Origin of the sequence: Afifella sp. H1R, from assembly GCF_021462425.1 — a bacterium.
Lineage (GTDB): Bacteria > Pseudomonadota > Alphaproteobacteria > Rhizobiales > Afifellaceae > Afifella > Afifella aestuarii.
The window spans coordinates 1,809,210-1,865,911 of the sequence record NZ_JAKEDY010000001.1; the positions used below are offsets into that span (position 1 = coordinate 1,809,210).

Here is a 56,702-nt window from a genome sequence, read left to right on the forward strand (position 1 = left end):
GGGCGGGAACGACGCGCGCGAGCGCGTTCGTTGCCTTACGCCGAAGGCCGATGAAGTTCCTCCCCATCATCGGCTTGCTCAGCGAATGCCCTTGGAGACCGTGCCCGACATGTCGTCGGCTGCCTGGATCACCTTGGAGTTCATCTCATAGGCACGCTGGGCTGCGATCAGTTCGGTGATCTCTTTCACCGGATCGACGTTGGAGCCTTCAAGATATCCCTGATTGATCTTGCCGAATCCCGGATCGGTCGCAACGCCCGTGGTCGGCTGACCCGAAGCCGTCGTCTCGCGGTAGAGATTGCTGCCGAGAGGCTCAAGACCTGCGTCATTGGCGAAGTTCACAAGCGTCAGCTGTCCAAGAAGCTGCGGATTGGCTTGCCCGGCGATCGTGGCATAGACCTCTCCCGATTCGTTCACCGTGATGTCGACGGTATCAGTCGGGAAGGTCATCGCCGGCTCGACGGTGTAACCGTCGATCGTTACGAGCTCGCCGTTTGGACCTTTGTTGAACGAGCCGGCACGCGTGTAAAGCGTCTCGCCTGCCGGGTTGGTGATCTGGAACCAGCCGCCGCCGTTGATGGCGAGATCCAGCGGGTTGCCGGTCTGGCCGAGGGGTCCTTGAATATGGAGGTTGCGCACGCCGATCGTGCGCGTGCCCAGCCCAATACGGGCACCTTCCGGAACAGGGTTGCCACCGCCTGCATTCGGCACACCCGCCGTCCGCTCCGTCTGGTAGAGAAGATCGGAGAATTCAGCGCGGGCGCGCTTGAAGGAGGTCGTATTGATATTGGCGACGTTATTGGCAATGACTTCGACATTCATCTGCTGAGCAGCCATGCCGGTCGCTGCGATTGCGAGCGCTCTCATCTCAATCTCCTTAGATCTGCATCCGGCTGATTTCCTGGTAAGCCGCAACGACCTTGTCGCGGATTGCCAGAGACGCCTGCAGGGTTTGCTCGGCCGCCATCACGGCCTGAACCACGTCCTGGACAGGCATACCGCCGTTGATGCCCGTGATGGCCGCGGCTTCGCCGGCCTTCAAAGTGTTGAGCGCATCGCCCGAGATATTGGCGAGGACGCTGCCGAAATCGGCTCCCCCCGCCGCACCAGCGACTGAGGGCGTAGCGGCTGTCGAGCGGGTGCCGCTCAACGAAGCCGCGCTGTCGACCATGAAGGACAGCGATTGAACCGGAGAAACCATCAGCTATTCCTCAAGAGATCGATCGTGGTGGAGAACATGTTGCGCACCTGCTTCATCACCTGCAGGTTCGCTTCGTAAGACCTTGTCGTCTCGCGAAGGTCGGCCATCTCGATGATCGGATTGACGTTCGGCATCTTGACATTGCCGTTTTCATCGGCCGCCGGGTGGCCCGGGTCATGCTCCAGACGGAACGGCGCGTTATCGACACCGAGCGCTTTCACCTTGACACTTGCGGCATCAATGGTGCGATCGAGCACACTCTCGAAAGAAACGGTCTTGCGCACGTAGGGATCGGCGCCGGGCGTCGTACCGGTCGATTGCGCATTGGCGAGGTTTTCCGCGACGATCCTGAGACGCGTCGACTGGGCTCTGAGCCCCGAGGCCGCGATCTGGGAGGCGCTGGCGAGTGGATCGATCATCAGCTCGACCTCACGCTCATCAGGAACATGCGATGGAAGGCCTTCACCAGGCTAGCATTGAGCTGAAAGGTGCGGTCGGTCGCACCGGCCTTGACCAGTTCCTGATCAACACTCACGGAATTGCCTGAGAAGCTGACATCCCAGCTCTCCTCAGGCTTGATCTTGCCGGTCCCAAGCGACGTACCGGAGGTATCGATGTGTCCCGACGCGGTTTGCGTCATCTCAAGATGCGTGGAATCCAAGATCTTGGAGAAAGGCTCGATATCCCTGGCGACGTATCCCGGTGTATTGGCATTGGCAATATTGCCAGCGATCAGCGACTGCCGGACCGACGCCCATTGCGCCTGGCGGGCAGCGAGATCAAATAAATGAACGGGCTGCAAGAGGAACCTCCCTTTCGCTCTACGCGACCCTAGCTAGACATCGAGCCTTGCCCGAAGCTGGCGTGGGAAGCGAAAGGGAATGGCGGCGGGTACCGCCTTTCGTCAGGCGTCGTTGCGGGTCAGGTCGGCGACGGCCTGACTGAAACGCTCACAGAAATTCTCCTCACCTTCTCCGTGAAAAACGATGGAGAGGATGTCGAGACCAACATAATCGGTGTTGAAGACGAGATCGAACAAGGCTGTCACCTTGTCGTGGACGAACTCCATCCGGATGGCGATAGCGAAAGCATTGTGCCAATCGAACTGCACGGCTGCCTGCCGTGCGTACCGCAAAAGTTCCGGGCGTCGCAGCATTTCAGCCGAGGAATCGACGATATCGCGGATATTAGCCTCACGCTCCGCGTAGATGTAGTAGGCCATCACGCCGGCGTTGATGAGGTAGAATTCCGCCATGAACGGCTTCAACGCCTCCGCGAGAACTTTCTCGCAGGACAGGAAGTCCTGCTCGTTCTCAGGACACCGTTCGATCACTCTACGCTGAGTGGTGATGTGCATTACTCTCACGCGAATAGATATAATGGAGGAGTTTCGCGACGGCGACATAAAACTCCGCCGGAATGAATTGGTCGACTTCCACAGCATCGTACATTGCGCGGGCCAATGGCTTGTCCTCGATGATCGGAACATTGTGCTCGGTCGCGATTTCGCGGATCTTTAGCGCCACCAAATCGGCTCCCTTTGCGAGGACCAAAGGCGCTCCACCTTCGGCACGCTCATAGCGTATAGCAATGGCGAAATGAGTCGGATTGGCGATGATGAGCGTGGCACGTGGCACTTCCGCCATCATCCGTCGCTTGGCGCGTTCACGTGCGATCGCCCGCAAGCGCCCCTTCACGATTGGGTCTCCTTCCGCCTGTTTGAATTCCTCCTTGAGCTCCTGACGTGTCATTCTGAGATCGTTGCGCCAGCGCACGCGGGACCAGACGATATCGGCGCCCACGAGCACAATAGTGGCCACACAGATGGTGGAAACAAGGCGCACGGAGATCGACAGGATCAATTGCGGAACCAGGGTCGGGTCGCTGTACATGGCGCTCATGAGGGCGTTCTGGTCCGCGTTGATGACGAGTAGGCACGTGATGCCCACGGCCGTGACTTTGAAAAGCGCTTTCAGGAACTCGACGGCGCCCTGTTTGCCGAAAATCTTCTTCCATCCAGCAGCAGGCGAGATGCGCGACCATTGCGGCCGGATGCGCTCCAGAACCAGGCTCGGCACGTTCTGAAAGAGTGAAGCAGCGATACCGAAGAGCGCCAGAACGAAGATGGCCGGTAGGATGAGGCGCCCGCAATCCCAGGCGACGCGCCAAAGAAAGAGCGTCGCCTCTGTCCCGTTCGAAAGAGAAAAGCCTCCCGGATTGTCGATGAAGTGCATCAAGATAGCGCTGAGATCGCGGGCTGCGCCCTGGATCAGCAGCGTCATGATGATGAGGATCGCAAGTATCGAGGTAAAGATCGCCGCTTCACGCGAATGCGGCGTATTGCCCTTCTCCACCGCATCCGAGATCTTCTTCTCTGTCGGCTCCTCGGTTTGGCTGTCCTTGTCCGGCTTCTCCGACATAGCGAGTGCGCCTACATGACGTAGGCGTCTTCCTCATTGTCCGAATTGAGGTCGATCTCACCCTTTCCTGCCATATCGAGCGCCATGTCCGTGATGACACGGCGCGCATCCGTCACCTCACGATGCGGGGCCGGTTCACTGCTACTCAGTTCCTGCTCGACCATGCGCCGCACGCGCGAGGACAAGGAGGAAAGAATGATCTCGCGGAACTCCGCATCGGTGCCCTTGAGTGACATCACCACCTTGTCGGTCGGTGCACGGTCGAAGAGGGCAGTCCGCGCCTTCGGCGTGAGCTTCGAGATATCATCGAACGTGAACAACAGGCTCTTCAAGATCTCCGCAGATTTCGGCCGCGATTCCGACAGGCTGTTGAGCACGTCTTCCATGTGATCGCGCTCCATCTTGTTGACGATATCGGCCATCTTGGCGTGCGGATCCGCACCCTGATTGCGGGATAGGTTGGTCATGAAGTCTTCGTGTACGACGCGCTCAATGATGCGCATCGTCTCGTCCACCATCGGCTTGAAGCCGAGCATGCGGCGCATGACTTCGTTTCGGCGATCCGGCGGCAAATGCCCCATAACCTTCGCCGCACAAGTCGGCTTCACCTTCGAGAGGATAAGGGCCGCCGTCTGCGGGTGCTCCTTCAGAATGTAGGCCGCGATCAGGTTCTCCGAGACGTTGGACATGCGATCCCAGATGGAGCGGCTGGCATTGCCCATGACGTCGGCCATGATCTCGCCGATCTGATCAGGAGGCAAAACGCCTTCCAGAAGCTTTTCCACCTCTCCCGTCGTACCCACGAGCTGCGCGCCGTTCAGAAAATTGGAGGCAAACTCCTCGATCAGCTGTTCGATCTGCTGCGGCGGAACAGATTTGAGCGTCGCCACGGAGCGCGTGATGATTTTGATCTCCTCTGGATCGAAATGCTTCATCACGCGGGCAGCCGCGGGCTTGCCCATTGCCATGAGCAGCGCGGCGACACGGTCCGGCCCCTGGAGGGGCCGCGGCGCAGGCGGCTTGTTTGCGGTGGCTGCCATCTCGCCCTGCTTAGTTCGTCAGCTCGGCGCCAGCCGGACCAACGATCTCGGTCAGGGACACACCAAAGCGGGAATTGTCGTCTTCGACGACCACCACTTCGCCACGCGCAATGACGCGACCATTGACCACCACTTCGACCGGTTCGCCGACGCGGTGATCGAGCGGCACGATAGCGCCTCGGCCAAGCTTCATGAGATTGGCAACGGGCATACGCGCAGAGCCGAGCACGACCTGCATCAGCACGGGAATCCGCATGACGGATTCCAGATTGCGGCCGGTGCCAAAAGTCTCGCCCTGCCCTGCCGACACCTCCACGGTGAAATCATCCTCGTGCGTGGAAGTCTCGTTCAGCTTTTCCTGCATATCCTTCAAAGGATCTCCAGACATGAAAACGCTCCTCTCGATTCAATCCTGCAGGTCCTCACACATGCGGCGATGGACCAGCCCCCTTCAGCGCCGGCGCCCCAGTTCCCTGGTGCGCGAGCCCTTCACCCTGGCCACAGCTTCTTCACGTCGGTTGCGAAGCTGCAAAGCAACAGCAGCCGCGCACGCTCCCGCGAAGGCCGCCAGGATCGCCAGGTCAGTTAGAAAGAAGGTCATTGATGAACTCCTTCTCGGGATCAAAGACCTCTTCCACACGGAGCTTGTACGAGCCTTCCGTCTGGCCGAGCTGACACCAGAAAAGCGGTTGCTCATTCGCCTCGAGCTTGACGCGGCTTGCGGGCGTTGCCTGCAACTCCAAAACCTGGCCCACTTTAAAATGAGCGACTTCGTCCAGCATGATGCTGCGTTCTTCCAGCACGGCGCGGAGAGGCACACTCGCCTTCTTCACCTCGGTGCGAATTTGGCGCGACCAATTCGGATCACCGGCATTCGATTCGCCGGAGATCACGCGTGACAACACCTGCCGCATCGGCGTCAGAGCCGATTGCGGAATGATCACGAACATCTCACCGCCGCGTCCGAGCGCCTGCAGCAGAAACTTCGCCGCGACCGCCATGTTGTTGCGCCGCCCGATGACGGCGAAGTCCATGCGGGTTTCCTGACGTTCAAATTTGAACGGAGTGTCTGAGACGAGGGCGAAAGACGCCTGCAGCGCTTTGCCCGCCTGCTCGAACAGCATCTGCGCGATGCGGTTTTCGATCGTGGAGAAATTCCGCTCGTCGTCGAAAGGCGGTTCCGAGCCATCGGCTCCAAAAAGCACTTCGACCATCGAGAAGATGAAATCGCGATCGAAGCCGACGATGATGTGATTGTCCCAGGCCGGCGCATGAAAGATACCGGCGACGGCGTTCGCCTCATACATCTCAAGGATGTCGCCGATACGCCCACTCTCCACATGGCTCAGGGAGTAATAGGCCTGAGATGCGGCCAGTGTGCGCAGGCTGTCGGCGCAGAAGGTCGCCATGCGGTCGAAAATGATCTGCAGCATCGGCAGCTTGTCGACCGACAGACCTGCCGCATCGAGCAGCATGTCACGGATATCAGTGCCTTTTTGTGCTTCGGACATGGATCAGGCCGCCTGCTGCATGGGAGCTGCCGATGAGCTCGGAGTGTTGGAAATCGCCTCGTTTTCGACCTCGTCGATGGTCGGGCGCTCTTTGGAAGAAATCGTTTTGCGGCCATGCTCGAGCGCGACCTGAGGCAGCGCACCATTCATGAAGGCAATCAGCGTCTGCTTGACGATGACAAACGGCTGACACTGCTTTTCACGCAGAATCTTGATCTTGCCCGCGACCGGAGAAAGCACCGCGTAGGATAGAAAGATACCGACGAACGTGCCGATCAGCGCCGAGGCGATGTAGTGGCCGAGAATCTCCGGCGACTGATCGATGGCGCCCATCGCCTTCACGATCCCGAGGACCGCGGCGCAAATACCGATCGCCGGAAGCGCTTCGGCGACAGTGCCCAGAGCACTAGCCGACTTCAGCTTGTGCTTTTTGATCGTCGAGATCTCCTGCTCCATCAGGCCCTCGATCTCGTGCGAGCGCGCATTGCCGATGATGATCAGGCGAACGTAGTCACAGATATAAGCGGTGAGTTCCTTGTCCTTCAGGATCGACGGAAAGTGCTGAAAAAGCACCGAATTCGCCGGATCGTCGATATGCGCTTCGACCTCGTTGCGAGGCCGCGTTCTGAGATCTCTCATCAACGCGAACAGCAGGCTCAAAATGCTGAGATAATCGTTCCGCTTCGGGGCCGTGCCCTTCATCGCTTCAAAAATGCCCGCACCGGCATCTTTGATGATCGCCATCGGGTTGGCGATGATGAAAGTGCCAAGAGCGATACCGACGATGATGACGTATTCGAAGGGCTGCCAGATGACGCCCACATGGCCGCCCATTGCCATGAAACCGCCGAGCATCGAGCCGATGCCGATCACCAAGCCGAGTAGGATAGCCAAGAGCCTGCTCCATGTAGTGGTTTCGTTCGCAGCCCTCACTGTTCGATTTGGCTTGCGTGAAGCTGGAGCGCTCGGCAGCGCAGGCCGCAGCGCCGCAAGACCGGCAACGGCAGAAGAAAGCCAGTTTCGCGCAAGCTTGGCGACCTAGAGCCTCATCTCGATTGTGAGGCCGCAATGATCTCGACATCTATCAGCTATCAGCGCATCTCCGGCGACATGGACAAGTCTCTGAGCCGAGTCTCCAGCGACCGGATCGTGACGCGCGAAACCAATTACTATCTCGCCAATATCGGCACGATCAAATCGCTCGACGAATTCTTCGACAACGATCGCGTTTACAAATACGCGATGAAGGCCTTCGGCCTTGAAGATATGGCGTATGCCAAGGGCTTAATTCGCAAGGTCCTGGAAGAGGGCGTGAGCGATCCGAAGAGCTTCGCCAATCGCATGTCGGACGATCGCTTCGTGGAATTGGCAACCGTCTTCAACTTTGCAGAGAACGGCGAAACGACCACCGCCGCGAAAGAGGCGCAGCAGGGCGTCGTCGATCTCTATACCCGCCAGACACTCGAAGAGAAGGCCGGCGACGACAACGAAGGCGTCCGGCTCGCATTGTATTTCGAGCGTGCCGCTCCTGAGGTGAAGTCGGCTTACGGTCTTCTCGCTGATGATGCGCTGTGGGCCGTGATCAAAACGACCTTCGGCTTTCCCGCAGAAATGGCCAACGCCGCTATCGACAAACAGGCCAAGGCCGTCGAGCAGCGGATGGACATCGCTGATCTGAAGGATCCGGAAAAACTCGCCAAGCTCATTCAGCGTTTCACCATCATGTGGGACGCAACGGAAAACGTGACGGCGGATCCGATCCTCAATCTCTTTTCCAACAGCCGTTCGACATCGGTCAGCGCCGATCTCCTCCTGACTTTGAACCAGCTGAAGCACGGCGGAACCTGAGACATGCCGACAAGCACCTACGTCGCACTCTCCGCACAGGTGGCGCTCGACCGCCGCCTGACGACGGTCGCCAACAACGTCGCCAACATGAACACGGCGGGCTTTCGCGCGGAAGAGGTGAAATTCGACGCCGTGATGACGCGGACAGGTCCCGAGAAGGTCGCCTTCTCGTCACCCGGCGATACCTATATTTCGCGCAGTCCCGGCTCCGTCTCCTATACCGGCAACTCCCTCGACGTTGCCGTGCAGGGAGATGGATGGCTTGCGCTTTCGACCCCAGACGGCACGGTCTACACGCGCGACGGCCGTCTGCAGATGACCGCAACTGGCGAGCTCCTGAGCGCCGCCGGCTATCCGGTTCTCGATCCGGGCGAAGCGGGCATTCTTCTCGATCCGCGGGGCGGCGAGGTCTCCATCGCTGGGGACGGCACCATTTCCCAAGGCGGCAACCAGGTTGGCGCGATCGGACTCTTCTCGATTCCCGAGACCGCCAAGCTCAGCCGCTATGAAAACTCGGGCGTGATCCCGAACGAAGCGGCCCAGCCCGTCGAGGATATGACCGTCAACGGCCTGCGTCAGGGCTACGTCGAAGGCGCCAACGTCAATCCGATCTCCGAGATCAGTAAGCTGATCATGCTGCAACGCGCCTTCGACAGCGCGGCTTCCGCCGTGGAGAAGAGCGAATCCACGCAGCAGGAGGCAATCCGCTCGCTCGGCCCGTCCTGATCCATCAGGAAACAGAAGATCCGACATCAGGGGATGGCTGAATGACCGCTCTCGCGCGTCTCAAATCCGTGATCGACAGTGCCGCGGTCGAAATCCCGCCCGTGCGCGTGGGCGGCCTCGTGACGGAGGTGGCGCCGACTTACTGTCGCGTCGCTGGTCTTTCCCCATTCGTGCGGCTCGGCGAGCGGGTGCGTTTCTCTTGGGACAAGATGAACGCGCTTGGCGAAGTTGTCCGCATCGACGGGCGTGACGTGATCGTCAAACCTTTCGAGACGCGGATGCCCTTCGGCATAGGCACCGAGGCGCATCGTATCGGTGCGATCGGACTGGCCCCACGCGACGAATGGAAAGGCCGGGTCATCAACGCCATGGGCGAACCGGTCGACGGGCTTGGTCCCCTCGCCCACGGTCACCGCATGATGAATGTGGACGCCGAACCCCCGCCCGCCATGACCCGTGCACGCTTGCACCGCCCCCTGACGACGGGCGTGCGCGCAATCGATATCTTCACGCCGATCTGCGAAGGGCAACGCATCGGCATTTTTGCCGGCTCCGGCGTCGGCAAGTCCACGCTTCTGTCGATGATCGCGCATTCGCACGGCTTCGACACGGTCGTCGTGGCGTTGGTCGGCGAGCGCGGCCGCGAAGTGCGGGAATTCATCGAAGGCGCGCTCAACGGCAATCGCGCCCGCGCAGTCACGGTCGTGGCGACCGGCGACGAAGGCCCCATGATGCGCCGTCTCGCCCCGCTTTCGGCCATGGCGATCGCCGAATATTTTCGCGACCAGGGCGATTCCGTTCTGCTCATCGTCGATTCCGTCACGCGTTACGCGCATGCGGCGCGCGACATCGCTCTCGCCGCAGGCGAACCAGCGGTGGCGCGAGGCTATGCGCCCAGCGTGTTTTCCGATCTACCAAAACTCTTGGAGCGCGCGGGCCCCGGCGAGGAAGGAGCCGGATCGATCACCGGCATCTTCGCCGTCCTGATCGACGGTGACGACCATAACGATCCCGTGGCCGATGCCATCCGCGGCACGCTCGACGGCCATATCGTTCTCGATCGCTCCATTGCCGATCAAGGCCGCTATCCGGCCATCAACGTACTCGGATCGATTTCGCGACTGGCACAGATCGTTTGGACATCTGACCAGCGCGAGTTGGTGCGCAAGCTTCGGACCTTGATCTCTCGTTTCGAAGACACTCGCGATTTGAGGCTCATGGGCGGCTACCACCAGGGTGCCGATGCTGAGCTCGACCGGGCCGTTCAGCTCGTGCCGCGCGTCTATGATGCGCTGCGTCAGGACCCCTCGAGCCCACTCGCCCAGGACGCCTTCGCAGACCTCGCTGTCTTGTTGCGCCAGTAGGCGCCGCCGACAGCTTCACGCAAGCTCACCGGGCCAAACAGGCCACACAAGGGTTGAGGAAAAGGATTAAGCTGATGAGCCTCTATGGGATGCTCCGCACCGGCGTTTCGGGCATGAATGCCCAATCGAACCTGCTTGGCACGGTCTCCGACAACATCGCCAACAGCGGTACGATCGGTTACAAGCGCGCTGACACCCAGTTCTCATCGCTGCTCCTGAACAGCGGCAAAGGCAGTTACAATCCGGGTGCGGTGAAGACGGATATCCGTCATGCCATCAGCGATCGCGGACCACTGACCTATACGACGTCGAACACCGACCTCGCCGTCCAGGGCAACGGCTTCTTCGTGGTCAACGACCCGAACGGCAATCCGTATCTGACCCGGGCAGGCGCCTTCACCCTCGACGGCAACACCGGCAATCTCGTCAACACAGCCGGCTTTACGCTGATGGGTTACGATATCAGCGGTGGCGATCCGAGTGTTGTCCTGAACGGACTCACGGGACTTCAGCCCGTGAATTTCGGCGGCATGAACATGACCGCCAATCCGACCACCAGCGGCGTCTTCAAGGTCAATCTGCCCGATAGCGCAGAGGTCGTGACAGGCAACCTGCCGTCTGCCAACGCGGCGGACTCAGCCTATACCGCCAAGTCGTCCATTACCGTCTTCGACAAGGTCGGCAACGAAGTGACGCTCGACATCTACATGTCGAAGACGAGCGACAGCCCGGTGGAATGGGAATACACGGTCTACGATCACGCCGGCGCTACCGACGGTGGCTTTCCTTACGCTTCAGCCGCGTTGTCGACCCAAACGGTCACCTTCGATGACGCCGGGGCCCTGACGAGCACACCTGCTGAAATCGCACTGACGGTGCCGGGCGGCGAAGCGATCACGCTCGATCTCACTGGCACCACGCATCTTGCCGCCGAGTACATACCGATGACGGCGACCGTCAACGGCAATGCGCCGGCGACGATCAAGGATGTGACGATCTCCGAGGACGGAACAGTCTACGCCAATTACACCAATGGCGCGATGACCCCGGCCTTCCGCCTGCCGCTCGCCGACGTGCCGAGCCCGGACAAGCTCGAAGCCCTGTCGGGCAACGTTTTTTCGGTGACGCTGGAATCGGGCGCGATCGAGGTCGGCTTCCCGACGGAAGGATCACGCGGCGCGATCGTCTCCGGAGCCCTGGAGCAATCGAATGTCGACATGGCCTCCGAGCTTACCGACATGATCGTCGCCCAGCGGGATTATTCGGCCAATTCCAAGGTGTTCCAGACAGGCTCAGAGCTTCTGGACGTCCTGATGAACCTCAAGCGTTAATCGCGTCCTCTCCCACTGAAAGGGCAGTTTAGCCATGAGCCTTCAGGCCGCGCTGACAACGGCGCGTTCATCCTTGCAGGCAACCGCGGCACAGATTTCCGTCTCTGCCAAGAATGTCTCCGGGGCGGGCGACCCGACCTATTCACGCAAGCTGGCGCCGTCTGTGACGACGCCCGACGGCGCCGTGCGCGTCGTGACAACGACCCGCGCGACAGACCGCGCGCTCTATACCACCATGCTCGGCGCGACATCGCGCGCCGCGAGCGAAGATGCTCTCGTCGCCGGTCTCAACCGGCTGTCGGCAACGATCGGCGATCCAGAATCGGAGTATTCGCCGGCAGCACAGCTCAGCCAGCTGCAAATCACGCTGCAGGAATATGCCAACAGACCGGACGATTCCATTCTCTCGCAGAATGTGGTGACCCGTGCCAACGCGCTGACGACGAAGCTCCATTCGGCCGCTGAGACGATCGCCGAGGTCCGTCAGGACGCCGATGCCGATATCGCCAACGCGGTCAGCAACCTCAACAGCCTTCTCGACAAGTTCGAGACGCTGAACAACCTCGTCGTCCAGGGCTCCTTCGCGGGGGCCGACGTCACCGACCCCCTCGACAAGCGCGATGCCGTGCTCGCCCAGATCTCCGAACAGATGGGCGTCTCGGTCGTCACGCGCGCCAACAACGACATGGTGCTCTATACCGATAGCGGCGCCACCTTGTTCGAAACGACGGCTCGGAGCGTCACCTTCGCCGCCTCACCTGCCCTGACGGCTGGCTCGCCCGGCAATGCGGTCTTCGTCGACGGCGTTCCGGTGACTGGTCCGAACGCCACCATGCCGCTTCACGGCGGCGCGCTCGTCGGTCTGACGACACTGCGCGACGACGTCGCCCTCACCTATCAAAACCAGCTCGACGAAGCTGCCCGCGGCCTCATCGAGGTGTTTGCGGAATCCGATCAGACGGGTGGCGGAGCCCCCGATCAAGCCGGGCTTTTCACCTATCCTGGCGGTCCAGGGGTTCCGGCAAGCGGCACGGCAGTATCCGGCCTCGCCGCCTCGATTACCGTCAACGCGGCCATTGATCCCTTGCAGGGCGGAACGCTGTCGCGGTTGCGTGACGGTGGCGTCAACGGGGCGGCCTACGCTTACAATTCAACCGGGGCAGCCGCCTTCTCCGACCGGCTCGACGCGCTCGTGACCGGTATGGGCACGGCACGCAGCTTCGATCCTGCAACGCAGCTCGAAGACAGCCAGAGCCTGATCGATTTCACCACGTCCTCCTCCGGCTGGCTGGAGGGCAGGCGCCAGGCGGCGACCGCCGAGGTGGAATACCAGAACACACTCGTTGCTCACAGTTCCGACGCGCTTTCCAACGCGACGGGGGTCAATCTCGACGACGAATATGCACTGCAGCTGCAGCTCGAACAAAGCTACGCCGCATCCGCCAAGGTTCTGTCGGTGATCAACGAGCTTTTCGACACTCTGCTCATGAACGTGCGCTGACGCCATGAAAACGACCTTCGTCTCCACGTACGCTCTCGCCAACAACCTGCGTTCGAGCGTTCCGCGCATGCAGTCCGAGCTCGCAAAGGCGGGCGTCGAGATGGCGACGAGCCGGCACGCCGATGTCGGATTGACGCTCGGCTATTCGACGGCTCGAACCTTGTCGTTCCGCCACGATTTTACGCAGGCGGAATCCTTCATCGCGACCAACGGCCTTCTTTCGTCTCAGCTGCAACGCACCCAAATCTCAATGGATGGGATCGCGGACACGGCGAACAAGACCCTCGCAGTCTTCGTGTCGGTATCAGATCCCTATGTTGCCTCCGAGGAGTTTCAGGCTTCGGCGAAAGCCGCACTCTCCGGGCTCATTTCGCTCGGCAACACGGCCGCTGACGGGCAGTACCTCTTTTCCGGGATCAACACCGGCGCGGCACCTTTCAACGATTATGATGCCGGAGGGCCGAAGGCCGCGGTCGATGGTGCTTTCGCCACCTTCTTCGGCTTTTCCCAGAGCGATCCCGCAGTTGCGAATATCACCGCGAGCGACATGGAGACCTTCCTCAACGGCGACTTCGCGGCACTGTTCGACGACCCCTCATGGGGGACCGTCTGGTCGAACGCCTCCGACACCAACATTACGAGCCGGATCTCTCCTCACGAGGAGCTGACCACCTCCGTGAACGGCAACACGCAAGCTCTGCGCAACCTCGCCATGGCCTATACGATGGTAGCCGAGCTCGGAACGACAGAACTTGGACCGGAGACCATCCAGGTCGTCGTCGACAAGGCCCGTGAGCTGATCGGCGGTGCTCTGCCTCAGCTCACCGATATGCAAAGCGCGATTGGCTTCACACAGCAGCGTGTGACAGCGGCGACCGAGAGGATGACAGCCGAAAAGGATCTTATCTCCAAGGGCATTCAGTCACTGGAGAATGTCGATCCGGCCGAAGCGAAAGTTCGCTTCGATACGCTCACGACACAGATCGAGATGTCCTACGCACTGACAACTCAGATCATGAACTTGAGCATTTTGAAGTACGCCTGATTCAGGCGTGGGTGGAGGTTCAAATGTACAAATTCTCTTACGCGGAGATCCTCGACGATTCCGGCGGGGAATCGCGCGCTCGCGAGCAGATGGCGCTCGACCACGCGCTGGAGCTTCTGCACGTTGCCGAGATCCGTGGCTCGGGCAGCCCCGAAGCCGCCGAGGCTCTTGGCTATGTCAACAAGCTCTGGAACTTCATGATCCGCGACCTCGCCAGCCCGCAAAATGGGCTTGGCCAGGAGCTTCGCCGGGATCTCATCTCCGTGGGACTTTGGATCATCCGCGAGGCGGAAAACGTCCTCGTCGATCCCTCGCGCAACTTCGCCGCGCTCATCGAGGTCAACCAGACGATCCGGGACGGTCTCAAATGACCATGCGGATCTCGCTCCGACCCGGGCAGAGATTGTTCTTGAATGGAGCTGTGATCCGCGTTGACCGCAAGGTCACGTTTACGCTCCTCAATGACGCGACCTTCCTGCTCGACAACCACATTCTTCAGGCTCACGAGACGACGACGCCGCTACGGCAGCTCTATTTTGTGATCCAGACGATGCTGATCGATCCTGACGGAGCGGCGGCAGCCCGTCGCCTCTTCGACGACATGCATATGCGCTTGAAGACGACCTTCAAGAACGATGCGATCTTGAAGGATCTGGAAGGGGTTGCGGGGCTCGTCAAAGGCGGTCGCAGCTTCGAGGCACTGCGCACACTGCGCAACCTCTTCGAAGCGGAAAGCCGCATCCTGGAGAGCTCCGAGCAGTCAGCCCGCGCCGCCTGAAGCGGCCCGCACGAGCGAGAGCAGCCCCGCTTTTCAGCAGGGCTCAGCGAACATCTGGAGATCTGACATGACTTCCACCTCTGGCGTGGGCGCAGGCACGACTGCGGCCGCAAACAGCAATACGAACAACCCCGGCTCCACGGTCGACTACGACACCTTCCTGAAGCTCCTGGTCACCCAGCTGAAGAACCAGGACCCGACCTCGCCCATGGAAACCACCCAGTACATGGCGCAGCTCGCCAGCTTCTCGCAGGTCGAGCAGACGATTCAGACGAACAACAAGCTCGACGAGATCTTGACCTCTTCGGCCATCGGCCAGGCCAACGAACTCATCGGACGCACCGTGACCTCCCCTGACGGCAGCACCACGGGCACCGTCGCCTCTGTGCGCATCACCTCCAATGGCCTCGTCGCCAACCTGGATGACGGCACGGAGATGCTGATCGGCGCCGGCGTGACAGTCGCCTGAGATGAACGAAGCCGACGCCTTTGAGGTCGTCCGCCAGGCGATCTGGACAATCATCATAGCGGCCGGACCAGCGGTCGGCGCGGCCATGCTCGTTGGCATTGGCATCGCGCTTTTCCAGGCGCTCACACAGATTCAGGAAGTCACGCTGACCTTCATTCCGAAGATCATTGTCATCCTGCTCATGACCGCGATCAGCGCGCCCTTCATCGGCGCTCAGATTTTCGCCTTCACCAACGAAGTTTACGGGCGCATTGCCACCGGCTTTTAGCGCGCGTTCTCACGACGGACCATATCCGGGGAAGAATTGATCATGTCGGAGATGCTGCTCACTGCGGGCGACGCGCTCGAAAAGAAGTCGAAGCGGGATATCGGCTTCGCCACCTTGATCATCGGCATGCTGGTCATCCTGTTCCTGCCGATCCCCACCTTCCTGATCGATTTCGGTCTCGCTTTGTCGATCGCCTTCTCGGTGCTGATCCTGATGGTGGCGCTGTGGATTGAGAAGCCTCTCGAATTCTCCTCTTTCCCGACGGTGCTTTTGATCGCGACCGTGCTGCGCCTCGCGCTCGGCGTGGCGACGACACGGCTCATCCTCGCCCACGGCAATGAAGGCGTGACGGCCGCGGGCAACATCATCAACGGCTTTTCCATGTTCGTCATGGGCGGCGACTTTGTCATCGGCATCGTCGTCTTCCTCATTCTCGTCACGGTGAACTTCCTCGTCATCACCAAAGGCGCGACGCGTATCGCCGAAGTCGGTGCGCGTTTTACCCTCGACGCCATTCCCGGCAAGCAGATGGCGATCGACGCCGATCTCAATGCCGGCCTCATCGACGACAAAGAAGCCCAGCTGCGCCGCCGCGAACTGGAGGAGGAAAGCTCCTTCTTCGGCTCCATGGACGGCGCATCGAAGTTCGTTCGCGGCGAAGCGATCGCCAGTCTCATCACCATCGCCGTCAACATCTTCGGCGGTATCATCATCGCCACGACCCGTTACGGCATGCCGCTCGACGAAGCGGCGGATGTCTTCACGCGCCTGTCGGTCGGCGACGGTCTGGTGGCTCAGATCCCGGCTCTTGTCGTCTCCCTCGCCGCAGGCCTCCTCGTTTCCAAGGGCGGCACGCGCGGTTCGGCGGAAAAGGCCGTGTTCGGCCAGCTCGGTGCCTATCCGAAAGCGCTCGGCGTCGCCTCGGCTCTCATGTTCGTCTTCGCCTTGATGCCCGGCCTGCCGCTCCTGCCTTTTGGGGCGCTCGGCGGATTCCTTGCTTTCGTCGCCTACACCATTCCCCGTCAGCAGGAGGCAAAGCGCCAGGAAGCTGAGACGAAGGAAAAAAAGAAGAAGGAAGCTGCCGAGGTGGAAGCGCGCAACTCCGTCAAGGAATCGCTGCGCACCTGCGAGATCGAACTGTGCATCGGCAAGCAGCTCGCCACGCAGATCCTCTCCAACATGCCCGAGATCGCTCATCGCGTCAGCCGCATGCGGCGCAAGTTCGCGCAGCAATACGGTTTCGTGGTGCCCGAGATCAAACTGACGGAAAGCCTCAACGTCCCGTCCAAGAGCTACGAGATCCGCATCCACGGTACGGTCTTTGCGACGTGCGAAATGCGCATCGGCGAGTTGCTCGTCGTCACCGGCGACAACGCGAGACCGGACGTGCCTGGCGACGCTGTGCGCGAACCTGCCTTCGGTATGAAGGCGATGTGGATCTCCGACGCCTTCGCCACGGAAGTTCGCCGCGAAGGCTATACGCCGATCGACAATCTCTCCGTCGTGCTCACTCATGTGAGTGAAGTCATTCGCAACAACCTGGCGCAGCTCCTCTCCTACAAGGACGTGCGCATGCTGCTCGACCGGCTGGAGCCGGAGTACAAGCGCCTGGTCGACGACATCTGCCCGAGCCACATCACCTATTCCGGGCTTCAGGCAGTCTTGAAGCTCCTGCTCACAGAACGCGTCTCCATCCGCAATCTGCATCTCATTCTGGAAGCGCTGGCGGAAATCGTCCCGCATGCCCGCCGCTCAGAGCAGATCGCCGAGCATGTGCGCATGCGCATGGCACAGCAGATCTGCGGCGACCTCGCCCAGGGCGGCGTGCTCAACGTGCTGCGTCTCGGCAATCGCTGGGATCTCGCCTTCCACCAGAGCCTGAAGCGCGATGCCAAGGGCGAGGTCATCGAGTTCGACATCGATCCGCGCCTGGTGGAGGAATTCGCCACCGAGGCATCCGAGGTTCTGCGCGCGCGCCTTGCGGAAAACGAAAGCATCGTGCTGGTGACCGCGCCGGAAGCCCGGATCTACGTGCGCATGATCATCGAACGCATGTTTCCTTCGCTTGCGGTTCTCTCACATCTGGAGATCGCCCGTGGCATCGAGATCAAGTCGCTCGGATCGATCTCGTGAGCGAGCTCGCTTCGGAGACGATCCTCGCCGTCTTCCTTATCTTCTGCCGAATTGGCGGTTGCCTGATGCTGATGCCGGGCTTTTCGAGTTCGCGCATACCGGTGCAGTTTCGCCTGTTCATCGCAGTGGCGATCACGCTCACGTTGTCGCCGATGCTGATCGGCTACACCCGTCCGCTGGTGGGCGATGGCACGGCCTCGGCCATGCTGCAGGCGATCGTCTCGGAGCTTCTGATCGGTGTTCTGATCGGGCTCGTCGGCCGCGTCTTCTTCCTGGGGCTGCAGACGATCGCCGTGGCGGTCAGCCAGTCGATCGGCCTCTCGGCCATGCCCGGGATTGCGGTCGAAGAAGATTCCCAGCTGCCGACCGTCGCATCGCTCTTCTCGCTGACGGCCATCACCATCATGTTCATCACCGACCAGCACTGGCTGTTGCTGTCGGGGCTGATCGATTCGTACCAGACCTTGCCGGCGGCGCAGGGCTTCGACGCGCAAGGCGCGCTCATCAATCTGACCGATCAGCTTTCGGCGGTTTTCTTCCTCGTCTTGCGCATCGGCAGCCCGTTTCTCGTCTACTCAATCGTCATCAATCTCGCGATCGGCATCACCAACAAGCTGAGCCCGCAGATCCCAGTGTATTTCATTTCCATGCCGTTCGTAACGGCGGGCGGCCTCATCCTCCTGATGACGGTTGCGCACGAATTTCTGGCGAATTTCATCAATGCCTTCGGCATCTGGCTGGTGGGAGGTTAATCCAGTGAAAGACCGTAGCAAGAAAATCGAGCGCATTCTGCAAGTGCAAAAGAAAATGCACGAAGCGGCAGAATGGGAGCTTGCCGATATTTCCCGGCAAGGCAGCGCACTCGATCAGGAACGCAAGGCGCTGATCGAAGCCTTGAACGACGACGACACCTTCCATGGGCTGTTCGTCGACGCCAAGGTCAAACGTCTGTCACGCCTCAGCAGCGAGGCCGATCAGCTCGCCCGTCGTCAGGCCGAGCAGACCGCTCAGGTGCTCGCTCAGGCGCGTCGCCTGAAGACCACCGAGAGGCTCTCCGGAAAGCTTGAGCGCGAGACCCGCAAGGCCGAAGAACGCCGCAGTTTTCAGCTGCTTTTAGAGGCTTTCGCACGTCCGACGGATGCAAGCCCCGCGTAAGGGAAAACCGCAATAAGCCTGCGAAGACTTAATCTGTCGCAGGTGACTTATGTCGATCAGCCCACCGTCCGACATCGTTCTGGACGTTGCTCGTGCCGCAAGCCCGACCCGCTATCAAGAGGCCGCGGCACGGCTGACGCGCCTTTCTCCTTCATCCGGCACGACACCGGCCGCCTACACCGCGGCCAACGATGCCTTTGAAGACGTTTTCGACCAGGTCGCGAAGCCTGGCGCGACCGCGCCGGGAGAAACCACGAAGACAGCCGAACGGCCGGTTTCCCCAGTCATCCAGATGCCCTTCGATTCCGCGCAGGCCCTGTCGCGATTGAAGACGAGCACCTCCCTCGCCCATTCCGGCCTGTCGTCGCCCAAGGCGGGCAACGACCCCATGACTGGCTTTGAGGCGATGTTCCTTTCGACCTTCGTGCAGACGATGCTCCCAGCGAGCTCGGATGCGATGTTCGGTGGCGGCCAGGCCGGTGAAATGTGGCGCTCGATGCTCGCCCAGCAGATCGCCACGCAGATGGCCGAAGCCGGCGGCATCGGCATCGCCGAGACCGTGCGCACCGCCGAGACGACTCCCACCCCACCCGAAAACGCGAATGGCCTGATCTAGAGAGGAGCCAGCCATGAATGCGATGTCACGTTCGGCCAATCCGGCCGCAAGCCGCGCCCTGACGACCTGCATCGGACGTCTTGAGGAGCTCGTTGACCAGGAGACCGAGGCGCTGAGCCAAAATCAGCCGATCGACCTTCAGGAGTTCAATCACCGCAAGAGCCGCGCGCTTTTGGAGCTGTCCCGTATGGCCCGCGCGGTTCCTGCCGAGAACATCAGCACTGACGCCCGGATCGGCATCATTCGTCTGCGCGACAAGCTTCAGCGCAATCAGGCCCTGCTCAAGACGCATATCAGCGCCGTGCAGACGGTGGCGGGACTGATTGCAAAGGCGATGTCGGATGCTGAGTCGGACGGCACGTATTCGGCGCCGCTTGGAGCGCGCGTCTGATGGTCAAGACTCTCGGCATCGGCATGTGGGCGTGCCTCGTCGCGCTGCTTGCAAGCTTCTTTGCGGCGCAATGGAAGGCGGATGTGAAGCCCGCTCCCGATAAGGGTCCGACCCTCGTCGGGCTGGAGCATCGCAAGATCGAACCGATGACCGTGCCCGTCATTCAGGACGGTGTGTTGCAGGGCTACATCCTCGCCCGCCTCGTCTTCACCGCCGATGCCGGCGCGATGAGCAAGCTCTCCATGGATCCGGCGCCCTTTGTCACCGACGAAGCATTTCGCGAATTCTACAACAACGGCAAAGTCGAGTTCGGCCGCCTGGCGAAATACAACCTCGATCGCCTGATCAAGAACATCAAAGACAATACCAATAAGAGGTTAGGGCCCGACTTCATCCAGGACATCCTGGTGGAAGAAATCAATTACGTCGACCGACGAAGCATGGGTCAATCCTAAGGCCTCATGGGACTCATGACTGAAGGCTGCAGAGGGCAGTAAGATGAAGATCAGCGGGAAGATCTATGCGATCGTGGCGGTGCTCGGCCTCGCCACCATCCTCGTGGCAGCCATGGCGACTTACGCGCTGAAACAGAGCGCGGAGCGGACGACCGACCTGGAACGGCTCGCGGAAGCAGCGATCAACGGCCAAAGGATGAACCGGCTGATCACTGCGGTCGTGATGGATTCGCGCGGAATCTATTCTGCCGACGACGACGCCGCGGTGGAGACCTTCGGTCAGGCGATCACGCAAAGCCTCACCGATCTCGACGTCCTCCTCACCGAGACGCGCTCGCTGCTCCTCGACCCGCAAAGCCTCGAACAACTCGACAAGCTGAGGGAAGAGTTCGAAGTCTTCAAAGACTTCCGTATGAGCCTTGTGCAGCTGGCCACCCGCATCTCGCCGATGACGGCCAAAACCGTTGGAAACAACGAAGTGAATACGGCCAACCGGATCGCTCTGCAGGCCGACATCGACGGCTTCATCGATGCACGACGGGCACGGGTGGAAGAAATCAAACACGAGATCGCAACCGCCGATCGTCGGATGATGACAACGATCATCGCGGTCGCGGTCGCCGGCCTTCTCATCGGTGCGGCGATCGCGATCTTCATCGGCACCCGCAAGATCAGCCGGCCTCTCATCCGTGTGACCAACGTTCTGAAGCGTATGGCGGCGGGTGAACTCGACGTGGAGATCGAAACCCGCCGATCCAAGGACGAGATCGGCGAGATCTGGGCGACGACGGAACGTTTTCTCGCCGAGCTTCGCGAAACCGACCGCCTTCGCGGCGAACAGGCCGAACTTGCCGCAAGGGCGGAAGAAGACAAGCGCAAGGCCATGCACGCTCTAGCCGACGAGTTCGAGCTGGAGGTTTCGAGCGTGGTGCGATCCGTCGTGTCCGCCGTCACTCAGCTCAAGCAATCGGCGTCGACAATGAGTTCGTCGGCCGAGAAGACGAACCATCAGGCGACCGTCGTCGCGTCGGCCGCAGAGGAGGCGACGCACAACGTCCAGACGGTTGCCTCGGCAGCCGAGGAACTGGCGGCCTCCATCCGCGAGATCGGTCAGCAAGTCGAATTGTCGGCAAACATCGCCGGGCAGGCGAACGGTCAGGCCGTCAACACCACAGAGATCGTTCGCGGTCTCGCATCCAGTGCCCAGCGCATCGGGCAAGTCGTCAACCTCATCACCGACATCGCCGCCCAGACGAACCTGCTCGCCTTGAACGCCACCATCGAAGCCGCGCGCGCCGGCGAGGCCGGTAAGGGTTTTGCAGTCGTCGCGATGGAAGTGAAGACGCTCGCCGAGCAGACGTCCAAGGCCACGGGCGAGATCTCGCAGCAGATCACGGCCGTGCAGGATGCGACCAACGAAGTCGTCGCCGCGATCGGCTCGATCAGCACCACGATCCAGCAGATCGACGAAATCGCATCGACAATCGCCTCCTCGGTGGAAGAACAAGGTTCAGCGACAGGCGAGATCGCCCAGAACGTTCAGCAGGCCGCTGAGGGCACGCAGGAAGTTTCCTCAAATATCATGGCCGTCACGGCCGCCTCCGACGACACCGGACGCGTCTCAAGCGAGATCGTGCGCGCTGCAAACGACCTCGACAGCCGGGCCGCAGGACTGCGCCAGCAAGTCGACATCTTCATCGAGCGGGTGCGAGCCGCCTGATCGAAAGCCGCCCTCGAAGGGCCCCCTCCCCCAAACTGACGTCGGCCTCGGGCCGGAAACGGAATGAGACCCATGAGAATTACCGGCAAGATCAACGCCATCGTGGCCATACTCGGCATCGTAACCATAGGTGTCGGTGCCATCGCCATTTATGCGATCAATGCAATGCACAGCACCGCCGAGGAGTTCGACAGAACCTCCTCACGGGCACTCCTGATGCAGCAGATCGGCACCCAGGTCATCCAGGCGAGCAAGTCATCGAGTGGGGTCTATCTCGCCGAAGGCTCCGCCGACGCCGCCAAATACGGCAAAGAAGTCATGGCCGCGCTCGATGAAATCGATGCTGCCTTTGGCCAGCTCGAGACCCTTACGCCTGCCGAAGACATGCCCGTGGTCGAGGAGCTCGGTAAGAACCTCGCGAATTACCGCGCGGAACGGACGGAGTTGGTGCGCCGCGGTGTCGAAATCAGTCCGGATGCGGCGCGCGCCTACGGCACCAGCGATGAAGTTCGCGGCGGGCGCAAAGGCTTGCAGGCGAGCCTGGCAGCGGGTGTCGAGAACGTCGCTGCACGCCTCGATCCGCTCCGTGCCCACATGCTGTCTCTCAACGAGAGCATGCTGATCCTGATCTGCTCCGTCATCGCGGTAGGCCTGTTCATCGGCGTCGGCATCGCCATGTGGATCGGCACCCGTCAGATCAGCCGCCCCCTCGTCCGCCTCACCGGCACACTGAAGCGTATGGGCAATGGCGATCTCAACGTCTCTATCGAGCAGAAACGCTCCGGTGACGAGATCGGCGAAATCTGGGAGGCGACGGAGCATTTTGTCGTCGCGCTCAAGGAGACGGAGACGCTGCGCGAACAGCAGCAGCAAGCCGAAGAGCGTGCCGAGGCGGACAAGCGCCGGATGATGAATGCGCTCGCCGACGATTTCGAACACGAAGTCTCGAGCGTCGTGCGTTCGGTCGTCTCCGCCGCAATGCAGCTGAAGCAATCGGCTTCGACGATGGGCGCCTCTGCCGATGAGACGAACCATCAGTCGACGGTGGTCGCAGCCGCGGCCGAACAGGCGACCGTGAATGTGCAGACGGTTGCCTCGGCCGCTGAAGAACTTGCCGCCTCAGTCCGCGAGATCGGCCAGCAGGTGGCCATGTCCGCCACGATCGCAGGTCAGGCCAACGGCCAGGCTGCCAACACCGGCGAAGTGGTTCGCGGTCTTGCCGCCAGCGCCCAGCGCATTGGCCAGGTCGTCAACTTGATCACCGACATCGCGGCCCAGACGAACCTCTTGGCTTTGAACGCGACGATCGAGGCAGCCCGGGCCGGTGAGGCCGGCAAGGGTTTTGCGGTCGTCGCCATGGAGGTGAAGACGCTCGCCGAGCAGACGTCCAAAGCGACGGGCGAGATCTCGCAGCAGATCACGGCCGTGCAAGAAGCCACCAACGAGGTGGTCAAGGCGATCGAATCGATCACCGGCACGATCAAGCAGATCGACGAGATCTCCTCGACGATCGCCTCCTCGGTCGAGGAGCAGGGCTCTGCCACCGGCGAGATCGCCCAGAACGTCCAGCAGGCCGCCGAAGGCACCCAGGAAGTGTCCACGAGCATCGTCTCGGTGTCGCGCGCAGCCAACGAGACCGGACGCGTCTCAAGTGAAATCGTGCAGGCTGCCGGTGACCTCGACAGCCAGGCCGAGAATTTACGCAGCCAGGTCGATGCCTTCATCGGCCGCGTACGGGCTGCCTAATAACAGAGCATCGCAATGCTCGCCTTTTGACTTGCGTCGGCCCGTAGGGCCGGCGCGACCCTTGCAGGAGTTCGGAAAATGAAAATAAGTCATAAAATATATATGATGCTGGGCGTCCTAGGCGTCTCAAGCATCTTCGTCGGGGGAATGGGTCTTTATGCTTTGAAGCGCAGCGAAGATTTAGCCGATCGCTACGCGCGCAATGCGGAAATGACGATCCGCATGGAACGGGTCAACGGACTTATTTCTAAAGTCGTGATGGATTCACGCGGCATCTATGTGAGTAAGACGCCAGAAAAGACCAAAGCATTCGCCGCGGGCCTCATGCAGAGCCTCGACGAACTCGACGCTGCGGCCGCCGAAGCGCGGAGTTACGTCAGGACGCCCGAGAGAGCCAAAGCCTTCGACGACGTTCTCGCAGGGATCGCCGATTTCCGCGCCTACCGCACAGAAACTGCCCGCCTCGGCGTCGAAGTCTCGCCGCAAGCAGCCAATACGCAAGGCAACAATGAAGAGAACCGGGCGAACCGCAAGGCTCTGCAAACCGACGTCGACGGGGTAAGAGCCGATCTTCAGCACGAGCTCAAACCGATCCTTGCCGAGATGGCCACCCTCGGAGAGCGCATGACGCTTCTGATCGTGGCGACCATGCTGATCGGGCTCGCAGCAGGCGCTGCCATTGCCGTGTGGATCGGCACCCGTCAGATCAGCCGCCCGCTCACCCGCGTCAGCGGCACGCTGAAGCGCATGGCCGCCGGCGATCTCGACGTCACGATCGAGCAGAACCGCTCCTCCGACGAGATCGGCGAGCTGTGGGGCACGACAGAACATTTCCTCCAGGAATTGCGCGAGAACGAACGGATGCGCGCCGAACAGCAACAGGCTGAAGCGCACGCGGAAGAGAAGAAGCGCCAGATGATGAACGCGCTCGCCGACGATTTCGAGCGGGAAGTCTCGAGCGTCGTGCGCTCGGTCGTCTCCGCCGCCGCACAGCTCAAGCAGTCCGCCTCCACCATGGGGGCCTCGGCCCAGGAGACGAACCAGCAGTCGACCGTGGTCGCGGCCGCCGCCGAACAGGCGACCACCAACGTGCAGACGGTTGCCTCCGCAGCAGAGGAACTTGCCGCATCGGTCCGCGAGATCGGCCAGCAGGTGTCGATGGCCGCGAGCGTCGCCGATCAGGCGAACGGTCAGGCCTCCAACACCGGCGAAGTGGTTCGCGGTCTTGCCGCCAGCGCCCAGCGCATCGGCCAGGTCGTCAACTTGATCACCGATATCGCCTCGCAGACCAATCTGTTGGCCCTGAACGCCACCATCGAAGCGGCCCGCGCCGGCGAAGCCGGCAAGGGTTTTGCGGTCGTCGCCATGGAAGTGAAGACGCTCGCCGAGCAGACCTCCAAGGCAACCGGCGAGATCTCGCAGCAGATCACGGCCGTGCAGGAAGCCACCAGCGAAGTCGTCAAGGCGATCGAATCGATCACCGGCACGATCAAGCAGATCGACGAGATCTCTTCGACGATCGCCTCCTCGGTCGAAGAGCAGGGTTCTGCCACCGGCGAGATCGCCCAGAACGTCCAGCAGGCCGCGCAGGGCACCCAGGAGGTGTCGACGAGCATCGTCTCGGTATCGCGCGCGGCCAACGAAACCGGGCGGGTTTCCGGAGAGATCGTGCAAGCGGCAGGCGATCTCGACAGCCAGGCAGAAAATCTCCGCGCCCAGGTCGACGCTTTCATCGGCCGGGTGCGCGCTGCCTGACGGCACCTCTCCCACACATCTCGAGCCCGGACCGCCAAGGCCCGGGCGGGCAGCTCGGACAGGCTCGTCGCAAGGCGAGCCTGTCTGCGTTTTGCATCTCCCCTCACACCCATTTCGGCAAGAAGACCACAGCGGAATTTTACGTCCAAAACGGGAGATAAATCCAAGCCACACGCAAGGATGGAGTGATTTCGTGCCGCCACGCGAAACCGCAAGAGGTCCATTATGCGCCCCAAAATGAAGGCATCTCTGCCTGCGCTCATCGCCCTTCTGATGATTGTCATCGTAGCAGAAGGTGTCCTCGCCCTTTGGAATATCGGGGCGATCTATCGCGACGTAAAAAGCGAAGCGACGCATTGGCTGCCGAATGTCGATGCGATCAATCACATCAATACCCACGTCTCCAATCTGCGGCTTGGTGAGTGGAATTATCTGACGGCAGAAACAGAGCAACAGCGCGAAGTCGCAGAAACGAAGATCGCGACGACGCTTTCCCGCATCGCAGACAACAGCGAAAAGTACCGTTCTCTCATCGCCAACGATGAAGAGCGCGCCGCATATGACCGTTTCGAGGCGGATCTCGCGGAATATCTTGCCACCCACGAGCGGGTAATCGATCTCAGCGGATCGGGCCGGAACGACGCTGCCATGGCCCTTTTCACCGGCCGTATGGCCGAGCAGTTCACAGCCATTTCAGACGACCTCGAAGCGGACGTGACCCGCGTGAATGCCGGGGCGGAGCAGAACTTCCGCGAGGCGACAGACGCCTACTCGTTCACCCGCCTGGAAATGCTTGTGGGCATCCTCTTCGGCGTTCTCGTCGCCCTCGCAGGTTTCTGGGTCTCCTTCCGTGCCAACAAGGAGCGGCGCAGGCTGATGCACGAGCTGGCCGACCGCTTCGACGACGAAGTCTCAAGTGTCGTGAAATCCGTAGCCTCCGCAGTGACGCAGCTGAACCAGTCGGCCTCCACGATGAGCTCGTCGGCCGAGGAAACCAGCCGCCAGTCGACAGCCGTTGCATCCGCGGCCGAGCAGGCAACATCGAATGTCCAGACGGTTGCGTCTGCGGCGGAAGAGCTTGCGACCTCGGTTCGGGAGATCGGCCAGCAGGTCGCGATCGCCAACACGATCGCCGGTCAGGCGAGCACCCAGGCCGTCAACACGGGCGAGATCGTGCGCAGTCTGGCCTCAAGCGCGCAGCGCATCGGTCAGGTCGTCAACCTCATCACCGACATCGCCTCGCAGACGAACCTTCTGGCGCTGAACGCCACCATCGAAGCCGCTCGCGCTGGCGAGGCCGGCAAAGGCTTTGCGGTCGTTGCCATGGAAGTGAAGACACTCGCCGAGCAAACCTCGAAGGCGACGGGCGATATCTCGCAGCAGATCGCGGCCGTCCAGGAATCGACGACGGAGGTCGTCAAGGCGATCGAAGCGATCACCGGGACAATCAAGCAGATCGACCAGATCTCCACGACCATCGCTTCCTCCGTCGAGGAGCAGGGCGCGGCGACAGGCGAGATCGCCCAGAACGTCCAGCAGGCCGCTCAGGGCACACAGGAAGTTTCCCACAACATTGGCTCGGTCTCCCAGGCGGCCAACGACACCGGTCGGGCGTCGCAGGAGATCGTCCAGGCCGCCGGAGACCTCGACGGCCAGGCTTCCATGCTCCGCCAGCAGGTCGACACCTTCATCGAGAGCGTGCGGGCAGCATGAAAACCGGGTGCCCCCAGGGCACCCAACTTTACCAAGCAGGCGAGCAATTAACTGCCAGCTACGAGCAAGCTTTGAAAGCTAGATGCTGGGCAGTCTCGGAACGGAGAATGTGATGAAGCTGAATTTGAAATCCACGCTTACGGCGATTTTCGGGGTCCTGGTCGTCCTCATGGTCGCCCTCGGCTGGACGTCCGTGAGCAAACTCGCTCAGATCCAAGCGAACGTCGAAAATGAGGCAACCAACTGGGTTCCGAGCATCGACACGATCAACAAGATCAACACCACCACCTCAGACCTGCGCATTGCGCAGATCGCCAATCTCATGGCGACGGACCCTGAAGCCCAGCAGACATTGAAAGCTGCGATTTCCGCAAACATCGAGAAAATCGGCACCCTTCGCGCCAAGTATGAGCCGCTGATTTCCTCTGATGATGAGCGCAAGCTCTATCAGGATTTCTCCGCCAAGTTCACCGAGTATCTCAGCCTCGAGCCGCAGGTCGCCCGTCTCATCGCAGCCGGACAGACCGCGGAAGCCAGGAACCTGCTGACTGGTCAGATGAAGCAGATCTTTGACTCCTTCTCCAACGACCTGATGAGCATCGTCCAGGTCAACAACGCGGGCGCCTCAAGCGATTATGAGGCGTCGGTTTCCGCCTACAATTCTGCACGGCTGCAGCTCTTCATCGCCATTGCCTTCGGTGTCATCATCGCCGGCGCTGCGATGGTCTACGTCTCGACCGGCGTGATCCGTCCGATCAGCCGCATCACCGGCGTGATGACCGATCTGAGCGCTGGCAAGCTCGACACCGAAATCCCGTATGCAGAGAAGCAGAACGAGATCGGCGAAATGTCGAAGGCCATTGCAATCTTCCGCGACGGTCTCGCCGAAGCCGAACGTCTGCGCGGCGAGCAGGAAGCAAATGCGGCGCGCGCCGAAGAAGACAAGCGCAAGGCCATGCATGCTCTGGCAGACGACTTCGAGCAGGAAGTTTCAGGCGTCGTTCGCTCGGTCGTCTCCGCCGTCACGCAATTGAAGCAGTCGGCGTCCACGATGAGTTCATCCGCCGAGGAGACCAATCGTCAGTCGACCGTGGTTGCGGCCGCTGCCGAACAGGCGACGACCAACGTGCAGACGGTTGCCTCCGCAGCCGAGGAACTTGCCGCCTCCGTCCGCGAGATTGGCCAGCAGGTGTCGATGGCCGCCAATGTCGCCGGTCAGGCGAACGGTCAAGCCTCCAACACCGGCGAAGTGGTTCGCGGTCTTGCCGCCAGCGCCCAGCGCATCGGCCAGGTCGTGAACTTGATCACCGATATCGCCTCGCAGACGAATCTTCTGGCCCTGAACGCCACCATCGAAGCGGCGCGCGCCGGCGAAGCCGGCAAGGGTTTTGCGGTCGTTGCCATGGAAGTGAAGACGCTCGCCGAGCAGACCTCCAAGGCGACCGGCGAGATCTCGCAGCAGATCACGGCCGTGCAGGAAGCCACCAACGAGGTCGTCAAGGCGATCGAATCGATCACCGGTACGATCAAGCAGATCGACGAGATCTCTTCGACGATCGCCTCCTCGGTCGAGGAGCAGGGTTCTGCCACCGGCGAGATCGCCCAGAACGTCCAGCAGGCCGCGCAGGGCACTCAGGAGGTTTCCTCCAACATCGTCGCCGTCACGAGCGCCGCCAACGATACTGGACGCGTCTCGACCGAGATCGTCCATGCAGCCAACGACCTCGACAGCCAGGCTGCGAACCTGCGTCAGCAGGTCGACACCTTCATCGAACGGGTGCGGGCCGCTTAGGCCCCGCCCTCCCGAAAGCCAATCGGAGCCCCCGCAATGGATGAACTGCTTCGCGAGTTCCTGACTGAGACGAACGAGAGCCTGGACGTCGCCGACGTCGAGCTCGTGAAGTTCGAGCAGGAACCGAACAACGCTGCCATTCTCAACAACATCTTCCGCCTCGTGCACACCATCAAGGGCACCTGCGGCTTTATCGGCCTGCCTCGCCTGGCGAAGCTTGCCCATGCTGCCGAGACGTTGATGGACAAGTTCCGCGAAGGCGTGCCCGTCACGCCGGCAGCGGTGAGCCTCGTCCTCAAGACCATCGACAGGATCAAGGACATCCTGGCGAAGCTCGAAGAGAACGGCGGGCAGGAGCCGGAAGGAAGCGACGCAGATCTCATCGAGCTTCTGGAAAAGATGGCGGCGGGTGAAGCTGTTTCAGAGGAAGTCGTCGAAGAGGCCGAGGTGACCGTCGGTACCCTCGTCGACCAGGTGCTGGAACGTCCGCTGATGCCGGGCGAAATCCCGCTCGACGAATTGGAGCGGATCTTCCGCGAGACGGAAGTTGAAAACCCGGCTGCCAAGGGGAAAACGAAGGCTAAGAAGGCTCCGGCCAAAGCCAAAGAAAAGGCCTCTCCCGCAGCTGCGCCTGCAAAGAAGGAAGAGCCCGAGACAAAGGCACCGGTCGCCAAGACGCCCGAAACTCCGGCCAAAAAGCCGGGCGAAGAGCAACCTGCCGCGAACAACAACAGCTCGAGCGTCTCTTCACAGTCGATCCGCGTCAATCTCGATGCCCTCGAGCATCTGATGACGATGGTCTCCGAGCTGGTTCTGACCCGCAATCAGCTCATGGAGATCGCGCGCCGTCAGGAAGATTCCGACTTCAAGGTCTCGCTGCAGCGTCTGTCGACGGTGACGGCCGAGCTCCAGGAAGGCGTCATGCGCACCCGCATGCAGCCGATCGGCCATGCGTGGCAGAAGCTGCCCCGCATCGTGCGCGACCTTGCGCAGGATCTGGGCAAGCAGATCGAGCTGGAGATGGTGGGCGCGGAGACCGAGCTCGACCGCCAGGTTCTCGACCTGATCAAAGATCCCCTCACCCACATGGTGCGCAACTCCGCCGACCATGGTCTGGAGACGACGGAAGAGCGCCGCCTCGCCGGCAAGCCCGAGAAGGGGCTGGTGCGGCTGTCCGCCTTCCACGAAGGCGGCCACATCATCATCGAGATCACCGATGACGGTCGCGGCCTCAACACCGACCGCATCCGCGAGAAAGCGCTGGAAAACCGTCTGGCGACGGAAGCCGAGCTCGCCAAGATGTCGGATGCTCAGATCCATCGCTTCATCTTCCACGCCGGCTTCTCGACGGCGGAAAAGGTGACGAGCGTGTCCGGCCGTGGCGTCGGCATGGACGTCGTGCGCTCCAACATCGAGATCATCGGTGGCAATGTCGACGTGCGCTCCACGCAGGGCAAAGGCTCGACCTTCGTCATCAAGATCCCGCTTACCCTGGCGATCGTGCCGGCTCTGATCGTGGAAGTTGCCGGCGAGCGTTTTGCGGTGCCGCAGTTGGCCGTGGTTGAGCTCGTCCGTATCCAGCCGGATTCCGAGCACAAGATCGAACGTCTCAAGGACGCGCCCGTCCTTCGGCTGCGCGACAAGCTCCTGCCGATCGTTCATCTCGGTGCGCTTCTCGGCAGCGTCAAAGACGAGGTCGCAGACCAGGAGAGCGGCTTCATTGCCGTCATGCAGGTCGGCAATCAGATCTTTGGCGTCATCGTCGACGCGGTCTTCCACACCGAAGAAATCGTGGTGAAGCCGATGTCGTCCATGCTGCGCCATATCGGCATGTTCTCCGGCTCGACCATCCTTGGCGATGGACGCGTGATCATGATCGTCGATCCGAACGGTGTCGCCCAGCAGGCCGCAAGCAGCATCGATCAGACGATCGCCACGGCCACCGCCGACGCCGAAGAGCAGGAGGAATCCAACGACGCCGTTTCCATGCTCGTCTTCCGGGCGGGCGATCGCGAGCCGAAAGCGGTGCCGCTGTCGCTCGTCACGCGCCTTGAGGAATTCGAGACCGAAAAAGTCGAATGGGCCGGCGGTCAGCCGATCCTCAACTACCGCGGTGCGCTCATCCCGCTCGTCTACGTCAACCACGAGGTGGAACAGCGCACGACGGGAACCCAGCCGATGCTCGTCTTCTCCGACAACGGCAATACGATGGGCCTCGTGGTCGACGAAATCGTCGACATCGTCCAGGAGCCGCTCAATATCGAGCTTCCCTCCGAAACGCCGGGGCTTCTCGGCAGCGCTGTTCTCGGCGGCAAGGCGACGGATATCGTCGACATTTCGCACTTCCTCGAGATCGCCTTCCGCGATGCTCCCGAACAGGCCGAACGCAAGGGCAAGAAGCTTCTCTTCGTTGGCGGCAACGTCTTCTACCGCAACATGGTGGAGCCGATCCTGCGCAGCGCCGGATATCGGGTGTCGCTGGCCTCGAGCGCGGAAGATGCCCTCGCCCAGATTACGGAAGGGCATCGCTTCGACCTCGTCGTCACCGATCTCGACACGCCGGCGATGGACCCGGCCGCCTTCGCGGCCGCCGTACGCGGTCAGGCGGACATGCAGCATGTCCCCTTGATGGCCCTCGGCAGCGCCAAGTCTCGGGTGCGCCCGGGTGAGGAGAACCTCATCGGCTTCGATCGCATCGCCACCAAGGTCGATCGCAGCGAACTCATCGCGGCGATCAAGCAATGCGCCCCGATCTATGGAGAAGCAGCATGAGCCAGCATAACGTCCACGACGTGCGGACGTCGGCCGCCAATCAGTATGTCACCGTCCGCATTGGTGGCCAGCGCTTCGGCCTCCCGATCGCAGCGGTCCACGAGGTGTTCGTCCCCGAGCAGGTGACACGCGTTCCCCTCGCTCCGAAGGAAGTGGAAGGCGTCCTCAATCTGCGCGGACGCATCGTCACCACCATCGATCTTCGCCAGTTGCTCGGCTTCCCGCCGAGCGACGCGAAGGAAAAGATGGCCGTCGGCATCGAGTACAAGAGCGAATCCTTCGGCCTCATCATCGATGAGGTCGGCGAGGTCATGCACCTGGAAGAGACGCTCGAGCCCTGCCCCCCGAACCTTGACCCGCGCTGGGCCGAGATCGTCAAGGGTGTCTATCACGTCTCGGGCGAACTCATGTTGATCCTGGACGTCGAGGCAGCCCTTGCCCGCGTAACTGTCGCTCTTGCTGCCTGACACGAGCAGCTTTCCAAGGAGCCCGCGATGAAAACCTGCCTTGTGGTGGATGATTCCTCCGTTGTTCGAAAGGTGGCCCGGCGCATGCTGGAAGAGATGAGCTTCCAGGTGCGCGAAGCCGACAATGGCGAGACCGCGATGGAGCGGTGCCAGGAAGCGATGCCGGATGCGATCCTTCTGGATTGGAACATGCCGGTTACCGACGGCCCGCATTTCCTCCGGGCTCTGCGCAAGCGGCCGGACGGAGAAGCACCACGCGTGATCTTCTGCACGACAGAAAACGATCTCGATCACATCGCGCGCGCCATCGAGGACGGTGCCGACGAATACATCATGAAGCCCTATGACGCCGAGATCCTGCGCGAGAAGCTGGAATCCGTCGGCATTCTGGCGAGGGCAACATGAACGCGATCGCCGCACCTCCGCCTGGCGCCCGCCCCGCTGCGGTCCGCCCGAAGAGCGACGAGCCTATCCGTGTCATGGTGGTCGATGATTCCGCGTTCATTCGGGGCATCCTCTCCCGCTGGATCTCCGAGGAACCGGATCTCACCCTCATCGCCTCCCATCCCAACGGGCGGCGGGCGGTAGATGACGTGGTCCGCTCGCAGCCCGATGTCGCCATTCTCGACATCGAGATGCCGGAGATGGATGGGCTGCAGGCTCTGCCCCTCATTCTCGAAAAGCGACCGGGCACGGCCGTCATCATGGCCTCGACGCTCACGCGCCGCGGCGCCGAGGTCAGCATTCGTGCTCTGACCTTGGGAGCGGCCGATTACGTCCCGAAACCCGATTCCACCAACGGCCTCCTGGCCGCGGCCGACTTCCGCCACGACCTGATTTCCAAGGTGCGCAGCCTGGGTGCGGGTGTGCGTCGCGGCAAGAGCTTCCGCACGCCGGCTCCGGCAACGGCCAGGCAGGCGCCGGGCACATCGGCACCAGCGGCCGCACGTGCGCCTGCCATTCCAGCCGCGGCCAAGCCCAAGATCCGTCTGCGTCCCGCATCGATGAGCGCGGTGCGTGCCCTGGCGATCGGCAGCTCCACGGGCGGTCCACAGGCACTGACGCGCTTCTTCACCGATGCCGGCAGTGCCCTCACGACCATCCCGGTGTTCGTGACACAGCACATGCCGCCGACCTTCACCACGATCCTGGCCGAGCACATCGCCAAGGCGTCGGGTCGTCCGGCCGCCGAAGGGATCGATGGCGAGCCCGTGCGTCCCGGTCACATCTACGTGGCTCCGGGTGGCAAGCACATGCTTGTGGCAAAATCGAACGGCACCACGGTGATCAAGCTCTCGGATGCACCGCCCGTCAACTTCTGCAAGCCGGCAGTGGATCCGATGTTTCAATCGATCGCTGACATCTATGGCAGCGCCACCCTTGCACTCGTTCTCACCGGCATGGGCTCCGACGGTGCCAAGGGAGCAACCATCATCGCCGACGGCGGCGGTGCCGTCATTGCGCAGGACGAAGCTTCGAGTGTGGTCTGGGGCATGCCAGGCGCGACCGCAGAGGTCGGAGCCTGCTCCGAAATTCTACCGATAACGGAAATCGGACCCCGCGTGGTTCGGCGAATCTCAGGGGGACGCTCATGATCACACCTGCGGACTACGAGTTCTTCCAGAGATATCTGAAGGCGCAATCGGGCCTCGTGCTGCAGGAAGGGAAAACCTACCTGCTCGAGTCCCGTCTGCTTCCGGTAGCGACGCATTTCGGGCTGCCGAGCATCGCAGCACTTGCCGCAAAGTTGCGGCAGGGCTCCATGGACATCGGCAAGGCCGTCGTCGATGCGATGACGACCAACGAGTCTTTCTTCTTTCGAGACAAGACACCGTTCGACCTGTTCAGCGACGTGATGCTGCCGACACTGTTGCGCAATCGCCCCGTCACGCAGCCGTTGCGCATCTGGTGCGCAGCAGCCTCCTCCGGCCAGGAGCCCTACTCTCTCGCCATGATCCTTCGCGAGAAAGTGGGGATGGTCGGCGGTCGCAAGGTCGAAATCATCGCGACCGACATTTCCGACGACATGCTGAAACGGGCGAGCGCCGGCATCTACACGCAGTTTGAGGTTCAGCGTGGCCTCCCGGTCCAGCTCCTCCTCAAATACTTCAAGAAGAGTGGAGAAAACTGGCAGATTTCCGACGATATCCGGCGCATGGTGACGTTCAGAAATCTCAATTTGCTGCACTCCTTCACGACCCTCGGCATGCTCGACATCGTCTTCTGCCGTAATGTGCTGATCTACTTCGACGCGGCCACGAAGGGTGACATTCTCGATCGGGTCTCCCGCAATTTGCGGCCGGACGGCTATCTCGTGCTCGGCGGCGCCGAGACGGTCGTTGGTGTGAGCAGCAAGTTCACGCTCGTCCCCGGCCAGCGCAACCTCTACGGGCTGGCAGCAAACCAATCGGCCGTCGTCGCGGCCTGATCAAAAGCCGCTCCGCACCCATGCGGAGCGGCTATTTCTTTCACGGGCATGCCACCGCGCATCGGCTGGTCTATAAACGATGAGGGATCCGTGATCGGCTCAAGCTTCGGCTTGCCAGGATAGGTCCGCCAGAGTACCTTTTAGGCGAAGCGGCAGCGAACTGGCGGCGCCTGCCGCGGCTCCCACGCCGCCAGCGAAGACCGGCCCGCCTCCATGACAAGAAAGCTACTCCTCGTCCTCATCGTCGCGGCTCTCATCGTCGGCGTCGGTTATTCCTATTGGCCCGAAATCAGGGCCATGGTGACCGGCGAGAACGAGAACGCAGCCCTCGCCTCGAGCAACGGCCGGATCGAAGCGGTCGAGATCGACATCGCAAGCAAGACGGCCGGCCGCCTGCAGGACGTCTATGTGCGAGAAGGCGACTATGTCGCCGCCGGCGAAAAACTCGCCAAGATGGATACCGCTACGCTTGAGGCGCAGCTGCGCGAAGCCGAGGCACAATTGCGCTCTGCCGAGATCGGCATCGAAACGGCGAACAGCCAGGTCACGCAGCGCCAGGCGGAAAAAGAAGCCGCCGAAGCCACCGTCGCACAGCAAGAGGCGACGCTCGAAGCCGCGGAAAAGCGCCTCACCCGCAGCCAGACCTTGCAGGAACGCGGCACCGGTTCCGTGCAGCAATACGACGACGACAAGGCCGCTTTCGAAGGCGCGAAGGCCGCCCTTGCCGCGGCAAAGGCCAAGGTGGCGGCTGCCGATGCGGCTCTCGGCTATGCACGCTCGGGCGTCGTGACGGCGGAGGCGCAGGTGGACGCGATGCGTGCCACGGTCGAGCGGATCAAGACAGATCTCGACGACAGCACCCTCACATCGCCGCGGATCGGGCGCGTACAGTACCGCATCGCCGAGCCAGGCGAAGTGGTAAATGCCGGCAGCGCGATTTTGAACCTCGTCGACCTGTCGGATGTCTACATGACCTTCTTCCTGCCGACACTTCAGGCGGGTCGCGTGGCGCTCGGTGCCGAAGCCCGCATCGTCCTCGACGCCGCCCCGCAATATGTGATCCCGGCGACCATTTCCTACGTCGCCGATGTCGCTCAATTCACGCCGAAGACGGTGGAAACCGCCGAAGAGCGGCAGAAACTGATGTTCCGCATCAAGGCCCAAATCCCCACCGACCTTCTGAAGGAACATATCCGCTACGTGAAAACGGGGCTGCCGGGGATGGCCTATGTGAAGATCGACGGCAGCGCCGAGTGGCCGGATAACCTCAAGGTCAATCTGCCGCAAAAGGGCGCGCCCGAGCCTGAGCCCGGGGGCGCGATGACGGGCGCAGAATGAAGCCGCCCCTGCCCATCGCCCCTTCTGACAGCGAGACGCCCCCGCCCGTCGCGACCCTCGCGCATGTGGGGCTGCGCTTTGGTGCCACGCAGGCGCTCGACGATATCACGCTCGACATTCCGGCCGGCCGCGCCGTGGCGCTCATCGGCCCCGACGGCGTCGGCAAATCGAGCCTCTTTTCCCTCGTCTCCGGAGCCCGCCGCATCCAGAAGGGCGAGGTTGAGGTGCTCGGCGGCAGCATGAAGGATTCCAGCCACCGCGCCGCCGTCTGCCCGCGCATCGCCTATATGCCGCAAGGGCTCGGCAAGAACCTCTATCCGACACTGTCGGTGTCTGAAAACCTCGATTTCTTTGCCCGCCTCTTTGGCCACGGAAAGGCGGAGCGCGAACGCCGCATTCACGAGCTGACCGAAGCCACCGGCCTTGGCCCCTTCCTGACGCGCCCGGCGGGAAAGCTATCGGGCGGCATGAAGCAAAAGCTCGGCCTTTGCTGCGCGCTCATTCACGATCCCGATCTCCTTCTCCTCGACGAGCCGACGACCGGCGTCGATCCCCTCTCCCGCCGTCAATTCTGGGAACTGATCGACCAGATCCGGGCCGACCGCCCGACCATGAGCGTCGTGGTCGCCACCGCCTATATGGAAGAGGCTGCACGTTTCGACTGGCTCGTCGCCATGGATGGCGGGCAGGTGCTCGCGACGGGAACCGCGGACGAGCTTCTGGCAAAAACCGGAACGCAGACGCTCGAGGCCGCCTTCATCGCGCTTCTGCCCGAGGAAAAGCAGGCCGGTTATCAGCCTGTCGTCATCCCGCCGCAGGCACAAGAGAACAACGGCGTCCCCGCCATTGAGGCGGAAGGGTTGACCATGCGCTTCGGCGCCTTCACCGCCGTCGACCATGTGAGCTTTCGTATCCCGCGCGGCGAGATCTTCGGCTTCCTCGGCTCCAATGGCTGCGGCAAAACCACGACGATGAAGATGCTGACCGGCCTGCTCGCCCCCTCAGAAGGCAGGGCCTTTCTCTTCGGCGAAGAGGTCGATCCGCGCGACCTCACCACCCGAGAGCGGGTGGGATACATGTCGCAAGCCTTCTCGCTCTACACCGAGCTGTCGGTGAAACAGAACCTCGAGCTCCATGCCCGTCTCTTTCGGGTGCCGGAGGCAGACATTCCGGCGCGCATCCGCGAAATGGTGGAACGTTTCGACCTCGCCGAAATCCTCGACGATTTTCCCGATTCCCTGCCGCTCGGGCACCGTCAACGTCTCTCGCTCGCGGTCGCCATGATCCACAAGCCGGAGATGCTCATCCTCGACGAGCCCACCTCCGGCGTCGATCTCGTCGCGCGAGACGCGTTCTGGCGGATGATCGTCGAGTTATCGCGACGCGACGGGGTGACGATCTTCATCTCGACGCACTTCATGAACGAGGCGGCACGCTGCGACCGCATTTCGCTCATGCATGCCGGCAAAGTGCTGGTGACCGACAGGCCGAAAGACCTGGTCGAAAAGTGCGGAGCCGCCTCTCTCGAAGATGCCTTCATCTCCTATCTGGAAGAGGCGGGGGCGGATGAGGAACAGGCGCCGAAGACGGCTGCACTCGTCACCCAGGATCCGGCGCCTGAGACGCGACCCGCACGCCGCTTTTTCGATCTCCGGCGCATGGCGAGCTATTCGCGCCGCGAAAGCCAGGAGGTGCGCCGGGACCCGATCCGCCTGACGCTCGCCATCGTCGGCAGCGTGATTTTGATGTTCATCATGGGCTACGGCATCAGTCTCGACGTGGAGGATTTGAGCTTCGCCGTCCTCGACCGAGACCAGACCGGCCTGTCGCACGATTATGCCTTCAACATCGCCGGTTCACGCTACTTCATCGAGAAACCGCCGATCACGAGTTACGAAGATCTCGACCAGCGCATGCGCGCCGGAGAAATCGGTCTGGCGATCGAAATCCCGCCGGGCTTCGCCCGCGATGTCGCGCGCGGCGACAATGTCGAGATCGGCGCCTGGATCGATGGCGCCATGCCGACACGGGCGGAGACGATCAAAAGCTATGTGCAAGGGATGCACACTCAGTGGCTGCTCGCCAAGGCGAAGGAAACCGGCCGCTCGACCGGCCTTGCCGGTCTCGTCGATCTCGAGACCCGCTTCCGCTACAATCCGGACGTGAAGAGCATCGTCGCCATGGTGCCGGCGGTGATCCCGATCCTCTTGATGCTGATCCCCGCAATGCTCGCGGCTTTGAGCGTCGTGCGCGAAAAGGAGCTCGGCTCCATCGTCAATTTCTACGTGACGCCGACGACGAAGCTGGAATTTCTGCTCGGCAAGCAGATCCCCTATGTCATTCTCGGTTGGCTGAGCTTCTTGCTTCTGACGGCACTCGCCGTGACGGTTTTCGCAGTCCCCTTCAAAGGCAGTTTTCTCGCGCTTGCGACGGCGGCCTTCCTTTACGTGTGCTCGGCAACCGCTCTCGGCCTCTTCATGTCGACTTTCATGAAAAGCCAGATCGCCTCGATTTTCGGGGTGGCGATCCTGACGATCCTTCCGGCCGTCAACTTTTCCGGCCTGACCGACCCGGTCTCGGCGCTCGAAGGTATCGGCAGACTGGTCGGAGAGATCTATCCGACGGCGCATTTTCTCACGATCGCACGCGGCACCTTCTCAAAGAGCCTCGGATTCTCGGAGCTGAGCGGAGCTTTCCTGCCGCTGGCGCTCGCGACCCCGGTGCTCCTTGCCGCCACCGCGCTTCTCCTCAAAAAACAGGAGCGGTGACATGCGGCTCGCCAATGTCGGCAATCTCGGGGTGAAGGAACTGCGCAGCCTGGTGCGCGATCCGATGATGCTCATCCTCATCGTCTATGCCTTCACGCTTGGCGTCTATGCAGCGGCCACCTCGATGCCGGAAAGCCTCAACCGCGCCACCATCGGCATCGTCGACGAGGACCGATCACCGCTCTCGACGCGCATCGTCTCGGACTTCTACCCACCCTATTTCGTTCCTCCGAAGATGATCACCGCTTCGGAAATGGACCAGCGGATGGACGCCGGCCTCGACACCTTCGCGCTGGTCATCCCGCCTGATTTCCAGCGCGACATGCTGGCCGGGCGCACCCCGGCTCTGCAGCTCAATGTCGATGCGACGCTCGTCACCCAGGCCTTCACGGGATCGGGCTATATCCAGTCGATCGTTCTGGGAGAGGTGGAGGATTTCGCCCGCCATTACCGCGCCGTCGATCAGCTTCCGGTCGAATTGGAGCTGCGGGCCCGCTTCAATCCGCTCCTCGACCGCGCCTGGTTCGGCTCCATCATGGAGGTGATCAACAACATCACGCTCCTGTCGATCGTGCTGACGGGAGCCGCCCTCATCCGCGAGCGCGAGCATGGCACGGTGGAGCATCTTCTCGTCATGCCCGTGACGCCGTTCGAGATCATGGCAGCCAAGATCTGGGCGATGGGCCTCGTCGTCGTCGTGTCCTGCTTCCTGTCGCTCACCGTCGTCATCGAGGGGCTTCTGTCGGTGCCGATCGAAGGCTCGATCGCGCTTTTCCTGGCGGGCACCGCGCTGCATGTCTTCGCCTCGACATCGATCGGCATCTTCCTGGCGACGCTGGCGCGATCGATGCCTCAATTCGGGCTTCTGCTGATCCTCGTCCTTCTGCCGCTCGAGATGCTCTCAGGCGGTATGACGCCGCGCGAAAGCATGCCCGATATCGTCCAGACGATCATGCTCGCGGCACCGAACACGCATTTCGTCTCGCTCGCGCAGGCAATCCTTTATCGCGGCGCAGGCTTCAGTGTCGTGTGGCCGCAATTCCTTGCAATCGCAGCGATCGGAGCGGTCCTCTTCACCCTGGCGCTGACCCGCTTTCGCAAGACGATCACGGAAATGGCGTGAGCTTCAGCCGATCGCAAACGCACCGGAGAGATCGACACGGGCGGGTGCGAAAGCGGTCTCGAACGCGCTGAGATGCGCCGGATCGGCAAAGGCCGGAACCACCGTTGAGGCGTTCACGGCACGCGCCAGACGTACGTTCTGCGGCAATGTCGGATGCACGTTGTAGCGGCGGAAAACGGCGTTCCCTTCCTGTACCATTTTGTACCCGCGCGTCGATTTGTGCAGATGACCGGTAAAGACGACGGAGAGGTCGCGCATTTGGCGATCGATAATCTCCCCGCTCACACCGAAATCCCCATCGGCATCGGCGGCGAGAAAGACGTCAGCCTTGGCCCCGGGATCGGCCGCATCATCTGCGCTTTCGGCGAGGCGCCCGGCGCGTTCCGCCACGCCCGGCGCGGCAAACGCGCGATCGGTACCCGCGATGCGCCGAAGATATGTTCGTACGTTCTCATCGATCGCAATCTTGCGCCCGGCCTCGTCGGCAATCAGAGCCATCTCGATGCCGCGCCCATCCGGAGGGACCGGGATGAGCACACGTCCGCTTGCCGTGAGCTGCAGAACATCACCGATTTGCGCCGACCGCGGCTCGTCCGCATCGCCGTAGGAGGCATCGAGAACGATGGTCGCCGCTTCAGGCGGCGGATCGAAGGCGAAGACGTTCGATTCATCCGTATGGTCGCCCATATAGATGAAGCCACCGGCGACATCGAGGAAGGTCCAAACCCCGCCGATCGCATGCCCGTTGCGCCCGGTCTTCGCGCGAAGGCCGGCGATTTCCGTCTCGCCCTGCGCAGGGAGTTCCCACGCGTTGGCCGGCCGGTCGATACGCGCAAGCACCGATCCGCTCGCATAGAGTGCCGGATTGCCGAGCGTCTCCAGGCTGTCGAGCGCACCGATATGGTCGAAATGCCCATGGCTGATGACGACGGCATCGACTTTGCCGACATTTGAAAGATCGGCACGTCGGCCGGTCGCCTTCTCCTCTCCGAGATCGAAGATGATGCGCCGCCCCTCCGCCTCGACGAGAAAGGTCGCCGGCTGTTTCGGGCCGAGCCCGGACAGCGCCTTGAACGTCAACGCCATCACGCGCGTCCCGCCGGCAGCAACCAGCCATCGCGCACGGAAATTCTGACAGCCGCGCCTTCCTCAGGCGGCAGACCATGGCATTCGAGCCTCAAAACATGTTCTCCTTGTTCGATTTGCGCCGACACGATGGTCGCCGCCCCTTGGAAAGCCGCTGCGGTGACGCGCGCTTCCATACCGGCACCATCCAGCGCGAGGTCGGCAGGCCGGACGCAGAGAAGGCGCTCTTCACCGGCCGTCGCCCGCCCTCTCACCCGCATCTGCGCACCAAAGGCTTCCGCGACGATGAAGCCGTTCTCATGGCCGAGAACCGTCACCGGCACGACCATGCCGCGCCCAACGAAACGCGCCACCATCTCGGTCGCCGGCTCCGCATAGAGCTCCCGCGGCGCAGCCACCTGCTGCAAGGCACCGCGATCCATCACCGCAACCCGATCGGCAAGCGCCATCGCCTCGCTCTGGTCATGCGTCACGTAGACGAAGGTGGCGCCGATCTCACGGTGAAAGCGGCGAAACTCGATCTGCATCGCCTCACGCAGATGCGCGTCGAGATTGGCGAGCGGCTCATCGAGAAGAACGACAGAGGGCTGCATGGCAAGACAGCGGGCAAGCGCGACTCGCTGTTTCTGTCCGCCCGACAGCTCCGCCGGTTTGCGCCTGGCGAGGCCGCCAAGACCCACGAGTTCGAGCGCATCCTCGACCCGCCGGCGGCATTCGCTGGCGTCGAGACCGCGCACCTTGAGTGCGAAGCCGACATTGTCGGCGACCGACATATGCGGCCAGAGCGCATAGGATTGAAACACCATGCCGACGTTGCGCTCTTCCGGCGGCAACGCCCAGCCCGCCCGCGCCACAACCTCGTCGCCGAGATGCAATTCGCCCGAATCCGGCACTTCGAAGCCGGCGATCAAGCGCAGAAGCGTGGTCTTGCCGCAACCGGAAGGCCCGAGAAGCGCCAGGAACTCACCATTTTCGATGGCAAGGTCGACCGCACGCAGGGCGTCCGTCTCGCCGAAACGCTTCCCGAGACCCGAGGCTCTCATCCCCGCCATGGCACAACTCCGGAAGGCAGCTTTCGCGCAAAGAGGGCCGCGACGCCGGCAAGCCCGAGTGCTGAGATCAAGGCGAGCGTCGCAAGAGCCGCGGCCGCCGTCGTGTTTCCTTCCCGATGCAGGAAGAAGACCATGACCCCGAGCGTCTCCCATCCGCTCGACCACAAAAGCGCCGAGACGGTGAGCTCATTGAAAGCCTGCATGAAAATGAGAAGCCCACCGGCTGCGAGCGTCGGCGCGAGAAGCGGCGCGACGACGGCCTTGAGGCGTGTGAGCATGCCGGCACCGGCAGCGCGCGCCGCCTCGTCCATGCCCGGATCGAGGCTTTCCATGGCAGCGACCGTCGGGCGCAGAACGAGGGCGAGAAAACGGGCGAGATAGGCGACCAAGATGATCCAGCCGGTATTGTAGAGGCTGACGCCGAGACCAGGAAGCGGCGGCAGGAAGACGACGATAATGGCGATGGCGAGCACCGTGCCGGGAATGGCATAGGGCGCATCGGCGAAAAGGTCGAGAAGGCGCGCGAGCGGACGCCGCTCGATCACCGAAAGATAGGCGAGCGGCAGCGCCACAGCCGCGCTGATCATCGCGGCCGAAAGCGCGAGAGCGAAACTGTTGATAAAGGCACGCTGCGCCGCCTCGTAGCCGAAAAGCACGAAGCGGTAATTCTCCAGCGTCAACGTCTCGAGCGACAGTGGCACGCCAAGCGCCGGCAACAGCGAGGTGCCGACGAGGGCGAAGAGCGGCAGGATGGCGATGACGGCCAGAAAGGCGAGAAACACGCCCTCGACCGGCAAACGCGCGCGGCCGAGCGGGAACGGCACGAGCGGCGCACTGGTGCGTTCCACGGCAGCTCCGAAACGCCGCGCGACGAGGCTGCGAATGAGAAGGCCAGCAGCGGCGATCAGAGTCAGAATGACGGCAAGGGCCGCGACCTGACCAAGCACCTGCGGCCCAAAACCTTGCAGGCGCTGATAGATGAGCGTCGTCAGCATCGTGTAGCGCCCCGGGATGCCGAGAAGTGCCGGCACACCGAAATTGCCGATCGAAGCGACGAAAGCGAGTGCAGCCCCGCTCAGGACGGAGGGAAAGGCGAGAGGCATCAAGATGCGCATGACGATACGAAGAGGCCGGGCGCCGGCGAGCTGCGCCGCTTCGACGATATCCATGGGTAACGAAGAAAGCGCCGCGCGCACCGTCAGAAAGACGAGAGCCGCATGCTCGACGCCCATGACGATGACGATGCCCCATTTGGAGTAAAGCGGGTTGGTCATGCCGGGCTCGGGCGCAAGCCCGAGCGGCGCCAGGATCGGGCTCGTCGGACCCGTGAGCTCGATCCAGGCGAGTGCCATGATCTGCGACGGGATCAGGAGCGGCAAAAGCAGCATGAAGACGATCGCGCCCTTCCACCGCATATCGGTGAGGACGAGGAGCACGGCGGCAACGGCCCCGATCACGACGGAGACGAGCGTGGAGAGAAACGACGCCTCGAGCGTATGGCTCAGGGCGCGGATCGCCGAGCGGCTTTCCCATTGATCGAGGAACGTGCCGAAAAGCACGCCCTCCTTGTTGGGCGCCAGTGCCTCGGCGAAGAGTTGTCCAAGCGGCCACAAAGCGAAGGCCGCAAGATAGAGGGCAACGAGAACGAGGAGGAAATGGCGCTCAAGCAAGCGCAAGAGAGGCAGGCGCGAGGAGGCCGCGCCCGCCGTACCGACATCAACCGCCGAAGAGCTCAGCGAAGTTCTCCTTGTTGGCCTGGTCGTTTTCAAGAAGCGTCTCGGCGTCTGTCGGCAGGATCTTGAGGCTGCCGACCTTCGGATATCCTTCGGGCGGCGTCACATCGTCGAAGATCGGGAAATAGCCCTGAGCCACGGACTGTTCCTGCGCTTTCCTGGAAAGCTGCCAATCGACGAAGGCTTTGGCGGCTTCCGCATTGTCGGTCGACTTCAGGATCGCCACGGGCTGCGAGATCGCGGTCACGCCCTCTTGCGGAAACACGAACTCCACCGGCGAGCCCTTTTTCTTGGCGTTGAAGGCCATGTATTCGATCATGATGCCATAGGCCTTCTCGCCGCGGGCGACGGCCTCGATGACGGAGCCATTGCCCTGCCCGGCGATGGCGCCGTTGTCGGCGAGCGCCTCGTAATAGTCCCAGCCGAACTCGGGCTGCTGCACCATGGTGCCGACGTGGATGACGGCGGCGCCTGAATAAAGCGGCGACGGCATGGTCGTCTTGGAAGCGACGTCTTCGGCCTTCAGGTCCGCCCAGGAGGTCGGCGCCTTATCGACGAGATTGGTGTTGTAGACGATGCCGGTGGTGATGAGCTTGGTACCGAAGAAGGTGTGGTCGGGATCGATGAGCGCGTCGGGAATATCGGCGATCGGCGCATCGTCATAGGTCATCAGCCGGCCGTCATTTTTGAGCTGCGTCATGGCGACGGCATCGGCGATGAGCACAACATCGGCGGGCGAGGAACCTGCGGCGAACTCCGCGAGCAGCTTGTTCATCACCTCGGTCGTCCCGGAGCGGAAGAGCTCTACCTGAACGTCCGGATAATCCTTGTTGAAGGCCGCAATCACGCTCTGCATCTGCTCGCTCGGCTGCGAGGTGTAGACGGTGAGCGTGCCCGAGGGCTCTGCGGCAGCGCTGCCGGCCATGCCGAGGGCAAAGGCCGCAGCCGCAAGCCCGAGGATTGGCTTCATCATGTTGGACGTCCTTTTGAGGTAGAGGCGGAGAATCCGCCACCGGCTAACAGAGCCATGTGACACTTGTCTAACGCTCTTGCCTGCCTCGGATACAGCCTTGCAAGAGCGACACAAACGCCTCCCCCGCCACATCGATCGGACCTGAATTGTCGATGACGGTGACGTCCTCGCCGGTGACCGAGACGAGATCGGCCCGATCGAGACGGCGCGCGATTTCCTCCGAGCTCTCGCGCCCGCGCGCGTTGAGCCTTTCAAAAAGAACATCCCGACGCGCATGCACGACGACGACGCGCAATGGCCGGTATCTCGCGCGCGCCGGCTCAATCGCCATGCGCGAGACGTTAACGACGACCGAGGACCCGCCGGCGAGATCCGCCTCGATCGCCTTCGGGATGCCATAGGCGAGCCCATGCGCCTCCCAGGAGAGAGCAAAGGCCCCCGCAGCCGCCGCTTTGGAGAACTCCGTTTCGCTCATGGTGAGATTGTCTTCGAAATCACTTTCGCTCCGCGTCACCGTGCGACGCGGGAAAACCACGGAAGGCACATCCAAAAGCCTCTGCCGCGCATAGTCGATCAGACTGTCCTTGCCGGCCCCGCTCGGACCGACGACCAGCACCAAGGTGCCGGTGCGAAAAGGCTGTGGATCATTCACGCGACGCGACGCCCCTGGCGCCAGACCGACCGCACCACAGGCACGCCGTCGTCGAAACGCACCTGAACGAAATCGGCGCGCTTGCCGGGCGCAATCACCCCGCGGTCGTCGAGCCCGACCGCTTTTGCCGGATTGGCCGAGACCATGGCGACGGCTTGCGGCAGATCCACACCCTCGACGACCTCCGATATCGCGAACACCGCCTGGATGAGGCTGAAAGGCACGTAATCGGAAGAAAGCACGTCGAGGAGGTTCTCCGCGGCGAGCTCGGCTGCGGCGACATTGCCGGAATGCGAACCGCCGCGCACGATGTTGGGCGCCCCCATCAAAACCTGCATACCCGCCTCTTTGGAAGCGCGAGCCGCCGCGACGGTCGTCGGAAACTCCGCCACATGCACACCGAACTCGATAGCCTCGGCGACATGGGCCTCAGTCGCATCGTCATGGCTTGCCAGCCGGATGCCACGCTCACGACAGAGATCGGAAATGAGCTTGCGGTGCTTGGGCGACCAGCGTCCGCCCTCCGCCATTCGGCGATCGACGAAGCGCTGAAACGTCTCGTCATCCATACCGGTCTTGCCCTGGTAATAGATCCTGTAGGCGTCGAAGCTCGCGAACTGTCTTTGGCCGGGCGTGTGATCCATCAACGAGACGAGCTTGACCCGCGGGTCGTTCTCGAAGAGCGCAAACCCATCCATCACGTCGGAGGCGGAGACTTCGCATCTGAGATGCACGAAATGCTCGGCTCTGAGCCGGCCCTTGTCCTGGCTCTCCTCGATCGCATCGGCAAGCCCGCGCATCTCCTGGACCTGGACGCGCGCATCCTCGTCGGCGCCGACCCGAAGCGCATCGAGCACCGTCGTGATACCGGAGGTCGCGACCTGCGCATCATGCGCCTGCACGGCAACGGCCGGATTCCACCGGACACCAGGGCGCGGCGCGAAATGGCCCTCGAGATGATCGGTGTGGAGCTCCACAAGCCCCGGCAGCAGCCAGTCACCCTCAAGATCGATACCACCCGCCCCTGTCCCAGGATCGGCGATCTCACGGATCGTCTCCCCGGCGACGATGAGATCGCCGTCTTCAACCGAATCGGCAAGGACCATGCGGGCGTTGCGAAAAACGATTTCGCTCATGTGTTGGGTTTTCTTTCGCTGGGCCCGCGCAGATTGCAGCGGGCGTGAACTTGAAAAAAGGCTCCACGCTCCGGCTCGGTGAGAAGCGAGACGCCGTCGAGCGCGAGCGAGGTTTCGATGACGGAACCGAAATGCTGGTGAAGCGCCCCCTCCACAATCGAGCGTCGCTCGCCTGAGACCGGGCCAGTCAGTGTCATGTGGAAACGGAATTCATCGAAGACATAAGGATAGCCCCAGCGATCGAGATAGTCGCGCTGGCGTTCGGTGAGCTCCTCCGGCCTGCGGCGTGCGCGATCTTCATCGCTCAGAGGTGCGCGAAACGGCTCAAACGCTTCCACCGCCGCGTCCGCGAGCGCGCGGACCTCGGGCACGTCATTCTGCGGCACGAGCGCAAAGAAGGGCCCGATGGCGCGGATCTCGAGCGGCCCGAGTTCGATGACACCATGTTCGGCGCAGAAGTTGCGCAACGCCTGATCCACATCCTCCTCCGACGCGCCGTCGACGAGGGAGAACGGCGGCTTCAACGTGGCGTGAAAGCCATAACGCCGCGGCGCCTCGGTGATGGCGCGCACTTCCTCAGCGCTCAAGGCACCCACAGCCTTTTGCTGGACCGGACCATCGGACAGATCACGGCCGATCCAGTCATTGGCGGCCTGGGTGATCGGATGGTCGACGGCTGGAGTGAAATAGATGGCGACGCGCATGGGGATCTTTCGTTGGTGTCTCCTCAGATCACCACTTTGCGCAATTGTGCCGAAAGGATGTCCACGATGGAGACGGTGACGATGACGATCAGGATGATCGCCGCTGTCTCGGCGTAGAGGAAAGAGCGGATCGATTCAAACAGCACCTGGCCGATACCACCCGCCCCGACGATGCCGAGAACCGTCGCCTGACGCACATTCGTCTCGAAGCGATAGAGAGAAAACGAGATCCACAAAGGGGCGACTTGCGGCACAACGCCGAAGACAATCTCCTGCAGGCGCGTCGCGCCGGTGGCGCGGATGCCCTCGACGGGCCTTGGATCGATCGCCTCCACCGCCTCCGAGAAGAGCTTCGCGATAATACCTGTATTATGCACGAAAAGCGCCATCACCCCGGCGAAAGGGCCGAGCCCGACCGCGGTGACGAAGAGAACGGCAAAGACGAGCTCGTTGATGGCGCGGGTCGCATCCATCAGGCGACGCACCGGCTGCACGATCCAGATCGGCGCGAGGTTCGACGACGACAGAAGCGCGAAGGGAATCCCGAAGACGATCGCCAGCACCGTGCCCCAGACAGCGATCTGCACGGTGAGGATCATCTCCTCGACGTAATAATGCCAGTCCCGGAAGTTCGGTGAGAGAAAGCCGCCGGCGTAGTCGGCCATATTGCCGGCATCGGTGAAGAGGTTGAGGAAGCGCACCATCTCGGCCGGTCCCCAGCTCCAGATCAGCACCAGCGCGATGCCGCCCCAGACGATGGTGCCATAGAGCCGCTGGGTAAAGCCGCGCGGAGGAACCGGAATTTTCTTCTCAGCCTGTGTGGCAACCGCCATTCGTCTCTCCAGTGAAAAGCGCCGGACCTCGGGTCCGGCGCCAAATCAACAAGGGTTGCAGCCTCAGGCCTGCGGAACCTTGTCCATCAGCTTTTCGATCTCGGCCTTCTCGGAATCGAGCTTTTCGAGGTCGCTCTTCTTCTCATCGTCCGACATCGTGTCGGCCGCTTCGATCTTCGCTTCCTGCTTGGTGATTTCCATGATGCGGATCGGGTAGAGCTGCGCATCGGAAGACGGCTTGAACGGCGCCCAGCCAAGACCCTCGAGGACTTCACGCGCTCCGGCGACCTCTTCGGGCTTGCCGAGGCGGCCGTAGCTCATGATGAAGGTGTAGACTTTGCGCTTGGTCTCCTCGTCGAGATCCTTGCGCCAGACGAGCGGATCGGACGGGATCAGCGGCGACTGCCAGATCACTTTGATCTTCTTGCGCGCTTCCGGCGCCGTCACTTCCAGGCGGCGGAGGTTTTCCGTGTTGTTGGCGGCGACGTCGACCTGACCGTTGGCCGTCGCCATGGCGTTCGCCTCATGATTGGCGTTGCGCACTGTCTTGAAGCAATCCTGCGGCGTCACGCTGTTCTTGGCGAAGATGAACGTGGTCGGTACGAGGAAGCCGGAGGTGGAGTTCGGATCTCCGATGCCGAAATCCAGCGACTTGTCGCATTTCAAGACGTCGTCGAGCGAATTGATCTTGTCGTTGTCGGCTTGCGTGATCAGCACCGACCAGTAGCCGGGATTGCCTTCCACATCGACGGTCTGCGCGAAGATCTCGCCATTGGCGCGATCGACGGCCTCCATCGCGGACTTGTTGCCGTACCAGGCGACATCGACCTTGCCGAAACGCATGCCTTCGATGACGCCGGCATAATCGGAGGCGAAGAAGGCGTTCACCTTGAGGCCCGTCTGCTCGGACATCTCCTCAAGGAACGGATCCCAGACCGTCTTCAGGTTCTGGCTCGATTCCGTCGAGATGATGCCGAAGTTCAGTTCCTGCTGATCCTGCGCAAACGCGCCGGATGTGCCGAACGCAGCCAGGAGGGCGGCGGCGGCAATACCTTTCGTCAGTCGATTCATGTCTCACTCCTCGATTGCTCCGCCGCGGGGGCGGGAATTCACCGCCTCGTGGCGGATCAAGTCACAGCCAATTCGCGGGCCATCTTGGCGACGGCGGGCTCGGGGCGTTTCGCTGGCTGCGACCGTTCGGGTGGCGCGCCCGGCAGCACGAGTTCCTCGCTCGCATCGCCGTAAATCTCGCGCAGGAAATCGTCGGTCAGGGCTGCGGAGGGGCCGTCGAAAGCGACCTCACCGTCGCGCAAAGCCAGGGTGCGCGGACAATAAAGGCGCGCATATTCCACCTGATGCAGGGAGACGACGACGGTGATGCCGTCCGCACGGTTGATCTCACCGAGCGCCTCCATCACCCGACGCGCGGAGGCGGGATCGAGAGAGGCGATTGGCTCGTCGGCAAGGATGACCTTGGCCCCCTGGACGAGCGCGCGCGCGATCGCCGCACGCTGCTGCTGCCCGCCGGAGAGCGTCGACGAGCGTTGCCGCACCGTCTCGGCAATGCCGACACGGGAAAGCGCCTGCATCGCCTTCTCCTGCTCGCCCCGCGTGAAAAGGCCGAGCGTTCCGCGCCAGGCCGGCACGCTACCGAGGCAGCCGACGAGCACATTGGTCAGGACCGACAGGCGCCCGACCAGATTGAACTGCTGAAAGATGACGCCGATCTCACGCCGGATGCGGCGCGCATCGTGCGACAGACGGCCGTCCACCTGCATGATGCGGTCGAGCACCGTCACGCGGCATTCGTCGCCGCTGCCGCGCTCCAGACCGGCGATATGGCGGATGAGCGTCGATTTGCCGGAGCCGGAGGCGCCGATCAGCGCCACCATCTCGCCCGGCGCGACATCGACACTGACATTGCGCAAGGCGAGCGTCTTGCCGTAGCGCTTCGACAGCTTTTCGACACGAACTGCAGGAACATTCGAAGGAGCGGTTACGGGCATCGGCCTCACCTGCCCGGCCTGCCGGGCTTATCGATAACCGTTCCCTAACAGCCGACCTTATCGCTTCGATTTCGCTTTCATGACATTTCGAAGTCGCCGGAAAAGCCTCGGGAGAGGTCACGCAAGCAACTGATCAGACGGCCTTTTCTTCGTACTTTACGAGAAACTTCTCGACCGAAAGCGCCCGGAAATCCGCCAGCGCCGCGCGAAGGCAGGCATGCGGCCAGTCCCACCAGGCAAGCTTCTGAAGGCGCTCCGCAATCTCTTCGGGAAATCGCCGCTTGATGACCCGCGCCGGCACGCCACCGGCGATCTCGTAGGCGCCGACAGAACGGGAGACGACGGCGCCGGCCGCAATGACCGCTCCATCGCCAACCGTCACGCCCGGCAAGAGGATTGCGCCATGGCCGATCCAGACATCGTTGCCGATCGTGATGGCGTTCGCCTCGCGCCAGGCGAAAAGCCCCTCATCGGCTTCCGCATCGTCGAAGTAGTCGTTCGAGCGATAAGTGAAATGGTGCTGGCCCGCCCGCCACATCGGATGGTTGGAGGCGTTGATCCGCACGTTCTGGGCAATTGAGCAGAACTTGCCGATCGTCGCGCGCGCCACGTTGCCGTCCTCGGTGATGTAGGAATAATCGCCAAGGGACGAGTTCTGGAGCTGCGTGCGCGCGCCGACCGCCGTATAGCGCCCGAGCCGGCTGTCGGTCACCACCGCGTCTGGCGCAACGAGCGGCGTCTCCGAAAGCTTCGTCATGCAGCGGCTTTCGGAGCAAACGCGGTCACGTCGACCTCACGATCGGCCACGGCGGCGCGCATCTCCGCATCATGAAAGATCCCGAGGAAGCTACGACCCGCAGCTTTTCCCTCTTCGATCAAGGCAACCACCACATCCCGGTTTTTGGCATCGAGCGAAGCCGTCGGCTCGTCGAGAAGCAGGAGTGGATGGCCGGCGATGAAGCCGCGGGCGATGTTCACGCGCTGCTGCTCACCGCCGGAAAAGGTGGCGGGCGGCAGATGCCAGAGCCGTTCCGGCAGGTTGAGGCGGGCAAGAAGCGCGTCGGCCTTGGCGAGCGCCTCCTCGCGGGAAGAGCCGCGCTCCACGAGCGGCTCGGCGACGAGATCGCGCGAGGCGACGCGCGGCACGACTCGCAGGAATTGGCTGACATAGCCGAGCGTGTCGCGACGAACCGCCAGCACACGCCGCGGATCGGCCGTGGCGATATCGATCACATCCCCCTCGCCGGCGACACGGATCGCGCCGCGATCGGTTGAATAATTGCCGTAGATCATCTTGAGGATCGAGCTCTTGCCGGCACCGGACGGCCCGCCGAGCACGACGCATTCGCCGGGCATGAGCGTAAAGGAGACGTTTTCGACGACCGGAATGTGGATGCCGCCGCGCAAATGCATGGTGAAGCTCTTGGTGACGTCTATGAGTTCAAGACGGGGCTGCATCGCTCACACCTGCAGGATCGAAGAGACGAGAAGCTGCGTGTAGGGCGCATGCGGATCGTCGAGGACACGGTCCGTCAGCCCCTCCTCGACCACCTCCCCCGCCTTCATCACCATGATGCGGTGGGAGAGGAGCCGGGCGACGGCGAGGTCGTGCGTGACGACGAGCGCCGCCATGCCGAGATCCGCAACGAGCGCGCGGATGAGATCGAGAAGCCGCGCCTGCACGGAGACGTCGAGCCCGCCCGTCGGCTCGTCCATGAAGACGAGGCGGGGCGCGGTCACAAGGTTGCGGGCGATCTGCAGGCGCTGGCGCATGCCGCCGGAAAAGCCGCGCGGATCGTCGTCGATGCGGTCGGCGGGCACCTCCACGCGCTCGAGCCAGGAGCGCGCCGAACCGCGGATCTTGCCGTAATGCCGGTCGCCGATCGCCATCAGCCGCTCGCCGACATTCGCCCCGGCCGAGACGTTCATCCTGAGCCCGTCGGCCGGGTTTTGATGAACGAAGCCCCAATCGGTGCGCATCAGGAATCGCCGCTCCGCCTCGCCGAGCGCAGCAAGATCGCGCACGACACCGTCGCGCATACGGTAAGAGACGCGGCCTGATGAAAGCGGCAATCGGCCGGAGACGCAGTTCAACAATGTGGTCTTCCCGGAGCCGGATTCGCCGACGACGGCGAGAACTTCGCCCGGATAGAGGTCAAAGGAGACGTCTCGGCAGCCGATGCGCGGCCCATAAAAGCGCGTCAGCCCATCGACGGAAAGAAGCGGCGCATCATCCAACAGCACGCTCATGCGCCCTCCTCCATGGCCCCCGCGAGGTGGCCGCGATGCCCTTCTTCACGTCGGCCTTCACAGAAGTCGGTGTCGGAGCAGACGAACATGCGCCCGCCCTTGTCGTCCAAGATCACCTCGTCGAGATAGACGCCCTCCGCACCGCAGAGCCCGCAGGGCTCGGAGAAATGCTGTACCTCGAAGGGATGATCCTCGAAATCGAGGCTTTCGACGCGGGTGAAGGGCGGGATCGCATAGATGCGCTTCTCGCGCCCGGCGCCGTAGAGCTGCAGGGCCGGTGAATTCGTCAGTTTGGGATTATCGAATTTCGGAATGGGCGACGGGTCCATGACGTAGCGATCCTCCACCTTCACCGGATAGGCATAGGTCGTGGCGATATGGCCGTGGCGGGCGATGTCCTCGTAGAGCTTGACGTGCATGAGGCCATATTCTTCCAGCGCATGCATGACGCGTGTTTCCGTCTCGCGGGGTTCGAGAAAGCGCAAAGGCTCCGGGATCGGCACCTGGAAGACGAGGATCTGCCCGGCTTCGAGCGGCGTTTCAGGAACGCGGTGGCGGGTCTGGATGATGGTCGCATCGGCCGTGTGCGTGGTGGTGGCGACGCCGGCGACCTTGGCGAAAAAGGCGCGGATGGAGACGGCGTTGGTGGTGTCGTCAGCACCCTGGTCGATGACTTTCAGGACATCGTCGGGGCCGAGGACCGAGGCCGTCACCTGCACGCCGCCCGTGCCCCAGCCATAGGGCATCGGCATTTCGCGGCTCGCAAACGGCACCTGATAGCCCGGGATCGCCACCGCCTTCAGGATGGCGCGGCGGATCATCCTTTTCGTCTGCTCGTCGAGATAGGCGAAGTTGTAGGGGGTGTCGGGGCCCTTTTGCCGCGTGGTCATCGCTGGACCTCCGACCATTCTACGCCTGCCGCTCGCTCCCTTCCTCTCCCCGCTGGGGAGAGGTGCCCGCGCAGCGGGCGGTGAGGGGTGGAGACTACAGCAACCGCAAGCACCGGACGTTTCCGCCACCCCTCATCCGGCGCCTTCGGCGCCACCTTCTCCCCACCGGGGAGAAGAACAGTGGCCCGCTGCAACGCTTGAGCACGTAACGTCGACTCTGCGGCAGCAACCGCGCCAGACAAGACTGTCGTGAGCGCTCTCATTCTGCCGCCTCCTGATCTTCCTGCCCGTCTTTGGCCGGGCTGCGACCGGCTTCAAACTCCGCTCGCAGCCGGCGGAGGAGCTCCAGTTCGGCCTGGAAGTCGACGTAATGCGGCAGCTTCAGATGTTCCACGAAGCCCGTCGCCTGCACGTTGTCGGCATGCGACAGCACGAATTCCTCGTCCTGGGCGGCCGCGGTCTGATCTTCGCCGAGTTCGCGCGCCCGAAGCGCCCGGTCGCAAAGCGCCATCGCCATCGCCTTGCGCTCCGCATGTCCGAAGACGAGGCCGTAGCCACGGGTAAATTGCGGCGGCGCTTCGGCACTGCCCTTGAACTGATTGACCATCTGGCACTCCGTCACCTTGATGCGCCCGAGAGGCACCGGAAAATCGAGACCCGGCACCTCGATCTCGACATCGACCTCACCCATGCGGATTTCGGCCGCGAAGGGATGCGAGCGGGCAAAGCCCCGCTGTGTCGAATAGCCGAGCGCCAGGAGAAAGCCCTCGTCGCCGCGGGCGAGCGCCTGCAGGCGGAGATCGCGGCCGGCCGGAAACGACAGGGGCTCGCGCGTGAGATCGGCAGGCTCGTCTTCGCCATCCGGATCGGGCTCGATCAGCCCGGCCTGACCGAGGAGGTCGGTGACGCGCGGCATCGTCTCCGTTCCCGCGTCCTCGGTGCTCGCCGCCTCCTCCACCGCGTCGTCCTCCTCGAGGGCGGGATCGAGAAGCCGATGCGTGTAGTCGAAGGTCGGTCCGAGAAGCTGCCCACCGGGAAGATCCTTGAAGGTCGCCGAGATGCGCCGCTCGACGAGCATCCCGCCCGTTTCGATGGGCCGAGAGGCGCCGAAGCGCGGCAAAGTCGTGCGATAGGCGCGGACAAGAAAGATCGCTTCGACGAGATCGCCCCGCGCCTGCTTGATCGCGAGCGCCGCGAGCCGGCGATCATAGAGCGAGCCCTCGCTCATCACCCGGTCCACGGCAAGCGACAGCTGCTCCAGGATCTGCGTGACGGTCAGCGACGGAACGTTCCGATCGCCACGCCGCTTCTCGGCGAGAAGGCGATGCGCATTGGCGATCGCCGCCTCGCCGCCTTTTACCGCGACATACATTAGGCCTCTCCCATGATCCGAGTGGAGCGCGGCAGCCCGAGGATCGCCGAGGGGGCGGCGAGCACGAGATCGACGCCGCGAGGAAAGAGCGTCCGGTTGGAGCGGAATTCTTCGACGAGCCTTTCCGGAAGACCCTCGACCTGCACGCCCGCCACGTCCTCGATGCCCGGACCGGAAAGCCAGAGATTGCGACCGCGGGAGAAGCCGGCGACCTGCACGATGAGCGTTGTCGAGCGATCGGGATATTGCTCGGTCCCAAGCCCGAACTCCGATAGCGCCGGCATTTTTTCGGGATCGGCGACCACGGCAAAGAGCGCCCGCGCCGGCACCACCACGATTGGCGCGCCGATGTGGAAGCCGACCCATCCACGCACCTCGCCGCTGGCGTTCAGCGCCTTGTCGAGAAAGACCGGCGTATCCGCATCGGCAAGGGCTGCGAGAACGGCGGCCGCCGCCGGCTTCAAGGGAGGCGGAGGCGCCACAAGCCGAGGCATGTCGACGACACGGCCAGGTCGCGACAGAGCATCGAGCAGCCGCCGAAACACCGCCTGCGAAGCGAAGACCGGGTCCTTGAAACCACCGCCAAGCGCGTCTGCCATCAGTTTTCTCCCCGCACCATGGTGAAGAAATTCACCCGAGTGGCCGCTGTTTTCACGCGCACCTGACGGTCCTCCTTGGCGGCTCGTGCCGCGACCGGAGCCACCACGCGATCTTCCACGAAGGCGCGTGTCGCCTCGCTTTGCCAAAGCGCGTCGAAGACGGCGACGAGATGCGCCCGCTCGCGGTCGCGCCCGAGAATATGGCCATAGCCCACCTCGCCGCTTGCAAGCCGAACCACCGTCCGCGTCACGGTCACCTCGCCGAGATTGAAGGGAGCGCCACCACCGCCGATGCGCCCGCGCGTCATGGCGAGACCGAATTCCGGAGACCTCAGCACCTCGAATTCCGGCGAAGGATCAAGCGCTCTCAAGGCCCCGTCGAGCTCATCGGCACGGGCGCGCACGAGGACGGACAGCACCTCCCGGCGCCGCTTGAGTGTTTCCGTCGCGAGGTCCGCGTCCTCGGAAGCGGCCGCGTTCCGGTCGCGAGTTGCGCCGGCGGTGTCTGCCATGTCGGAACCTCGAGCTTCAACTTGTCTATTGTTATATACAAGCATACAATAGGCAGACAAGCTTGACACAACGATGACGGTCCGACGCTCGGGGGACGAAAACGACGATGGAGAATGTGCATCGCGGAGCCGGCGTTTCGTTGTGGCGCCAGATCGCCGATCTGTTGCGCGGCGAGGTACTGTCGGGGCGCTGGCCGGCCGACACGGCCCTGCCCTCCGAAAGCGCCTTGTCGGAGCGTTTTGGCGTCAACCGCCACACGCTGCGCCGCGCGCTCGCGGCGCTTGCCGCGGAGGGGCTGGTGCGCTCCGATCAGGGCCGCGGCACCTTCGTCACCTCGGAGCGCCTCGCCTATCCGATCTCGCGGCGCACGCGCTTTTCCGAGATCGTCAGCCGTCAGGCGCGGGCGCCCGGCGGCCGCCTGATCGCAAGCCGTATCGAGCCCGCGCCCGTCTGGCTCGCCGACCATCTGAAGCTCGCGCAGGGCACGCCGCTCATCACGCTCGAAACCCTGAGCGTCGCCGACGGAGTACCGATCTCAACGGCAAGGAGCTGGTTTTCCGCCGAACGGTTTCCCAATCTCGTGGCGGTCTATGCCGAAACGGGATCGATCACCCGGGCACTCGCCCATCACGGGGTCGAAGATTATGTCCGCCGCTGGACCAAGGTGCGTGCGCGACCTGCAGAGCCCGCCGAAAACGAGAAACTCGCTCTGCCGCGCGGGGCGACCGTCCTCGTGACGGAATCGCTCAATGTCGAACCCGACGGCACGCCCCTGCATCTGTCGCTGACGAGTTTTGCGGCGGAGCGCATGGAAATCGTCATCGAAGAGGACGGCAACGACAAAGGGCGCCTCTGACGGCGCCCTTTCCGTGTTCGCGCCCGAGGTTGGGCGGCTACTTCAGATCCATGCAATTGGCATAATAGGTGACGGTCGCCGGCCAGTCGGAGAACATGCCGATAACGCCGACATCCTTGGCGAGCACGTCGATCACCTCGTATTCGTCGCCCGGATGCGAGATCGCATCCTTG

The 56,702-nt window shown here is 62.4% G+C and carries 59 protein-coding genes (2 of these 59 cut by a window edge); 30 read left to right on the forward strand and 29 right to left on the reverse strand.

What is annotated here, in order from left to right:
- The 11 genes from flgA to motA form a co-directional block, all read right to left on the reverse strand.
- Window positions 1-70, reverse strand: the start of a protein-coding gene (gene flgA, locus L0F51_RS08630) for a flagellar basal body P-ring formation chaperone FlgA (protein ID WP_234628788.1). Its footprint begins 461 nt before the window's first position; the window shows 70 of its 531 coding nt (coding positions 1-70); it begins with the start codon at window positions 68-70; its stop codon lies beyond the left edge, outside the window.
- A gap of 8 nt (window positions 71-78) precedes the next feature.
- The gene (gene flgG / locus L0F51_RS08635; protein WP_234628789.1) at window positions 79-867 is read right to left on the reverse strand and encodes a flagellar basal-body rod protein FlgG; all 789 of its coding nucleotides are present in this window, start codon (window positions 865-867) and stop codon (window positions 79-81) included.
- A 10-nt stretch (window positions 868-877) separates the two neighbouring features.
- Window positions 878-1,201: a flagellar hook-basal body complex protein FliE gene (locus L0F51_RS08640; protein ID WP_128291212.1), complete on the reverse strand. Its 324-nt coding sequence runs from the start codon at window positions 1,199-1,201 to the stop codon at window positions 878-880.
- Window positions 1,201-1,620, reverse strand: a complete 420-nt coding sequence (gene flgC, locus L0F51_RS08645; RefSeq protein WP_234628790.1) for a flagellar basal body rod protein FlgC — start codon at window positions 1,618-1,620, stop codon at window positions 1,201-1,203. The genes L0F51_RS08640 and flgC overlap by 1 nt, the downstream gene beginning before the upstream one ends.
- Window positions 1,620-2,003 carry a flagellar basal body rod protein FlgB gene (gene flgB, locus L0F51_RS08650; RefSeq protein WP_234628791.1) on the reverse strand — a complete coding sequence of 128 codons (384 nt, stop codon included), beginning with the start codon at window positions 2,001-2,003 and terminating at the stop codon, window positions 1,620-1,622. Before flgB ends, flgC begins: the two co-directional genes overlap by 1 nt.
- Window positions 2,004-2,105: 102 nt before the next feature.
- Window positions 2,106-2,558, reverse strand: coding sequence for a hypothetical protein (locus tag L0F51_RS08655; RefSeq protein WP_234628792.1), 453 nt, complete (start codon window positions 2,556-2,558; stop codon window positions 2,106-2,108).
- Window positions 2,536-3,621, reverse strand: a complete 1,086-nt coding sequence (gene flhB, locus L0F51_RS08660; RefSeq protein ID WP_092810343.1) for a flagellar biosynthesis protein FlhB — start codon at window positions 3,619-3,621, stop codon at window positions 2,536-2,538. The genes L0F51_RS08655 and flhB overlap by 23 nt, the downstream gene beginning before the upstream one ends.
- An 11-nt stretch (window positions 3,622-3,632) precedes the next feature.
- Window positions 3,633-4,661 (reverse strand): flagellar motor switch protein FliG, encoded by a 1,029-nt coding sequence (locus L0F51_RS08665; protein WP_128291207.1) that lies wholly within the window; start codon window positions 4,659-4,661, stop codon window positions 3,633-3,635.
- A 10-nt stretch (window positions 4,662-4,671) separates the two neighbouring features.
- A complete protein-coding gene (gene fliN, locus L0F51_RS08670; RefSeq protein ID WP_370642383.1) occupies window positions 4,672-4,977 on the reverse strand; it encodes a flagellar motor switch protein FliN in 306 nt (101 codons plus the stop codon).
- 265 nt (window positions 4,978-5,242) lie between these two features.
- A complete protein-coding gene (locus tag L0F51_RS08675) occupies window positions 5,243-6,172 on the reverse strand; it encodes a flagellar motor switch protein FliM (RefSeq protein ID WP_234628793.1) in 930 nt (309 codons plus the stop codon).
- 3 nt (window positions 6,173-6,175) lie between these two features.
- Window positions 6,176-7,066, reverse strand: coding sequence for a flagellar motor stator protein MotA (gene motA, locus L0F51_RS08680; RefSeq protein WP_234628794.1), 891 nt, complete (start codon window positions 7,064-7,066; stop codon window positions 6,176-6,178).
- A 174-nt stretch (window positions 7,067-7,240) separates the two neighbouring features.
- Between motA and L0F51_RS08685 the strand changes: the two genes are divergently transcribed.
- The 29 genes from L0F51_RS08685 (at window position 7,241) to L0F51_RS08825 (ending at window position 39,874) form a co-directional block, all read left to right on the forward strand.
- The gene (locus L0F51_RS08685) at window positions 7,241-8,020 is read left to right on the forward strand and encodes a DUF1217 domain-containing protein (protein WP_234628795.1); all 780 of its coding nucleotides are present in this window, start codon (window positions 7,241-7,243) and stop codon (window positions 8,018-8,020) included.
- A gap of 3 nt (window positions 8,021-8,023) precedes the next feature.
- Window positions 8,024-8,746, forward strand: a complete 723-nt coding sequence (flgF, locus tag L0F51_RS08690; RefSeq protein WP_234628796.1) for a flagellar basal-body rod protein FlgF — start codon at window positions 8,024-8,026, stop codon at window positions 8,744-8,746.
- Between the two features lie 41 nt (window positions 8,747-8,787).
- Complete coding sequence (fliI, locus tag L0F51_RS08695; RefSeq protein ID WP_234628797.1) at window positions 8,788-10,110, forward strand: flagellar protein export ATPase FliI; 1,323 nt, start codon at window positions 8,788-8,790, stop codon at window positions 10,108-10,110.
- A gap of 74 nt (window positions 10,111-10,184) precedes the next feature.
- Window positions 10,185-11,441 carry a flagellar hook protein FlgE gene (locus L0F51_RS08700; RefSeq protein WP_234628798.1) on the forward strand — a complete coding sequence of 419 codons (1,257 nt, stop codon included), beginning with the start codon at window positions 10,185-10,187 and terminating at the stop codon, window positions 11,439-11,441.
- Between the two features lie 34 nt (window positions 11,442-11,475).
- A complete protein-coding gene (gene flgK / locus L0F51_RS08705) occupies window positions 11,476-12,942 on the forward strand; it encodes a flagellar hook-associated protein FlgK (RefSeq protein WP_234628799.1) in 1,467 nt (488 codons plus the stop codon).
- Between the two features lie 4 nt (window positions 12,943-12,946).
- Window positions 12,947-13,987: a flagellar hook-associated family protein gene (locus L0F51_RS08710; protein ID WP_234628800.1), complete on the forward strand. Its 1,041-nt coding sequence runs from the start codon at window positions 12,947-12,949 to the stop codon at window positions 13,985-13,987.
- 23 nt (window positions 13,988-14,010) lie between these two features.
- Window positions 14,011-14,358 carry a flagellar biosynthesis regulator FlaF gene (gene flaF, locus L0F51_RS08715; protein ID WP_234628801.1) on the forward strand — a complete coding sequence of 116 codons (348 nt, stop codon included), beginning with the start codon at window positions 14,011-14,013 and terminating at the stop codon, window positions 14,356-14,358.
- Entirely contained in the window at window positions 14,355-14,765 is a 411-nt protein-coding gene (gene flbT, locus L0F51_RS08720) for a flagellar biosynthesis repressor FlbT (protein ID WP_370642339.1), read from the forward strand. Before flaF ends, flbT begins: the two co-directional genes overlap by 4 nt.
- Before the next feature lie 67 nt (window positions 14,766-14,832).
- On the forward strand, window positions 14,833-15,234 hold the full coding sequence (gene flgD, locus L0F51_RS08725) for a flagellar hook assembly protein FlgD (RefSeq protein ID WP_234628802.1): 402 nt from the start codon (window positions 14,833-14,835) through the stop codon (window positions 15,232-15,234).
- 1 nt (window position 15,235) lies between these two features.
- On the forward strand, window positions 15,236-15,502 hold the full coding sequence (gene fliQ, locus L0F51_RS08730) for a flagellar biosynthesis protein FliQ (RefSeq protein WP_128291196.1): 267 nt from the start codon (window positions 15,236-15,238) through the stop codon (window positions 15,500-15,502).
- A gap of 42 nt (window positions 15,503-15,544) precedes the next feature.
- Complete coding sequence (gene flhA, locus L0F51_RS08735) at window positions 15,545-17,635, forward strand: flagellar biosynthesis protein FlhA (protein ID WP_234628803.1); 2,091 nt, start codon at window positions 15,545-15,547, stop codon at window positions 17,633-17,635.
- Window positions 17,632-18,387 carry a flagellar biosynthesis protein FliR gene (gene fliR, locus L0F51_RS08740; protein WP_234628804.1) on the forward strand — a complete coding sequence of 252 codons (756 nt, stop codon included), beginning with the start codon at window positions 17,632-17,634 and terminating at the stop codon, window positions 18,385-18,387. The genes flhA and fliR overlap by 4 nt, the downstream gene beginning before the upstream one ends.
- A 4-nt stretch (window positions 18,388-18,391) precedes the next feature.
- Window positions 18,392-18,790, forward strand: coding sequence for a hypothetical protein (locus L0F51_RS08745; RefSeq protein WP_234628805.1), 399 nt, complete (start codon window positions 18,392-18,394; stop codon window positions 18,788-18,790).
- A 49-nt stretch (window positions 18,791-18,839) separates the two neighbouring features.
- Window positions 18,840-19,406 (forward strand): rod-binding protein, encoded by a 567-nt coding sequence (locus L0F51_RS08750; RefSeq protein WP_234628806.1) that lies wholly within the window; start codon window positions 18,840-18,842, stop codon window positions 19,404-19,406.
- A gap of 13 nt (window positions 19,407-19,419) precedes the next feature.
- Window positions 19,420-19,797, forward strand: a complete 378-nt coding sequence (locus L0F51_RS08755; RefSeq protein ID WP_234628807.1) for a flagellar protein FlgN — start codon at window positions 19,420-19,422, stop codon at window positions 19,795-19,797.
- On the forward strand, window positions 19,797-20,252 hold the full coding sequence (locus L0F51_RS08760; RefSeq protein ID WP_234628808.1) for a hypothetical protein: 456 nt from the start codon (window positions 19,797-19,799) through the stop codon (window positions 20,250-20,252). The genes L0F51_RS08755 and L0F51_RS08760 overlap by 1 nt, the downstream gene beginning before the upstream one ends.
- 43 nt (window positions 20,253-20,295) lie before the next feature.
- Complete coding sequence (locus L0F51_RS08765; RefSeq protein ID WP_234628809.1) at window positions 20,296-21,972, forward strand: methyl-accepting chemotaxis protein; 1,677 nt, start codon at window positions 20,296-20,298, stop codon at window positions 21,970-21,972.
- Between the two features lie 63 nt (window positions 21,973-22,035).
- A complete protein-coding gene (locus L0F51_RS08770; protein WP_234628810.1) occupies window positions 22,036-23,718 on the forward strand; it encodes a methyl-accepting chemotaxis protein in 1,683 nt (560 codons plus the stop codon).
- Window positions 23,719-23,796: 78 nt separating this feature from the next.
- A complete protein-coding gene (locus L0F51_RS08775; RefSeq protein ID WP_234628811.1) occupies window positions 23,797-25,473 on the forward strand; it encodes a methyl-accepting chemotaxis protein in 1,677 nt (558 codons plus the stop codon).
- A gap of 225 nt (window positions 25,474-25,698) precedes the next feature.
- Entirely contained in the window at window positions 25,699-27,186 is a 1,488-nt protein-coding gene (locus L0F51_RS08780; RefSeq protein WP_234628812.1) for a methyl-accepting chemotaxis protein, read from the forward strand.
- A 112-nt stretch (window positions 27,187-27,298) separates the two neighbouring features.
- Window positions 27,299-28,978 (forward strand): methyl-accepting chemotaxis protein, encoded by a 1,680-nt coding sequence (locus L0F51_RS08785; protein WP_234628813.1) that lies wholly within the window; start codon window positions 27,299-27,301, stop codon window positions 28,976-28,978.
- 36 nt (window positions 28,979-29,014) lie between these two features.
- Window positions 29,015-31,750, forward strand: coding sequence for a chemotaxis protein CheW (locus tag L0F51_RS08790; protein WP_234628814.1), 2,736 nt, complete (start codon window positions 29,015-29,017; stop codon window positions 31,748-31,750).
- Window positions 31,747-32,217: a chemotaxis protein CheW gene (locus tag L0F51_RS08795; protein ID WP_234628815.1), complete on the forward strand. Its 471-nt coding sequence runs from the start codon at window positions 31,747-31,749 to the stop codon at window positions 32,215-32,217. The genes L0F51_RS08790 and L0F51_RS08795 overlap by 4 nt, the downstream gene beginning before the upstream one ends.
- A gap of 27 nt (window positions 32,218-32,244) precedes the next feature.
- Window positions 32,245-32,622 (forward strand): response regulator, encoded by a 378-nt coding sequence (locus tag L0F51_RS08800; protein ID WP_092810289.1) that lies wholly within the window; start codon window positions 32,245-32,247, stop codon window positions 32,620-32,622.
- A complete protein-coding gene (locus L0F51_RS08805; RefSeq protein WP_234628816.1) occupies window positions 32,619-33,812 on the forward strand; it encodes a chemotaxis response regulator protein-glutamate methylesterase in 1,194 nt (397 codons plus the stop codon). Before L0F51_RS08800 ends, L0F51_RS08805 begins: the two co-directional genes overlap by 4 nt.
- Window positions 33,809-34,645 carry a protein-glutamate O-methyltransferase CheR gene (locus tag L0F51_RS08810; protein ID WP_234628817.1) on the forward strand — a complete coding sequence of 279 codons (837 nt, stop codon included), beginning with the start codon at window positions 33,809-33,811 and terminating at the stop codon, window positions 34,643-34,645. The genes L0F51_RS08805 and L0F51_RS08810 overlap by 4 nt, the downstream gene beginning before the upstream one ends.
- A 213-nt stretch (window positions 34,646-34,858) precedes the next feature.
- Complete coding sequence (locus L0F51_RS08815; RefSeq protein ID WP_234628818.1) at window positions 34,859-35,983, forward strand: HlyD family secretion protein; 1,125 nt, start codon at window positions 34,859-34,861, stop codon at window positions 35,981-35,983.
- The gene (gene rbbA / locus L0F51_RS08820; RefSeq protein WP_234628819.1) at window positions 35,980-38,751 is read left to right on the forward strand and encodes a ribosome-associated ATPase/putative transporter RbbA; all 2,772 of its coding nucleotides are present in this window, start codon (window positions 35,980-35,982) and stop codon (window positions 38,749-38,751) included. The genes L0F51_RS08815 and rbbA overlap by 4 nt, the downstream gene beginning before the upstream one ends.
- 1 nt (window position 38,752) lies before the next feature.
- The gene (locus L0F51_RS08825; RefSeq protein WP_234628820.1) at window positions 38,753-39,874 is read left to right on the forward strand and encodes an ABC transporter permease; all 1,122 of its coding nucleotides are present in this window, start codon (window positions 38,753-38,755) and stop codon (window positions 39,872-39,874) included.
- A 3-nt stretch (window positions 39,875-39,877) separates the two neighbouring features.
- On the opposite strand, the gene L0F51_RS08830 is transcribed toward L0F51_RS08825, so the two are convergent.
- The 17 genes from L0F51_RS08830 to phnG all read right to left on the reverse strand — a co-directional run bounded on the left by L0F51_RS08830 (window position 39,878) and on the right by phnG (window position 55,672).
- Window positions 39,878-40,960, reverse strand: coding sequence for an MBL fold metallo-hydrolase (locus L0F51_RS08830; RefSeq protein WP_234628821.1), 1,083 nt, complete (start codon window positions 40,958-40,960; stop codon window positions 39,878-39,880).
- A complete protein-coding gene (locus L0F51_RS08835; RefSeq protein WP_234628822.1) occupies window positions 40,960-42,012 on the reverse strand; it encodes an ABC transporter ATP-binding protein in 1,053 nt (350 codons plus the stop codon). Before L0F51_RS08835 ends, L0F51_RS08830 begins: the two co-directional genes overlap by 1 nt.
- Window positions 42,000-43,688, reverse strand: a complete 1,689-nt coding sequence (locus L0F51_RS08840; RefSeq protein WP_234628823.1) for an iron ABC transporter permease — start codon at window positions 43,686-43,688, stop codon at window positions 42,000-42,002. Before L0F51_RS08840 ends, L0F51_RS08835 begins: the two co-directional genes overlap by 13 nt.
- Before the next feature lie 40 nt (window positions 43,689-43,728).
- Entirely contained in the window at window positions 43,729-44,718 is a 990-nt protein-coding gene (locus L0F51_RS08845) for an ABC transporter substrate-binding protein (protein WP_234628824.1), read from the reverse strand.
- A 67-nt stretch (window positions 44,719-44,785) separates the two neighbouring features.
- Entirely contained in the window at window positions 44,786-45,370 is a 585-nt protein-coding gene (gene phnN, locus L0F51_RS08850) for a phosphonate metabolism protein/1,5-bisphosphokinase (PRPP-forming) PhnN (protein WP_234628825.1), read from the reverse strand.
- Window positions 45,367-46,506: an alpha-D-ribose 1-methylphosphonate 5-triphosphate diphosphatase gene (locus L0F51_RS08855; protein WP_234628826.1), complete on the reverse strand. Its 1,140-nt coding sequence runs from the start codon at window positions 46,504-46,506 to the stop codon at window positions 45,367-45,369. Before L0F51_RS08855 ends, phnN begins: the two co-directional genes overlap by 4 nt.
- Entirely contained in the window at window positions 46,503-47,210 is a 708-nt protein-coding gene (locus L0F51_RS08860; protein ID WP_234628827.1) for a DUF1045 domain-containing protein, read from the reverse strand. Before L0F51_RS08860 ends, L0F51_RS08855 begins: the two co-directional genes overlap by 4 nt.
- A 23-nt stretch (window positions 47,211-47,233) precedes the next feature.
- A complete protein-coding gene (gene phnE, locus L0F51_RS08865) occupies window positions 47,234-48,043 on the reverse strand; it encodes a phosphonate ABC transporter, permease protein PhnE (RefSeq protein ID WP_234628828.1) in 810 nt (269 codons plus the stop codon).
- Window positions 48,044-48,106: 63 nt separating this feature from the next.
- On the reverse strand, window positions 48,107-49,114 hold the full coding sequence (gene phnD / locus L0F51_RS08870) for a phosphonate ABC transporter substrate-binding protein (RefSeq protein WP_234628829.1): 1,008 nt from the start codon (window positions 49,112-49,114) through the stop codon (window positions 48,107-48,109).
- A 56-nt stretch (window positions 49,115-49,170) separates the two neighbouring features.
- Window positions 49,171-50,049 (reverse strand): phosphonate ABC transporter ATP-binding protein, encoded by an 879-nt coding sequence (gene phnC / locus L0F51_RS08875; protein ID WP_234628830.1) that lies wholly within the window; start codon window positions 50,047-50,049, stop codon window positions 49,171-49,173.
- Between the two features lie 133 nt (window positions 50,050-50,182).
- The gene (locus L0F51_RS08880; RefSeq protein WP_234628831.1) at window positions 50,183-50,806 is read right to left on the reverse strand and encodes a DapH/DapD/GlmU-related protein; all 624 of its coding nucleotides are present in this window, start codon (window positions 50,804-50,806) and stop codon (window positions 50,183-50,185) included.
- Window positions 50,803-51,507 (reverse strand): phosphonate C-P lyase system protein PhnL, encoded by a 705-nt coding sequence (gene phnL / locus L0F51_RS08885; RefSeq protein WP_234628832.1) that lies wholly within the window; start codon window positions 51,505-51,507, stop codon window positions 50,803-50,805. The genes L0F51_RS08880 and phnL overlap by 4 nt, the downstream gene beginning before the upstream one ends.
- A gap of 3 nt (window positions 51,508-51,510) precedes the next feature.
- The gene (gene phnK, locus L0F51_RS08890; protein WP_234629385.1) at window positions 51,511-52,287 is read right to left on the reverse strand and encodes a phosphonate C-P lyase system protein PhnK; all 777 of its coding nucleotides are present in this window, start codon (window positions 52,285-52,287) and stop codon (window positions 51,511-51,513) included.
- 8 nt (window positions 52,288-52,295) lie between these two features.
- Window positions 52,296-53,189, reverse strand: coding sequence for an alpha-D-ribose 1-methylphosphonate 5-phosphate C-P-lyase PhnJ (locus L0F51_RS08895; protein ID WP_234628833.1), 894 nt, complete (start codon window positions 53,187-53,189; stop codon window positions 52,296-52,298).
- A gap of 259 nt (window positions 53,190-53,448) precedes the next feature.
- Complete coding sequence (locus tag L0F51_RS08900) at window positions 53,449-54,561, reverse strand: carbon-phosphorus lyase complex subunit PhnI (RefSeq protein ID WP_234628834.1); 1,113 nt, start codon at window positions 54,559-54,561, stop codon at window positions 53,449-53,451.
- Window positions 54,561-55,160: a phosphonate C-P lyase system protein PhnH gene (phnH, locus tag L0F51_RS08905; protein ID WP_234628835.1), complete on the reverse strand. Its 600-nt coding sequence runs from the start codon at window positions 55,158-55,160 to the stop codon at window positions 54,561-54,563. Before phnH ends, L0F51_RS08900 begins: the two co-directional genes overlap by 1 nt.
- Window positions 55,160-55,672, reverse strand: coding sequence for a phosphonate C-P lyase system protein PhnG (phnG, locus tag L0F51_RS08910; RefSeq protein ID WP_234628836.1), 513 nt, complete (start codon window positions 55,670-55,672; stop codon window positions 55,160-55,162). Before phnG ends, phnH begins: the two co-directional genes overlap by 1 nt.
- Before the next feature lie 107 nt (window positions 55,673-55,779).
- On the opposite strand from phnG, the gene phnF reads away from it, so the two are divergent.
- The gene (gene phnF, locus L0F51_RS08915) at window positions 55,780-56,529 is read left to right on the forward strand and encodes a phosphonate metabolism transcriptional regulator PhnF (RefSeq protein ID WP_234628837.1); all 750 of its coding nucleotides are present in this window, start codon (window positions 55,780-55,782) and stop codon (window positions 56,527-56,529) included.
- Between the two features lie 37 nt (window positions 56,530-56,566).
- Here the strand turns inward: phnF and L0F51_RS08920 are convergent, their stop codons facing one another.
- A protein-coding gene (locus L0F51_RS08920) for a glycerophosphodiester phosphodiesterase family protein (RefSeq protein ID WP_234628838.1) crosses the window boundary here: on the reverse strand, window positions 56,567-56,702 show its 3' end. 1,133 nt of this gene lie beyond the right edge of the window; the window shows 136 of its 1,269 coding nt (coding positions 1,134-1,269); its start codon lies beyond the right edge, outside the window; the stop codon is at window positions 56,567-56,569.

Coding starts and splice junctions, on each gene's coding strand:
- flgG (WP_234628789.1), bottom strand. CDS start 867: ATGAGAGCGCTCGCAATCGCAGCGACCGGCATGGCTGCTCAGCAGATG.
- L0F51_RS08640 (WP_128291212.1), bottom strand. CDS start 1,201: ATGGTTTCTCCGGTTCAATCGCTGTCCTTCATGGTCGACAGCGCGGCT.
- flgC (WP_234628790.1), bottom strand. CDS start 1,620: ATGATCGATCCACTCGCCAGCGCCTCCCAGATCGCGGCCTCGGGGCTC.
- L0F51_RS08655 (WP_234628792.1), bottom strand. CDS start 2,558: ATGCACATCACCACTCAGCGTAGAGTGATCGAACGGTGTCCTGAGAAC.
- flhB (WP_092810343.1), bottom strand. CDS start 3,621: ATGTCGGAGAAGCCGGACAAGGACAGCCAAACCGAGGAGCCGACAGAG.
- L0F51_RS08665 (WP_128291207.1), bottom strand. CDS start 4,661: ATGGCAGCCACCGCAAACAAGCCGCCTGCGCCGCGGCCCCTCCAGGGG.
- L0F51_RS08675 (WP_234628793.1), bottom strand. CDS start 6,172: ATGTCCGAAGCACAAAAAGGCACTGATATCCGTGACATGCTGCTCGAT.
- L0F51_RS08685 (WP_234628795.1), top strand. CDS start 7,241: ATGATCTCGACATCTATCAGCTATCAGCGCATCTCCGGCGACATGGAC.
- flgF (WP_234628796.1), top strand. CDS start 8,024: ATGCCGACAAGCACCTACGTCGCACTCTCCGCACAGGTGGCGCTCGAC.
- fliI (WP_234628797.1), top strand. CDS start 8,788: ATGACCGCTCTCGCGCGTCTCAAATCCGTGATCGACAGTGCCGCGGTC.
- L0F51_RS08700 (WP_234628798.1), top strand. CDS start 10,185: ATGAGCCTCTATGGGATGCTCCGCACCGGCGTTTCGGGCATGAATGCC.
- flgK (WP_234628799.1), top strand. CDS start 11,476: ATGAGCCTTCAGGCCGCGCTGACAACGGCGCGTTCATCCTTGCAGGCA.
- L0F51_RS08710 (WP_234628800.1), top strand. CDS start 12,947: ATGAAAACGACCTTCGTCTCCACGTACGCTCTCGCCAACAACCTGCGT.
- flaF (WP_234628801.1), top strand. CDS start 14,011: ATGTACAAATTCTCTTACGCGGAGATCCTCGACGATTCCGGCGGGGAA.
- flbT (WP_370642339.1), top strand. CDS start 14,355: ATGACCATGCGGATCTCGCTCCGACCCGGGCAGAGATTGTTCTTGAAT.
- flgD (WP_234628802.1), top strand. CDS start 14,833: ATGACTTCCACCTCTGGCGTGGGCGCAGGCACGACTGCGGCCGCAAAC.
- fliQ (WP_128291196.1), top strand. CDS start 15,236: ATGAACGAAGCCGACGCCTTTGAGGTCGTCCGCCAGGCGATCTGGACA.
- flhA (WP_234628803.1), top strand. CDS start 15,545: ATGTCGGAGATGCTGCTCACTGCGGGCGACGCGCTCGAAAAGAAGTCG.
- L0F51_RS08750 (WP_234628806.1), top strand. CDS start 18,840: ATGTCGATCAGCCCACCGTCCGACATCGTTCTGGACGTTGCTCGTGCC.
- L0F51_RS08755 (WP_234628807.1), top strand. CDS start 19,420: ATGAATGCGATGTCACGTTCGGCCAATCCGGCCGCAAGCCGCGCCCTG.
- L0F51_RS08760 (WP_234628808.1), top strand. CDS start 19,797: ATGGTCAAGACTCTCGGCATCGGCATGTGGGCGTGCCTCGTCGCGCTG.
- L0F51_RS08765 (WP_234628809.1), top strand. CDS start 20,296: ATGAAGATCAGCGGGAAGATCTATGCGATCGTGGCGGTGCTCGGCCTC.
- L0F51_RS08770 (WP_234628810.1), top strand. CDS start 22,036: ATGAGACCCATGAGAATTACCGGCAAGATCAACGCCATCGTGGCCATA.
- L0F51_RS08775 (WP_234628811.1), top strand. CDS start 23,797: ATGAAAATAAGTCATAAAATATATATGATGCTGGGCGTCCTAGGCGTC.
- L0F51_RS08780 (WP_234628812.1), top strand. CDS start 25,699: ATGCGCCCCAAAATGAAGGCATCTCTGCCTGCGCTCATCGCCCTTCTG.
- L0F51_RS08785 (WP_234628813.1), top strand. CDS start 27,299: ATGAAGCTGAATTTGAAATCCACGCTTACGGCGATTTTCGGGGTCCTG.
- L0F51_RS08790 (WP_234628814.1), top strand. CDS start 29,015: ATGGATGAACTGCTTCGCGAGTTCCTGACTGAGACGAACGAGAGCCTG.
- L0F51_RS08795 (WP_234628815.1), top strand. CDS start 31,747: ATGAGCCAGCATAACGTCCACGACGTGCGGACGTCGGCCGCCAATCAG.
- L0F51_RS08800 (WP_092810289.1), top strand. CDS start 32,245: ATGAAAACCTGCCTTGTGGTGGATGATTCCTCCGTTGTTCGAAAGGTG.
- L0F51_RS08805 (WP_234628816.1), top strand. CDS start 32,619: ATGAACGCGATCGCCGCACCTCCGCCTGGCGCCCGCCCCGCTGCGGTC.
- L0F51_RS08810 (WP_234628817.1), top strand. CDS start 33,809: ATGATCACACCTGCGGACTACGAGTTCTTCCAGAGATATCTGAAGGCG.
- L0F51_RS08815 (WP_234628818.1), top strand. CDS start 34,859: ATGACAAGAAAGCTACTCCTCGTCCTCATCGTCGCGGCTCTCATCGTC.
- rbbA (WP_234628819.1), top strand. CDS start 35,980: ATGAAGCCGCCCCTGCCCATCGCCCCTTCTGACAGCGAGACGCCCCCG.
- L0F51_RS08825 (WP_234628820.1), top strand. CDS start 38,753: ATGCGGCTCGCCAATGTCGGCAATCTCGGGGTGAAGGAACTGCGCAGC.
- L0F51_RS08830 (WP_234628821.1), bottom strand. CDS start 40,960: ATGGCGTTGACGTTCAAGGCGCTGTCCGGGCTCGGCCCGAAACAGCCG.
- L0F51_RS08835 (WP_234628822.1), bottom strand. CDS start 42,012: ATGGCGGGGATGAGAGCCTCGGGTCTCGGGAAGCGTTTCGGCGAGACG.
- L0F51_RS08845 (WP_234628824.1), bottom strand. CDS start 44,718: ATGATGAAGCCAATCCTCGGGCTTGCGGCTGCGGCCTTTGCCCTCGGC.
- L0F51_RS08855 (WP_234628826.1), bottom strand. CDS start 46,506: ATGAGCGAAATCGTTTTTCGCAACGCCCGCATGGTCCTTGCCGATTCG.
- L0F51_RS08860 (WP_234628827.1), bottom strand. CDS start 47,210: ATGCGCGTCGCCATCTATTTCACTCCAGCCGTCGACCATCCGATCACC.
- phnE (WP_234628828.1), bottom strand. CDS start 48,043: ATGGCGGTTGCCACACAGGCTGAGAAGAAAATTCCGGTTCCTCCGCGC.
- phnD (WP_234628829.1), bottom strand. CDS start 49,114: ATGAATCGACTGACGAAAGGTATTGCCGCCGCCGCCCTCCTGGCTGCG.
- phnC (WP_234628830.1), bottom strand. CDS start 50,049: ATGCCCGTAACCGCTCCTTCGAATGTTCCTGCAGTTCGTGTCGAAAAG.
- L0F51_RS08880 (WP_234628831.1), bottom strand. CDS start 50,806: ATGACGAAGCTTTCGGAGACGCCGCTCGTTGCGCCAGACGCGGTGGTG.
- phnL (WP_234628832.1), bottom strand. CDS start 51,507: ATGCAGCCCCGTCTTGAACTCATAGACGTCACCAAGAGCTTCACCATG.
- L0F51_RS08895 (WP_234628833.1), bottom strand. CDS start 53,189: ATGACCACGCGGCAAAAGGGCCCCGACACCCCCTACAACTTCGCCTAT.
- L0F51_RS08900 (WP_234628834.1), bottom strand. CDS start 54,561: ATGTATGTCGCGGTAAAAGGCGGCGAGGCGGCGATCGCCAATGCGCAT.
- phnH (WP_234628835.1), bottom strand. CDS start 55,160: ATGGCAGACGCGCTTGGCGGTGGTTTCAAGGACCCGGTCTTCGCTTCG.
- phnG (WP_234628836.1), bottom strand. CDS start 55,672: ATGGCAGACACCGCCGGCGCAACTCGCGACCGGAACGCGGCCGCTTCC.
- phnF (WP_234628837.1), top strand. CDS start 55,780: ATGGAGAATGTGCATCGCGGAGCCGGCGTTTCGTTGTGGCGCCAGATC.